Genomic DNA, 57,671 nt, shown 5'->3' with positions numbered 1-57,671 from the left:
GAGCTGCCCGGCACGGGCCAGACCTCCGGCGCCGGCTTCCTGGCCGCCCGGCTGGACGGCCCACCGCGCCCCGAGCGGCCGGTTGCCCCGCGGGCCCACCCGGCCCCCGGGAACACCCCCCGGCCCGGGCCGCGGTCCGCCCCGTCCGTCCGCTCCCCGCTGGGCCACGTGGTCGTCATGGGCGGCAGTGTGGCGGGGCTGCTCACCGCGCACGTCCTCGCGGACCACGCGGAACGGGTGACCGTACTCGAACGCGACCACTACGAGGGCGGCCCCGCACCCCGCGCGGGGGTGCCCCAGTCACGCCACACCCATGTCCTGCTCACCAGCGGCATGCGCGCCCTGGAGGAACTGCTGCCCGGTCTGCTGCCCGAGCTGACGGAGGCGGGCGCGCCACGGCTCGCGGTGCCGGGGGACCTCGGGGTGTGGCAGGCGGAGCGGTGGATATCCCGCCGCAACCCGTCCCGGCCGATCATGACCCCGTCCCGCCCCCTTCTGGAACACCGCGTCCGCGGCCGGATCCTGTCCGACCCGCGCATCGAGGTGCGGACGGGGACCGAGGTGACGGGACTGCTCGGCGCTCCCGGACACATCACCGGCGTCGCCGTCCGGGACCGCGGCGACCACCCCGCGCGGCGGGAACTGGCGGCCGACCTCGTGGTGGACGCCACCGGACGGGCCAGCCGCACCCCCCGGTGGCTGACCGAACTGGGCGGCCGGGCCCCCGCCGAGGAGGTGGTGGAGACCGGACGGGCGTACGCCACCTGCGTCTTCCACGCCGACGACCCGGACGCCGGCCTCAGAGGCTTCTACATCGTGCCCGACGCCGGGCAGCCGTTCGGCGCGATCGTCCTGCCCGCCGAGGACGGCCGCTGGATGGTCACCCTCTCCGGACCGCGGGAGCGCACACCGCCCACCGACCCCGAGGGCTTCGTCGACTACGCCGGCCTGCTGCCGCACCCCGCCGTCCACAAGTGGCTGAGCACCGCCCGGCCGCTCGCCCGGCCCGTGGGGTACCGGCACACCGCCAACCGGCGCCGCCGCTACGACCGTCTGGGCCGGGGCGGCACCGGACTGCTGGTCGTCGGGGACGCGCTGTGCGCGCTCAACCCCGTCTACGGACAGGGCCTGTCCGCGGCGGCCGGGAACGCGGTCGCCCTCAGGAGGGAACTGGCCGGGCCGCTCGTCCCGACGGCGTACGCCCTGCAACGGGCGGTGCTGGACTCCTCCCGCTGGGCGTGGGAGGTGGCGACGGGCGCGGACAGCCCCATGCCGGGGGCCACCGGCAACGCGGTGCGCACCGGCCCGCTCGCCCGGCTGGTCGACCGCTACCTGGGCCGGGTGCGCGACCGCGTGCCGAGCGATCCGGTGGTGTGCGCCGCCAACCGCGACGTCCTCTTCCTGCTGGCCCCGCCCCGCACCCTGCTCACCGACCCGCGGGTCCTGCGGCGGACCCTGCTGGGTACCGCCCGGCCCGCCTCCCGTGACCTGCCCACGCCGTGACCGCCTCCAGCCGATGAAGGTGCAGCATGCGACAGAGCGCGTTCCCGGACCGTTCCCGCGCGGACCGGTCCCGGACGGTCCCCCGACTCCCGGTCCCTTCCCCCCACCGGCTCCCGGACCGGCTCCCGGCCCGCCGCGCGAGTGGCCGGTGGGGCTCATGACGACGACCCCGGTCCGCAGCGACTCCCCGGTGCTCGACACCGGCCGTACGATGCTCGGCCCCGCCCTGCGCGACGCCGTCCGCGCCCACCTGGGGCCGGAGACGAGCCGGATCGCCCAGTACCACTTCGGGTGGACCGACGCCGAGGGCCGGCCCACCGGCAGCTGGGGCGGGAAGATGGTCCGGCCCACCCTGGCCCTGCTGTCGGCGCGGGCGGCGGGCGCGTCCGCCGCGGACGGGCTGCCCGCCGCGCTCGCCGTGGAACTGGTGCACAACTTCTCCCTGCTGCACGACGACATCATGGACGGTGACCGGACCCGCCGGGGCCGGGCGACCGCCTGGACGGTCTTCGGGGCGCCGAACGCCATCCTGGCCGGCGACGCGATGGTCACCGCGGCCACCTCCGTGCTGCTGACCGCGCCGGGCGCGGGGGCCCGCTCCGCCACCGCGTCCCTGATGGCCGCCACCCAGCGGATGATCGACGGCCAGGCCTGTGACGTCGCGTTCGAACGGCGCGACGACGTGACCCTGACCGAGTGCCTGCGCATGGCCGGCGACAAGACGGGCGCGCTGCTCGGCTGCGCCTGCGCGCTCGGCGCCGACCTGGTGGGCGGCGGACCGGACCTGGTCGAACGGCTCACCGCCTTCGGCGAACACATCGGCCTCGCCTTCCAGCTCGTGGACGACCTGCTGGGCATCTGGGGCGACCCGGACCGGGCCGGCAAACAGGTCGGGGCCGATCTGCGGGTCCGCAAGAAGTCGCTGCCCGTGGTGGCGGCCCTCAACGCGCCCGGCACGGACGAACTGCGCGCCCTGTACCTGAGCCCCGAACCCCTCACCGAGCGCGCCGTCGAACGCGTCGCCGACCTCGTGGAGCGCGCCGGGGGACGGGACTGGGCCCAGGGCGAGGCGGCCCGGCAGATCACCGCGGCGCAGACGTGCCTGGCCACCGCCGAGATCCCCGACGACGTGCGCGGCGAGTTCCTGGAGGTCGCCGGGTTCGTACTCGGCCGGCAGCTCTGACACCCCACCCCCCTTTTTTTCCCGAACTCCTCCTTGCCGAACAGAAAGGCCGACCCATGACCGAGTCCACGGCGATCCCCATCGGGGGACGGGCCGACGGCTGCCCGTTCGCGCCCGTCCAGGAGCTGTACGAGGCGCAGAAGGACGGGGAACTGCGCCGGGTCCAGGTGCCCAGCCCGCTGCTGGGCTCCTTCGACGCGGTCGTCGTCACCCGGTACGAGGACGTCAAGAGCGTGCTCGCCGACGACCAGCTGCGCATGGGCGGGTCCATGCCGTACCAGGCGGGCAACCTGCTGAGCTACGACGGTCCCGAACACACCCGCCTGCGGCGCATGCTGACCGGATCGTTCACGACCAGGCGGGCCCGCGAGCTGCGCCCGCAGATCCAGGGCGTCGTCGACTCCTCGCTGGACGCGCTCCAGGAGGCCGGGCCCGGCGCCGACCTGGTGCGGCTGTTCTGCACCCCCATCCCCACGCTCGTCATCTGCGAACTGCTGGGCGTGCCCTACGACGACCGGGAGGAGTTCCAGCGCCGCACCGCCGTCGCGCTGGACTTCGGCACCAGCCGCGAGGTGCAGATGCAGAAGGCCGCCGAGATGGAGGCCTACATGGCGGGGCTGGTGGCCCGTCACCGCGAGGAGCCGGGTGACAACGTACTGGGCCGGGTGGTGCGCGAGTTCGGTGACCAGCTCACCGACAGCGAGCTGGCCGGCATCGGCAACATGCTGCTCATCGCCGGGCACGAGACGATCGCCAGCACCCTGTCGGCCGCCGTCGCCCTGCTGCTCCAGCACCCCGACCAGCTCGCCGTGGTGCGCGACGACCCCGACGCCGTCGACGGGGCCGTCGAGGAACTGCTGCGGTACTGCGCGCCGGCCACCGTCCTGCCGCGCCAGGCGTCCGGGACCATCCGCGTACGCGACCAGGAGATCAAGGAGGGCGAGCGGGTCGTGGCGTCCGTGCTCGCCGCCAACCGGGACCTCGGCCCGGCCGACCAGGACCTGGACCGGCTGGACGTCCGCCGCCCCCCGCAGCGCCACCTCACCTTCGGTTTCGGCCCGCACCAGTGCCTGGGCCAGCAGCTGGCGCGGATGGAACTGCGGGTCGCGCTGCCGGCCCTGTTCACCCGGTTCCCCACCCTGCGGCTGGCCGTCCCGCACGACGAGCTGGACTACCGGACCAACGCCCTGGTCTTCGGGGTGAACAGCCTGCCGGTCGCCTGGTGACCCGCCAGGAGAGGGAGACGGCCATGGAGGTCGAGGTCGACGCGAGCCGGTGCTTGGCGGTCGGCAACTGCGCCGCGGTCGCACCCGAGGTCTTCGACCAGAGCGACGAGGACGGCACCGTCGTCGTGCTCGACGCGGCGCCGCCGCGGCACCGGCACGAGGCGGTCCGGGAGGCGGCCCTGCGATGCCCGGCCGCGGTCATCACCCTGCGCGAGAACCCACCGGTCCACCATGAGTGACCCGCTCGGACAGAAGCCCGCCCGACCCCTGAGGGAAAGCAATGCGTGACACAGAGGTGCCCGTTCTCGTCGTCGGCGGCGGCGGCTGCGGACTCGCCGCGTCGGTCTTCCTGTCCGGCGCGGGCGTGCGCCACCTGCTGGTGGAGCGGCGCGAGTCGACGTCGGTCCTGCCCCGGGCGCACTACCTGAACCAGCGCACCATGGAGATATTCCGGCAGTACGGCATCGCCGAGGACGTCTACGGGATCAGCTGTCCGCCGGGCAACATGAGCGAGGTCGTCTGGAGCACCTCGCTGGCCGGCGACGGCCCGGTGGACGCCCGGGAACTGCACCGGATGGAGTCCTTCGGCGGCGGCAGCCCCACCGGGCCGTACGCGGCCGACAGCACGGGCCCGTCGACCAACCTGCCGCAGCACCGGCTCGAACCGCTGCTGCGCCGGCACGCGGAACGGCGGGCCCCGGACAGCCTGTTCTTCCACCACGAGATGACCGGCTTCACCCAGGACGAGCACGGCGTCACGGCGCGGGTGACCGACCGGAGCACCGGCGAGGTGAGCACCGTACGCGCCCGCTACCTGCTGGGCGCCGACGGCGGCCGCAGCGTCGGCAGGGCGCTCGGCGTGGCGATGGACGGCGCCGGAGGCGGCTTCACCATCATCTCGGTCCACTTCAGCGCCGACCTGTCGCGCTGGTGGCCCGGTGACACGGTGCTGATGACCCACATCATCAGCCCCGAGGGCGAGGTCTCCGTGGTGGTGGCGACCGGGCCCCGCTGGGGCCTGGCCTCCGACGAGTGGGCGCTGCACTTCCGGGTGCCGCCGGGCGCCGAGGCGGACCTCGGTACGGAGGCGATCGCCGTACGGGTGCGCCGACTGCTCAAGCTGCCACGGGATGTGGACGTGCGGATCCACCACGTCAGCGAGTACCGGCCGGAGGCCGTCGTCGCCCGGTCCTTCCGGTCCGGGCGGGTCTTCCTCGCCGGGGACGCCGCGCACCGGCAGCCGCCCGCCGCCGGGGGCGGCCTGAACACGGCCGTCCAGGACGCGCACAACCTCGCCTGGAAGCTCGGGGCCGTGCTCGACGGCCGGGCCGGCGAGGCGCTCCTCGACTCCTACGAGGCGGAACGGCTGCCCGTCGCCCGGCGCAACGTGGGCTGGGCGATGAACTGCCTGCTCAACTACGGGGTGCTCTTCGCGAGCCTCGGCGTGGTCCACGGCCGGCCCGAGGCCACCCGGGCCAACTTCGCCGAACTCCTCTCCGACACCCCCCTGGGACAGACCCGGCGGACCGTGGTGCGCGAGGTGTTCGGCACCCAGCGCATCGAGTACCAGGCGCACGACATCGAACTCGGCCACTCCTACCCGGCCGGCGCGGTGGTCCCCGACGGCACCGAGCCGCCGCCCCGGGACCCCACGGGCGCGACGTACCACCCGGTGACCAGGCCGGGACACCGGCTGCCGCACGCGTGGCTGCGGCACGGCGACACCCGGGTGTCGACCCACGACCTGGTCGCCGGCCGGACCGGCTTCACGCTGATCACCGGACCGCTGAGCGAGTGCTGGTCGGTCGCGGCGAAGAAGGCCGAGGACGCCCTCGGGGTGCCGCTCACCGTGGTCTCCGTCGGCGGCCGGGCCGGCGCGGCGGACTACTGGGACGCCGACGGCACCTGGGGCGCGGTGCGCGGGACCGGTGACGACGGCGCCGTCCTGGTCCGGCCGGACCAGCACATAGCCTGGCGCAGCGCGCACGCGGGCCCGGCCGCCGACCGGGAACTCGGCGCCGCGCTCCGCCGGATCCTCGGGCACGCCGACGCGACCACCACCGGGAGCTGACCGTGCCCGCCACCGACGCCGAACGCGTCGTCCACGACTTCCTGACCCGGATGGGGCCGACCCCGGACGACGTCCGGAAGACCGTGGACGGCTTCCTGACCGACGACTGCGTGTGGGAGAACCCGGGGGCCCCGGTGTGCCGGGGCAAGGAGGAGATCCTCGCGCTGCTGCCGGCCGACTTCGCGCGACTGGAGGTCCGCTTCCGGCACCTGGCCACCGACGGGGACACCGTCCTGGCCGAGCGGATCGAGAACATGCTCCGCGCCGACGGCACCCCGATCGCGCTGAACCTGAGGGTGATGGCGGCGTTCGAGCTGCGCGGCGGCCGGATCAGCGCCTGGCGGGACTACTACGACCACACCCACCTCATCTCCGAGCGCCCGGACTGGTGACCATGACGAACGACCGGACAGAACCGCAGAACCTCCGGGCCGACCTGGTGAGCCGGGTCCACAAGTTCGGCCCGGTCCTCGCGGAGGGCGTCGCCGAGGGGGAGCGGGAGCGGCGGCTGCCCGAGGCCACGGTGCGCGCGATCGACGAGTCGCAGGTGAGCCGGCTGTGGACCGCGAGCGCCTACGGCGGCCTGGAGACCGACGTCCGCACCATGAGCGAGGTCGCCAAGGCCCTGTCCCACCACTGCCCGTCCACCTCCTGGGTGGTCAACAACATCAACGGCTCCAACCTGCTCGCCGCGAAGTTCCCGCGGGCGGCCCGCGACGAGGTGTTCGGGAACCATCCCGGCGCCAAACTGGCCTCGGTCTTCGCGGCCACGGGCACCGCGGTCCGCACCGACGGGGGCTTCCTGCTCACCGGGAACTGGCCGTACGCCACCGGCATCCTGCACGACGACTGGGCGATCCTGGTCGCCAAGGAGGTCGACGGGGACGGCCGGCCGGCGGGCGGGCTCTCCCTGCTGGTGCCCGCCGCGGACCTGACGGTCGAGGACACCTGGCACACCGTCGGCATGCGCGGCACCGGCAGCCACACCGTCGTGCTCCGGGAGGTCTTCGTCCCCGAGCACCGGGTGATCCCGGCCGAGGTGCAGCGGGGACGGGAGAACGCCACCGACACCACCCTGCCACCGCTGTTCCGCACCGCCGCGATCGCGGCCATGGGCGTCGTCTGCGCCTCCGTGGTGGTCGGCATCGGCCAGGCCGCGCTCGCCCTCGTCGTCGACCGGGCGCCCGGCCGATCCATCGCGCCCAGCACGTACACCAGCCAGCCCGACTCCCAGACCTTCGTGTCGGCGCTCGGCCAGACGGCCCTGACGATCGACGCGGCCGAACTGCACGTCGACCGGGCCGCCGACGTCATCGACGCGGCCGCCCGCGCGGCCGTGGACCTGCCCGAGAGCGAGCTGCGGCGGATCCGCGGGGACGTCGGCCAGGCGGTCAACCTCGTCACCGTCGCCCTCGACGAGCTGATGTGGGCCCACGGGGCCGCCGCCTTCGCCGAGTCCAACCCGCTGCAGCAGTACTGGCGCGACGCCAACACCGCGGCCCGCCACGCCCTGCTCAACCCCCGCATCGGGCGGGAACTGTACGGCGGTTCGTTCTTCGGCCTGGACCTCGTCGTGCCCAGCCTCTGACCCGTGCCCAGCCTCTGACCCGTGCCCAGTTTCTGAGCCGCGTCCGGTCCCCGGCCCGTGCCCAGCCTCTGCCCCGCCCACTCACCCGAGGAACACCATGGTCTGGTTGCCTCCCGTCCTCATCCCGATGTCGCAGGTCGCACCGGTCACCCAGGGGCCGGCCGACGTACCGGACGCGCTCTTCTGGGCCCTGGCCGGGCCGACCGCGGCCGGCTGGCTGCTGACCTACGTGCTGGCCATCCGGCAGGCCGTCACCGACCGGCGGGTGGGGATCCCCGCCTACCTGGTGGCGGTGAACTTCGCCTGGGAGTTCAGCCTGACCTTCGTGCTGGAGCAGACCCCGACCCAGCGCCAGATCAACGTCCTGTGGGTGATGTTCAACGCCGTCCTGCTCTGCCAGGCGCTGCGGTACGGACCGCGCGACTACCCCGCCCTCACCCCCAGGGCCTTCCGGTGGAGCTTCGCCGGTGTGCTCCTGTGGGCGGCGGTGGTGGTCGTCGTCGGGGCCAACGAGTTCCACGACCGGGACGGCATGTACACCGGAATGGTCATCCAGGTGCCGCTGAGCGCCTCGTTCCTGCTGCTGCTCAAGCGGCGCGGGTCCAGCGCGGGGCAGTCCACGCAGCTCGCCGTCGCCAAACTCGTGGGCTCCCTCTTCGCCGGCCTGACCGCCTTCGTGGTCTACCCGTCCCACCACCTGCTCCAGGTGCTGGTGCCCACCTACGTCGCCCTGGACATCGCCTACGTCGTGCTGCTGCGCCGGACGATGCGCCGGGAGGGACGGCCGCTGTGGGCGTGGCGTACACCCGCGGCCGTCCCCGCGGCCCCCGCCGTCCCCGGCGCCCGCGCGGTCCCCGCCGCCTCCGCCGTGCCCGGCCCGGCAAAAGCCGGTGCCGGGCGGGATCAGCGGCGCCGCGGTCCGGTCAGATGACGCCGTTGCGCAGCGCGTAGGCCACCGCGTGCGGCCGGTTGCGCAGGTTCAGCCGCCGGGTGACCCCGCAGACGACGCGCTTGACGGCCCGTTCCGACAGGCACATCCGGTCGGCGATCTCGGCGGTGTCCAGGCCCTCCGACATCAGCCGCAGCACATCGATCTCCCGGGGGGTCAGTCCGGAGGTGTGCAGGCCGTGCGGTGACAGCACCTCGCGCTGCATCCGCTCGATCTGCCGCAGCAGCTCGCCGAGCAACTGGGTGGGGTAGACGCCACCGCCGGCCGCCGCGGTCTGCACCGCTTCCCGGATGCGGTTGCTGGTGGCGGCGGCCCGCGGCAGCACCGCCACCACGTTGCACTCCACCGCGGTGAACAGGTCGGCCCGGTCGATCTCCGAGGGGATCAGCACCACCGGCACGCGGAGGGTGTTCTTGATCCTGCGCAGCAACGACGTCACCTCGACGGTCATCCGTTCGGCGACGACCACGGCGACATCCACGGGGTCGGGGCGTTCCTCCGACACCACCTCGATGTTCGGCGCGGCGTCGAGATGACCGCTCACCGCCGACTGCGTGAGCGGGTCCGGAGCCCGCACCAGCGCTCTTGTCGAACGTACCGTGGTGTTGGCGATCATGGTGAATCCTCCAGGAAAGACAGCGTGTGCGCCAAGACATCCGGTCGGGACGCCAGGCGCCGAGGTAGTGATTCCTGAACCGGTCGGCGTTGTCCGCGGTGTCGTCCGCTCAACACGTCCGGGAGGGGCGACGCGACCGGGCGGCCCGGTCGCGGGACGGGCCCGGACGGGTGGTCCCGCTGCGCATCCCTGAGTCGTGGGCGAGGTCCTGGCGCCGGATCCTCGCTGTTCGTCGCAGAGCCGGTGTCGTGTGCGTGTCCGGCTGCGGGTCGTACTGTGCCAACACGTCAAAGCTCCCCGAGAGTGGCCTGAAGTGGTCCGAGACAGTCGGAAAACGATGTCAAGAACGATACTGAGGCCGGCCTCGGGGAGCCGGTTGAGCGCGGTGTTCCTGTTTCTTCAGGGGGAATCCCTCATTCAGCCGGCGACGACCGACACCGAGCCCCCGTCGACCGGTTCCATCGTCTCGGCGAGGACCATGGCCTCCTCGATGAGGGTCTCCACGATCCGGTGCTCGGGCACGGTCTTGACGACCTTCCCCTTGACGAAGATCTGCCCCTTGCCGTTGCCGGACGCCACACCGAGATCGGCCTCGCGCGCCTCCCCGGGACCGTTGACCACACACCCCATCACGGCGACCCGCAACGGCACCTCCATGCCCTCCAGCCCCGCGGTGACCTCCTCGGCGAGCTTGTAGACGTCCACCTGGGCCCGGCCGCAGGAGGGGCACGAGACGATCTCCAGCTTGCGGGGCCGCAGGTTCAGCGACTGCAGGATCTGCCCGCCGACCTTGGCCTCCTCCACCGGCGGAGCCGACAGGGAGACCCGGATGGTGTCGCCGATGCCCTGGCGCAGCAGCGCGCCGAACGCCACGGCGGACTTGATGGTGCCCTGGAACGCCGGACCCGCCTCGGTGACCCCCAGGTGCAGCGGGTAGTCGCAGCTCTCGGCGAGGATCTCGTAGGCGCGGATCATGATTACGGGGTCGTTGTGCTTGACCGAGATCTTCAGGTCGTGGAAGCCGTGCTCGGCGAAGAGCGAGGCCTCCCACAGCGCCGACTCGGCCAGCGCCTCCGGGGTGGCCTTGCCGTACTTGCGCATCAGGCGCGCGTCCAGCGACCCCGCGTTCACCCCGATCCGGATCGGGGTGCCGTGGTCCTTGGCCGCGCGGGCGATCTCGCCCACCTTGTCGTCGAACTTCTTGATGTTGCCCGGGTTCACCCGCACCGCCGCGCACCCGGCCTCGATGGCCGCGAAGACGTACTTCGGCTGGAAGTGGATGTCGGCGATGACCGGGATCTTGGACTTCGCGGCGATCGCGGGCAGCGCCTCGGCGTCGTCGGCGCTCGGGCAGGCGACGCGGACGATGTCGCAGCCGGCGGCGGTGAGTTCGGCGATCTGCTGGAGGGTGGCGTTGACGTCGGCGGTCACGGTCGTGGTCATCGACTGCACCGAGATCGGGTGGTCGCTGCCCACCCCGACCGACCCCACCCGCAACTGACGGGTGGGCCGGCGTTCGGCGAGGGCGGCGGGCGGCAAAGCGGGCATACCGAGCGCGACCTGGGTCACCGGGGTGTCCTTTCGGGAAGGGGTGCTGACGGGTGCGTCGCCGCCGCGGCGCGGTGCCGGGCGAGCGCGGCGGCGGCGATGGACCGCGCGGTGAGGCCGTGTCCGGCCAGGACGGCCGGCCGTTCACCGTGGTCCAGGAACTCCCGGGGCAGTCCCAGCGCGTGCACCGCGGTGGCGACCCGGGCCTCGGCGCAGGCCTGGGCCAGCGCGGTGCCCGCACCGCCGGAGCGCACCCCGTCCTCGACACAGAGCGCGACGCGGTGCCGGGACACCAGGTGGGTCAGGGCGGGGTTGGCCGGCAGCACCCAGCGCGGGTCGACGACGGTCACCCCGACGCCCTCCTCGGCCAGCAGCTCCGCCGCCCCCAGCGCAGGGGCGGCGAGGACGCCGGTGCAGACCAGCAGGACGTCGAGCGGCCGGGACCGGGTGCGGTGCAGGATGTCCACGCCCTCCATGCGGGTCAGCGCGGGGATCTCCGGACCGGCACCGCCCTTGGGGAACCGCAGCGCGGTGGGACCGTCGTCGACGGCCAGCGCCTCGCCCAGCAGTTCGGCCAGCCGGACGGTGTCGCGCGGCGCCGCCACCCGCATCCCCGGCACCGCACCCAGCAGGGCGAGGTCCCACATGCCGTGGTGGCTGGGCCCGTCGGGGCCGGTGACCCCCGCGCGGTCCAGCACGAACGTCACCGGCAGGCGGTGCAGGGCCACGTCCATCATGACCTGGTCGAGGGCGCGGTTGAGGAAGGTGGCGTAGAGACAGACCACCGGGTGCAGGCCGCCCATCGCCAGCCCCGCCGCGCTGGTGACCGCGTGCTGCTCGGCGATGCCCACGTCGAAGACCCGGTCCGGGAACCGCCGGGCGAACCCGTGCAGGCCGACCGGGCGCAGCATCGCGGCCGTCAGCGCGACGACGTCGGGCCGCTCGGCGGCGATCCGCTCCAGCTCCGCGCCGAACGCGCCGGTCCAGCCCGGCGACGAACCGCCCCGCGGCCGGCCCGTGGCGGGGTCGAGGACACCGATGCCGTGCATGCGGTCGGCCTCGTCGTTCTCGGCCGGGGGGTAACCGCGGCCCTTGTCGGTGACGCAGTGCACGACGACGGGCCGCTCCAGGTCCTTCGCCCGCCGGCAGGCCAGTTCGACGGCGGCGATGTCGTGCCCGTCCACCGGGCCGAGATAGGCGAAGCCGAGCGTCTCGAACAGGGTCGGGCCCGGGTGCCCGCCGCCCCGCAGCTTCGCCAGGTGCTCGGCCAGCCCGCCGACCGTGGGATCGTAGGAGCGGCCGTTGTCGTTGAGGACCACCACCACCGGCCGCTTGCCGCTGCCGAGGTTGTTCATGGCCTCCCAGGCCATGCCGCCGGTCAGCGCGCCGTCCCCGATGACCGCGACCACCCGGCGGTGCTCCTCGCCGCGCAGCCGCTGCGCCTTGGCCAGGCCGTCGGCGTAGGACAGGGCCGTGGAGGCGTGCGAGTTCTCCACCAGGTCGTGCGGGGACTCCGCGCGCAGCGGGTAACCGGACAGTCCGCCCGTGGCGCGGAGCGTGTCGAAGGCGGCCTGCCGGCCGGTGAGGATCTTGTGGACGTAGGACTGGTGGCCGGTGTCGAAGACGATGCGGTCCGCCGGCGAGTCGAAGACCCGGTGCAGCGCGATGGTCAGTTCCACCACGCCGAGGTTGGGGCCGAGGTGTCCTCCGGTGGCGCAGACCTTGTCGACCAGGAACTCCCTGATCTCGCGCGCCAGTTCGGGCAACTGCTCGGGAGGCAGTTCCTTCAGCTCCCGCGGACCGGTGATCCGGCCGAGCACATTCGATGACACGTCTCTCCTCGCTCAGCTGGAACGTCCGTCCGCCGTCCGCCGCATGCCGCGGCGTACCGGCGAGGGCAGGTCGAAGCTCACCGTCTCGCGGGCGATCTCGCGCTCCTCCACGTGGACCGGACCGAAGGTGCCCAGCCGGTCCACGACCTCGGTGACCAGGGCGGGCGGCGCCGAGGCGCCGGCCGTGAGCCCGACGGTGCGCACGCCCGCCAGCCAGTGCGGCCGGATGTCGTCGGCCCGGTCGATCAGCTCGGCGCGGGTGCCCTCGCGGCGCGCGAGTTCCACCAGCCGCACCGAGTTGGAGGAGTTCTCCGAACCGACGACCAGGACGAGGTCGGACTCCGCGACGATCGCCTTGAGCGCGGCCTGCCGGTTGGTGGTGGCGTAGCAGATGTCGTCGGTGGGGGGTTCCCGCAGCCGCGGGAACCTGTCCCGCAGCGCGTCGACGACCTCCGCGGTCTCGTCGACCGCGAGCGTGGTCTGGGTCAGGTAGGAGAGCTGCCGCCCGATGTCCGACGGCAGGTCCCGGACCTCGTCGGGCGTCGAGACCAGCACCATCGACTCCGGTGCCTCACCGAGGGTGCCCTCGACCTCCTCGTGCCCGGCGTGGCCGACGAGCACGACGGTGTCACCGCGGGCCGCGAACCGGCGTGCCTCGGCGTGCACCTTGGCGACCAGGGGGCAGGTGCCGTCGACGACGTCGAGGCCGCGCCGGTCCGCCTCCCGGCGCACGGCGGGGGAGACCCCGTGCGCGGAGAAGACCACCGTCGCCCCGTCGGGCACCTCGTCCAGCTCCTCGACGAAGACCGCGCCGCGCCGGGCGAGACCGTCGACGACGGTGACGTTGTGCACGATCTGCTTGCGGACGTAGACCGGGGCGCCCCGCTGCTCCAGAGCCCGCTCCACGATCTCGATGGCCCTCTCGACGCCCGCGCAGAAGGAGCGGGGGCCGGCCAGCAGGACTCGGCGGGCGACGCCGTCCCCCGGGTACTCGTACGAGCTCACATCAGCCATGATCGGGACAGTAGGGACGGCACGGCACCGGTTCCACGGCCGTTTCCGGTTTCCGGAACGGTGGTTGTTCCCGCGCCGGGCCGCCGGCCGACAAAAGGGCCCGATCCCGAGCACCCTGGGGACAGCGGCCCCGGCCGGCCTTGAGCCCGCCCTGCGCGCGCGGGTAGGCATGGACAACGGTTCGTGTGTGCCTCGGCGAGGGGAGCATCCGGGTGGACGGTGGACGACATCCGTATCAGGCGTCGTGCCCGGTGGGGACCGTCGGCACGGGGCTGCGGACGGCCGCGCCCGCGCCCGTGGGAGGCCCGCTGCGCAAGGCGCTCACCGTACTGGAGGCACTGGCCGAGGCGTCGCGGCCACTGACCCTGTCGGAACTGTCACGGCTGGTGAACCTGCCGAAGTCGACGCTGCACCGTCTGATGCAGGCGCTCACCGACATCGGGCTCGCCGTCCGCCGGGAGTCCAAGTCCTACGAACTCGGCACCTATCTGTCCCGGCTGGCGGCGACGGGCGGCCCCGCCGGGGTGCAGCGCCTCAGCTACCCGGTCACCCCCTTCCTGCTCGAACTCTTCCAGCTCACCAACCGGATCGTCAGCCTCGGCACCCTGTCGGGGACGAAGGTCCAGCACGTCGGGACGCTCTACAAACAAGAACACGTCCGGCTCGCGATGGCGCTGCGGCAGCCGGTCCCGGCGTACGGTTCGGCGGCGGGCAAGCTCCTGCTCGCGCTGGACCGGCGCGACCCGGCGGAGCTTTTCGGCACGGCGCCGGCCGGCACCGGCGCGACCCGGGCCCGGACGGAGGCGATGCGCCGCGAGTTCGAGCGCATCCGGCGCACCGGGCTGTCCTACGCCCGCAGCGAGACCATCCCCGACCTGGTCGAACTGGCCGCCCCGGTCCGGCTCGGCAAGGCCGGACCGGTCGCCGCGGTGGTGCTGGGCGACACCGTGAACACCAGGGACCTGCGCAGCGTCGCGCGCGCCCTGCTCGACACCGCCGGCGCCATCGAGCAGCGACTGGCCGGCGCGGGCTGAGCCGTCCCGGCCCGCCCGGCGCGGGACGCGGCGCTCACAGGTGGCGGCGGCGGCCCGCGACCGCCCGGTCGTAGGCCGCCCGGGCCTCGGTGGCGGCCGGGCGCGCGGACACCTCGGCCACCGGCACGTCCCACCACGCCTCGGCCCTGGGCGCGGCCGGCGCCGGGGCGGTCTCGACGTACACGCAGGTCGGCCGGGACGCGGCGCGGGCCGCGGCCAGGGCCGCGCGCAGCTCGCCCACGGTCTCGGGGCGCAGCACGTCCATCCCGAGGCTGGCCGCGTTGGCGGCGAGGTCCACGGGCAGCGGGGCGCCGGTGAACGACCCGTCGGCGGCCCGGTGGCGGTACGCCGTGCCGAACCGCTCCGCGCCCACCGACTCGGACAGGCCGCCGATGGAGGCGTAGCCGTGGTTCTGGAGCAGCACCAGCTTGACGGGGAGGCCCTCCTGCACGGCCGTGACGATCTCCGTCGGGTTCATCAGGTACGTGCCGTCGCCGACCAGCGCCCACACCGGGGTGCCGGGCGCGGCCTGCTGGACACCGAGGGCGGCCGGGATCTCGTAGCCCATGCAGGAGTAGCCGTACTCCAGGTGGTACTGGCGCGGGGACCGGGCCCGCCACAGCCGGTGCAGGTCGCCGGGGAGCGAGCCGGCCGCGTTGACCACCACGTCCGTGTCGCCGACCACCTCGTCCAGCGCGCCGATCACCTGCGTCTGGGTCGGCACCGCGCTGTCGTCCCCGGCGCGCAGGGCGGTCTCGACGACCCGCTCCCAGCGCTCCTTGCCGGCGCGGTACTCGGCCGTGTACGCGTCGTCCACGCGGTGGCCGGCGAGGGCTTCGGTGAGCGCCGCCAGGCCGGTGCGCGCGTCGCAGACCAGGGTGCGGGCGGCGAGCTTGTGGGCGTCGAAGGCGGTGATGTTGAGGTTGAGGAAACGGACGCCCGGGTGCTGGAAGAGGGTGCCGGAGGCGGTGGTGAAGTCGCCGTAGCGGGTGCCGACGCCGATCACCAGGTCGGCGGTGCGGGCCAGGGCGTCGGCGACCGCGGTGCCGGTGTGCCCGATGCCGCCGACGTCGGCCGGGTGGTCGTGGCGCAGCGAGCCCTTGCCGGCCTGGGTGGAGGCGACGGGGATGCCGGTGGCGTCGGCCAGTTCGCGCAGAGCCTCCTCCGCCTCGCTGTGGTGGACGCCGCCGCCCGCGACGATCAGCGGGCGGGCGGCGCGGCGGACCGCCGCCGCGGCGTCGGCCAGTTCCGCGGGGTCGGGCGCGGGGCGCCGTACCCGCCAGACCCGGTCGGCGAAGAACTCCTCGGGCCAGTCGGCCGCCTGCGCCTGCACGTCCTGCGGCAGCGCCAGGGTCACGGCGCCGGTCTCGGCGGGGTCCGCCAGGACCCGCATGGCGTTCAGCGCGGAGGGGACCAGTGCCTCGGGGCGGGTGATCCGGTCGAAGAAGCGGGAGACGGGGCGCAGGGTGTCGTTGACCGACACGTCGGCCGCCGAGGGGTGTTCGAGCTGCTGGAGCAGCGGGTCGGCGGGGTGGGCGGCGAAGTAGTCGCCGGGGAGCAGCAGTACCGGCAGGCGGTTGACGGTGGCCAGGGCGGCGCCGGTGACCAGGTTGGTGGCGCCGGGGCCGATCGACGTGGTGACGGCCTGCGCGGAGAGGCGGTTGAGCTGCCGGGCGTGGCCCACCGCCGCGTGCACCATGGCCTGTTCGTTGCGGCCCTGGTGGTACGGCAGCACGGGGGACGCGGGGGGTGTCCCCCCACCGGGCACGGTGGCGTACTCGACGAGGGCCTGGCCGATCCCGGCGACGTTGCCGTGGCCGAAGATCCCCCACATCCCGGCGATCAGCCGGTGCCGCACGCCGTCCCGTTCGGTGTACTGGGCGGCCAGGAACCGCACCAGGGCCTGGGCGGTGGTCAGCCGGAGCGTGCTCACGCGTCCCCCCTCTCCGGGGCGGTGCACAGGGGGAGCCGGGGGTCGACGGGCTGCTCCGGCCAGGTGGCGCGGATCCAGGCGTGGCCGGGGTGGTCGCTGACCAGCCAGGCGCGTTCGCCGGCGGGGCCCGCCATGACGTTGAGGTAGTACATGTGGTGGCCGGGCACGGCCGTCGACGGTCCGTGCCAGCCGTCGGGGACGAGGACGACGTCGCCGTCGCGCACCTCGGCCAGCACGTCGGTGCCGCGGCCCCGGCCGGAGGGGGAGACCCGGTGGTAGCCGAGGCCGGGGACGCCGTCGCGGGCGGCGAACTCGAAGTAGTAGATCTCCTCCAGTTCGGCTTCCTCGCCGGGGCGGTGCTCGTCGTGCTTGTGGGGCGGGAAGGAGGACCAGTTGCCGCCGGGGGTGAGCACCTCGACGGCGATCAGCTTGTCGCACGCGAAGACGCCGGCCGCCCCGAAGTTGTTGACCTGGCGCGAGCAGGCGCCCGTGCCGCGCAGTTCCACCGGGACGGACGCGGCCGGTCCGTAGCGGGCGGGCAGGCGGCGGGCGCAGCGGGCCCCGGCCAGCGCGAACCGGCCGCCGGCGGCGGACGAGACGCTCGCGCGGGCGTCGCGCGGGACGTAGGCGAAGTCGCTGACGGCGCTGAACACGTCGGGCCGGCCGCGCAGTCCGAAGGCGGCGCCGTCGGCGGTGACCGTGCAGGCGCCGGCCAGCGGCAGCACGATCCACTCGCTGTCCCCGGCGTCGAAGGTGTGCGAGCCGCCCGGCGGGAGGGCGAGGATCCGCAGGCCGCTGTACCCCCATCCGGCCGTCTCCGGGGTCACGTCGACCGCGTAGGGACCGTTTCCGGCCGTGCCCGCGGGCAGGTGGTACGTCATCGCATGCCTCCCTCTCCCAACAGCCCGACCGCCGTGTCCACCGCCCGCTCCACACTGCCCTCGGCGGGGTAGAGCAGCGAGCGGCCCGCCACCAGGCCCTGGACGGTGGGCAGCCGCAGCGCCTCGCGCCAGCGCGCGTACGCGGCCTCCTGATCGTTCCCGACATCGCCGCCGAGCAGTACCACCGGCAGGGTGGAGGCCCCCAGGACCTCGGCCATGTCGTCCGGTTCGTGGGTGACGGGCAGTTTCAGCCAGGTGTAGGCGGAGGTGCCGCCCAGTCCCGAGGCGATGGCGATGGACCGGGTGACGGCCTCGGCGGACAGGTCGGTGCGAAGCCGCCCCTGGGTCCGGCGGCACAGGAACGGCTCCACGAACAGCGGCAGCCGGTGCCCCGCCATCGCGTCCACGGCACGGGCGGCGGACTCCAGGGTGGCCAGCGAGCCCGGGTCGTCAAGGTCGACGCGCAGCAGCAGCTTGCCCGCGTCGAACCGGAGCCGGGCGAGGTCGTCGGCGCGGTGCCCGGTGAACCGGTCGTCCATCTCGAAGGCGGCGCCCGCCAGACCCCCGCGGTTCATCGAGCCGACCGCGACCTTGCCCTCCAGCGCGCCGAGCAGCAGCAGGTCCTCCAGGATGTCCGCGGTGGCCAGCACGCCGTCGACGCCCGGCCGGGACAGCGCGGCGCACAGCCGTCCCAGCAGGTCCGCCCGGTTGGCCATGGCCAGCGGGCGGTCCCCGACGCCGAGGGCGCCGCGCGCCGGGTGGTCGGCGGCCACGATCATCAGCCGCCCGCTCTCCCCGATCAGCGGGCGGCGCACCCGGCGGGCCGCCGCCTCGGCGACTGCCTCGGGGCGCCGTGCTCTGACCGCGGTGAGGCCGGCGAGGTCGGCGGGGGAGAGGGGCACGACGGGACTCCGTTCGCAAGGTCAGGGGTAGGTCCGGCCGCCGGGGGTAGGGATCGGTCGCCCTTTCCGGTGCGGGACGCCCTTTCCGGTGTAGGGCGCCGGACACCGTCCTGTCAATACTTTGTACGGACATTCGGACCTGGTATTGAAGCGATGTCTTGACAAAGCATTGACATCGAGGGCGTGACGCACTTGTATCCGGTCCCAGCGCAAGCCTTCTCCCCACGGCACTCAAGCACTACGGCACTACGGCACTCGGTTCCCGTCGCTACAGTGAGGTGCAGGAAAGATGGACCGCTCCGCTCCCGCCCGCCCCGCCCGCCACCGCTCCCGGCGGCCCGTTTCCGCCCTGGCGTTCGCCGCGGCGGCGGCCCTGGCCCTCGCCGGCTGCTCCAGCGGCTCCGGGGGCAAGAAGGCCGACGAGGAGGGGGCGTCCGAAGCTCCGGCGGGCAAGGCCGGCACCCCCCGGATGACGGTCGCCCTGATCACCCATCAGGCGGCCGGTGACACCTTCTGGGACATCGTCCGCAAGGGCGCCGAGGCCGCCGCGGCCAAGGACAACATCAAGCTCGTCCACTCCCACGACCCCAACGCCGGGAACCAGGCCGGCCTGGTGCAGAACGCCATCGACCAGAAGGTCGACGGCATCGCGGTCACCCTCGCCAAGCCGGACGCCCTCAAGGACGTGGTGAGCAGGGCCCGGCAGGCCGGCATCCCCGTCGTCGGGCTCAACTCCGGGCTGGGCGACTGGAAGCGGATGGGGCTGACGGAGTTCTTCGGGCAGGACGAGAGCGTGGCCGGCGAGGCGTTCGGCGAGAGGCTCGACGAGGTGGGGGCCGAGAAGGCCGTCTGCGTCCTGCACGAACAGGGCAACGTCGGCCTCACCCAGCGCTGCGACGGGGTGCGGAAGACCTTCGAGGGCTCGGTGGAGAACCTGTACGTCAACGGCACCGACATGCCGTCCGTGCAGTCGACGATCACCGCCAAGCTCAAACAGGACAGCTCCATCGACCACGTCGTCACCCTCGGCGCGCCCTTCGCGATGACCGCGGTGCGGTCGGTGGCGGAGAGCGGGAGCGAGGCGAAGGTGGCCACCTTCGACCTCGACAAGGAGCTGACCGGCGCGATCCACAAGGGCGACGTCGAGTTCGCCGTGGACCAGCAGCCCTACCTCCAGGGGTACTTGGCGGTCGACGGGCTGTGGCTCTACGAGAACAACGGCAACTACAGCGGCGGCGGTGAGCAGCCGGTGCTGACCGGGCCGGCCTTCGTCGACGAGTCCAACGTCGACCGGGTCGCCGAGTTCGCCGCGAAGGGCACCCGGTGATGAGCGGGGCCCCACCGGCGGTGACCACCCCGCCGGCCGCCGGGGCACGGCGGAGCGGACGCCCCCTGCCGCTGCGGCTGCTGGCCCGGCCCGAGGTCGGGGTGCTCCTCGGCGCCGTCGCCGTCCTCGTCTTCTTCCTGGTCGCGGCCCCCTCGGTCCGGCAGGCCGGCTCGATGGCGACCGTCCTCTACCAGTCCTCCACCATCGGCATCATGGCGCTGCCCGTGGCCCTGCTGATGATCGGCGGCGAGTTCGACCTGTCGGCCGGGGTCGCGGTGGTCACCTCGGCGCTCACCGCGAGCATGCTCAGCTACCAGCTGACCGTGAACGTCTGGACCGGCGTGCTGGCCGCCCTGGTGGTCTCCCTCGCCGTCGGCGCGTTCAACGGCTGGATGCTGGTGAGGACCCGGCTGCCCAGCTTCCTCGTCACCCTCGGCACCTTCCTGATCCTCCAGGGCGTCAACCTCGCCGTCACCAAACTCGTCACCGGCAACGTCGCCACCGACGACATCAGCGACATGGACGGCTTCGGCCAGGCCGAGGCCCTCTTCGCGTCCTCCTTCGGCGTCGGCGGCGTCCAGGTGAAGATCACGGTGGTGTGGTGGCTGCTCTTCGCCGCCCTGGCCACCTGGGTGCTGCTGCGCACCAAGTACGGCAACTGGGTCTTCGCCGTCGGCGGCGACCAGGACAGCGCCCGCGCGGTCGGCGTGCCCGTGACCTTCACCAAGGTCTCCCTGTTCACGCTGGTCGGCTTCGGCGCCTGGTTCACCGGCATGCACCAGCTGTTCTCCTTCAACACCGTGCAGTCCGGCGAGGGCGTCGGCCAGGAACTGATCTACATCGCCGCCGCCGTCATCGGCGGCTGCCTGCTGACCGGCGGCGCCGGCTCCGCGATCGGCCCGGTCTTCGGCGCCTTCATGTTCGGCCTGGTCAACCAGGGCATCGTGTACGCCGGATGGAACCCCGACTGGTTCAAGGCGTTCCTCGGTGTGATGCTGCTCGGCGCCGTCCTCGTCAATCTGTGGGTCCGCCGCGCGGCGACCCGGAGGTGAGCCACATGACCGACCCCGCCCCCGTCCCGCTCGTGGAACTGCGCGGCGCCGGCAAGTCCTACGGCACCGTCCGCGCCCTGCACGGCGTCGACCTCGCCGTCCATCCCGGTCGGGTGACCTGTGTGCTCGGCGACAACGGCGCCGGCAAGTCCACCCTCATCAAGATCGTCTCGGGGCTGCACCAGCACACCGAGGGCCAGTTCCTGGTCGACGGCGCACCCGTCCGCTTCACCACCCCGCGCCAGGCCCTGGACCGGGGCATCGCCGCCGTCTACCAGGACCTGGCCACCGTCCCGCTGATGCCGGTGTGGCGCAACTTCTTCCTCGGCTCCGAACTGACCCGCGGCCCCTGGCCCCTCCGCCGCCTGGACATCGCCCGCATGAAGCGGACCGCCGACGCGGAACTGCGCGCCATGGGCATCGCCCTGGACGACCTGGAGCAGCCCGTCGGCACCCTCTCCGGCGGTCAGCGCCAGTGCGTCGCCATCGCCCGCGCCGTCCACTTCGGCGCCCGCGTCCTCATCCTGGACGAGCCCACCGCCGCGCTCGGCGTGAAGCAGTCCGGCGTGGTGCTGAAGTACGTGGCCGCCGCCCGCGACCGCGGCCTCGGCGTCATCCTCATCACCCACAACCCCCACCACGCCTACCTGGTCGGCGACCACTTCACCGTGCTGCGCCTGGGCACCCTCGAACTGTCCGCCGCCCGCGGCGACGTCACCCTGGAGAAGCTGACCGACCACATGGCCGGGGGCGCGGAACTCGCCGCCCTCAAGCACGAGCTGGCGCGGGTCGGCGGAGCCGGCACCGCCGCTCCCCCCGACGAGCGGGACCTCACCTCGCCCAGGGAAGGGAACACCTGACATGGCCCCCGTGCTCGACCGCATCCGGGTCGGCTCCGCCCCCGACTCCTGGGGCGTCTGGTTCCCCGACGACCCCCGCCAGGTGCCCTGGGAACGCTTCCTGGACGAGGTCGCCGAGGCCGGCTACTCCTGGATCGAACTGGGCCCCTACGGCTACCTCCCCACCGACCCGGCCCGGCTCACCGACGAGGTGGACCGGCGCGGCCTGAGGGTCTCGGCCGGCACCGTCTTCTGCGGCCTGCACCGCGGCCCCTGCGAGTGGGACGCGACCTGGGAGCAGGTGAGCCGCGTCGCCGGCCTGACCCGGGCGATGGGCGCCCGGCACCTCGTGGTCATCCCGTCCTTCTGGCGCGACGACAGGACCGCCGAGATCCTGGAACCCCCCAAGCTGACCCGTGAGCAGTGGGGCCACCTCACCGGCGGCATGGAGCGCCTCGGCCGCGAGGTGAGGGAGGCCTACGGCCTCGACGTCGTCGTCCACCCGCACGCCGACACCCACCTCGACACCGAGGAGCACGTCGAGCGCTTCCTCGACGCCACCGACCCCGGCCTGGTCGGCCTCTGCCTGGACACCGGCCACTACGCCTACTGCGGCGGCGACAGCGTCAAGCTCATCGAGACCTACGGCGAACGCGTCGGGTACCTGCACCTCAAGCAGGTCGACCCCGAGGTCCTCGCCGGGGTCCGGGCGGACGGGCTGCCGTTCGGGACGGCCGTGCGGCGCGGGGTGATGTGCGAACCGCCGGCCGGGGTGCCCGCGCTGGAACCGGTCCTGGCGGCGGCCCAGCGGCTCGGCGTGGACCTCTTCGCCATCGTCGAGCAGGACATGTACCCCTGCGAACCGGACCGGCCGCTGCCCATCGCGGTCCGCACCCGCCGCTTCCTGCGCTCCTGCGGCGCCTGACGGGACCGGACGCCGTGTCGGGGCCGGACGGCGCCCGTCGGGGCCGGACGGAGCCGGACGGGGCCCGCCCGGCGCTGCTCGGGGGGCCGTTGTCAGCGGCGCGCGTTAGCGTCGACAGCGATGGCCCTTCGCCCCGTTCCGGGAGGCAGTCATGACCACGCGGCTCAACCCGTACCTCAGCTTCGACGGCGACGCCCGCCAGGCGCTGGAGTTCTACGAGGAGGTGTTCGGAGGCACGCTCACGCTGAACACCTACGCGTCGTTCGGCGGGTCGCCCGGCCCGGACGCCGACAAGATCATGCACGGCGTGCTGGAGACACCGAGCGGCTTCACCCTGATGGGCGCCGACGCCCCGCCCGGCACCGAGCACACCCCGGGGAACACCTGCTCGATCAGCCTCGGTGGCGACGACGACGCCGAGCTGCGCGGCTACTGGACCAAGCTGTCCGCCGGCGGCACCGTCGACGTGGCGCTGGAGAAGCAGATGTGGGGCGACGTGTTCGGCATGTGCCGGGACCGGTTCGGCGTCTCCTGGATGGTGGACATCAGCGAGCCGGCCGCCTGACCGGACCGCTCACGCCCGCCGTACCTCCTCCACCGTCACGGGTCGGTGCTCGCGCAGCGACAGCGTGCACGCCTCCGCGATCCAGCCCGCCTCCAGCGCCTCCCCGATCCCGCACGGCGACGGCCGCGCCCCGGCGACCACCTCCGTGAAGGCGGCCAGCTCGGCGCGGTAGGCGGCGGCGAACCGGTCCAGGAAGAAGGCGTGCGGGGTGCCGGAGGGGAAGGCCGCCCCCGGCTCCGCCGAGCGCAGCGGCAGCCGGTCCTCCAGACCGACCGCGAGGGAGTCGGCGAAGCCGTGCAGTTCCATGCGGACGTCGTGACCGCGCCCGTTGTGCCGGCTGTTGGACACCATCGCGACGGTCCCGTCGTCCAGGGTGAGGACCGCCCCGGTGGTGTCGGCGTCACCGGCCTCCCGGATGTGGGCGGCGCCCCGGTTGCCGCCGACCGCGTACACCTCGGCCACCTCGCGGCCCGTCACCCAGCGGATCATGTCGAAGTCGTGCACCGAGCAGTCCCGGAAGATGCCGCCGGAGGCGGCGACGTACCCGGCCGGCGGCGGCGCCGGGTCCAGCGTGGTCGACCGCACGGTGTGCAGGGGGCCCAGCTCGCCGGAGCGCACCGCCGCCCGCGCCGCGGCGAACCCGGCGTCGAACCGCCGGTTGAAGCCGATCTGCACCGGCACCGCACGCCCCGCGACGGCCTTCAGCACCTCCATGCCCTCGGCCATGGCGCGGGCCACCGGCTTCTCGCAGAAGACCGGCACCCCGGCGTCCACCCCGGCCCGGATCAGCGCCGGATGGGCGTCGGTCGCCGCCGCGACGACGAGCCCGTCCACCCCGCCGGCCAGCAGCTCGGCGGGGGAGTCCGCGACCCGCGCGCCGAACCGCTCGGCGGCGGCCCGCGCGGCCCCGGCGGCCGGATCGGACACGACCAGGGACTCCACGGCGCCGAGCCCGGCGAGGGTCTCGGCGTGGAAGGAGCCGATGCGGCCGAGACCGAGGATGCCGATGCGCATGGGCGGTGCTCCTAAGGGATCCGGGACGGGGGCGGCGCGGGCGTCACGCCGACGGGTCCACGGCGGCCCAGGCGCCGCTCGCGGCCGAACGCTCCATCGCGTCCAGCACGGCCGCGCCGCGCACCGCGTCGGTCAGCGTCGCGCCGTACGGGGTGCCCTCCGCGACCGAGCGCAGGAAGCGGTACGCCTCGATCACCTTCAGGTCGTCATAGCCCATCGCGTTGGCCGCGCCCGGCTGGAACGCGGCGAACTCACCGTCGCCCGGACCGACGTACACCGTGCTGACCGGCTGGTCCTGGTAGGCCGTGCCGCGGCTGACGCCCAGCTCGTTCATCCGCCGGAAGTCCCAGAACACCGCGCCCCTGGTGCCGTGCACCTCGAAGCCGTACGCGTTCTGCTCGCCGACCGAGACCCGGCACGCCTCCAGCACGCCGCGGGCACCGGAGGCGAAGCGCAGCAGGCAGCCGACGTAGTCCTCGTTCTCCACCGGACCGGGATCCCCGCCCGTCGCCCGGGTGTGACCGGCGGTGGCGGCGGCCGGGCGGGCCCGTTCGGGCACGAAGACGGCGGTGTCGGCGGTCACGGAGGCGATGTCGCCGCACAGGAACCGGGCCAGGTCCGCACCGTGCGAGGCCAGGTCGCCCAGGACGCCGCTGCCGCCGCGCTCCCGTTCGTAGCGCCAGGTCAGGGCCGACTCGGGATGGGCGGCGTAGTCGCTGAACAGCCGGACGCGGACATGGGTGACGGCGCCGATGTCCCCGGCGGCGATCAGGTCGCGGGCCGCCTCGACGGCGGGCGCGCTCCGGTAGTTGAAGCCGACCGCGCCCTGGACACCGGCCTTCGCGGCGGCGGCGGCCACCGCGCGGGCGTCCCCGGCGTCCAGCCCGACCGGCTTCTCGATCCACAGGTGCTTGCCCGCCTCGGCCATCGCGACGCCGATCTCGCGGTGCAGGAAGTTCGGGGCGGTGACGCTGACCGCCCGTACCCGGGGGTCGGCGGCCACCTCACGCCAGTCACGGACGGCCGAGGCGAACCCGAACCGGGCGGCGGCCTCCTCGCCCCGGCCCGGCACCTCCTCGGCGACCACGACCAGCTCCGGACGGACGGCGAGGCGCGGATAGTGGTGGCGGACGCGGACGTAGGCCTGGGTGTGCACCCGCCCCATCCAGCCGAAGCCGATGACGGCGACACCGAGCGTCTCCTCCGGGTGAGCCATGCGAGCCCCTCTTTGGACCGGTCCAGCACCTGTTTCCTGTCACCCTGAGGACTTCCGGCCCGCGGTGTCAAGGCTTTGACAGGCGGTACCGCCCGTGGAACGGTCCGGCCATGAAGCAGCCGACCATCCGTGACGTGGCCGAGCGGGCCGGGGTCTCCAAGTCGCTGGTCTCCCTGGTGCTGCGCGGTGCCGACGGGGTGCGGCCCGAGCGGCGCCGGGCGGTGCTGCGGGCCGCGCGGGAACTCGGCTACCGGCCCAACGCGGCGGCGCGCAGCCTGAGCGAGCGGCGCACCCGCACCGTGGGTGTCCTCCTCGACGACCTGCGCCACCCGTGGTTCGCCGACCTGCTCGACGGACTGCACCGCGTGCTGCGCGACAACGACCTGCACGTCCTGCTCTCCGACGCCCGCCTCAACCGCCGCTCCGGACCGGGCGACGTCGCGGGCCCCCTGCGCGACCTGGGGGTCGACGGTCTGGTCGTGGTCGGCACGCTGCCCGGCCCGGCCGTCCTGGAGGACGCCGCCGCGCGCCTTCCCGTGGTGGTCGCGGGCGCCCGGGAGGCGGTGCCGCCCGGCGTGGACGTGGTGGCCGGCGACGACGAGCGCGGGGCACGGCTGGTCACCGAGCACCTCATCGGCCTCGGCCACCGCGCGGTGGCGCACCTCGCGGGCCACGGGGCCGCCGGCGAACTGAGGCGGCGCGGCTTCGAGTCGGCGGTGCGGGACCACGGCCTGGCCGGCCGGGCGGCCGTCGAGCCCTGCGGCATGACGGAGGAGGGCGGCTACCGCGCCACCGTCCGGCTGCTCGGCGGAAGCGGACCCGAGCGGCCCACCGCCGTCTTCGCCGTGAACGACACCGCCTGCGTCGGCGCCCTGTCGGCGGCGGGGAACGGGGACCGCGGGTGCCGCACGGCCTGTCCGTGACCGGCTACGGCGACACGGGAGTCTCCCGGCTGCGGCACCTGTGGCTCACCACGGTCGACCACGCCGGCCACGAGGTCGGCCGCCGCGCCGCCCACCGCCTGCTCGACCGGCTGCGCGCCCCCGGCGGACCGGGCGGCCTGCGCCTTACGGCCCCCTCGCTGGAGATCCGGGGGACCACGGCCGCGCCCCCCGGACCCCGCCGGTGAGCGCCTCGAAAACCCCGCACAGCACCCCGTAATTTGGCAAACAAAATTGTTGACAATCTTGTTTGGATAGATTTACGTTCGACGAGCACTCAGTCAGGGAGGGCACATGCCGAAACAAGCCGGTCCGAGCACCGGGGAGCAGGCGAAACAGCTTGCGCTCGGACGACTGCGGGAGGCGATCCTGCGCGGCGACATGGCACCGGCCCAGCGGCTGGTGGAGAACGAACTCGCCGAGCAGTTCGGTGTGACACGGGCCAGCATCCGGGCCGCACTGATCGACCTGGAGTCGCAGGGGCTGGTCGAGCGCATCCGCAACCGGGGGTCGCGGGTGCGGGTGGTGACCGTGGAGGAAGCGGTCGCCATCACCGAGTGCCGGCTGGTCCTCGAAGGGCTCTGCGCGGCGAAGGCGGCGGCAGCCGTCACCGACGAGCAGATCGTCGAGCTGACCGACCTCGGTACGGCGATGCGCAAGGCCGTGGCCGACGGCGAACCGCTGACCTACTCGGAACTCAACCACCGGCTGCACACCAGGATCCGGGAGTTCTCCGGCCAGCTGACCGCGCTGGAACTGCTGGAGCGGCTCAACGCCCAACTGGTGCGCCACCGCTTCCAGCTGGCGCTGCGTCCGGGACGGCCCCAGCAATCCCTGAACGAGCACCTGGCCATGATCGAGGCGATCGGGGCCAGAGACCCACAGGCGGCCGAGGCGGCCGTCCGCGCCCACCTCACCAGTGTGATCGAGGCGTTGCGCGACTGACCCGCCGCAAGGCGGGAGCGCGCCCGGCGGCGGCCCGGCCCGACAAGGAAGAGATCCCGTGTACGCGTACCCGCACACCCCGAAGGAGCAGGCATGAGCGGCGTCATCGTCACCGACCCGCCGAAGGCGGAGGCCAAGGACGTCGAGGCCCTGTCCGGGTACGGCGTGGCCACCGTGTCCGAGGCGATGGGCCGCACCGGCCTGCTCGGCTCGCACCTGCGCCCGATCCAGCAGGACACCCGGATCGCCGGCACCGCGGTGACCGTGCTGTCCTGGCCCGGCGACAACCTCATGATCCACGCCGCCGTGGAGCAGTGCGGCGAGGGTGACATCCTGGTCGTCACCACCACCTCGCCCTCCACCGACGGCCTGTTCGGCGAGCTGTTCGCCACCGCGCTCCAGCAGCGCGGGGTGCGCGGGCTGGTCATCAACACGGGTATCCGGGACACCTCCGAGCTGCGCGAGATGGGCTTCCCCGCCTGGTCCGCCGCCGTGTCCGCGCAGGGCACCGTCAAGGCGACCGGCGGCAGCGTCAACGTACCGGTCGTCATCGGCGGCCAGGTCGTCAACCCCGGTGACGTGATCGTCGCCGACGACGACGGCGTGGTCGTCGTCCCGCGCGAGAAGGCCCGGCAGACCGCCGAGGCGTCCCGGGCCCGGGAGGAGAAGGAGGCCGCGACCCGCGCCGCCTTCCTGGAGGGCCAGCTGGGCCTGGACCGCTACGGACTGCGCGAGAAGCTGGTCCAGCTCGGCGTGACCTACCAGTCCTACGAGGAGTACACGCGCGGCGGGGACGCGTCGTGAGCGCACCCGACGAGGTCCGCTGCATGCTGATGCGCGGCGGCACCTCCAAGGGCGCCTACTTCCTGGCCGGGGACCTCCCCGCCGACGCCGCCGCCCGCGACGACCTGCTGCTGCGGGTCATGGGCAGCCCCGATCCGCGCCAGATCGACGGGCTGGGCGGCGCCCACCCGCTGACCAGCAAGGTCGCCGTCGTCTCGGCCTCGGACGACCCCGAGGCCGATGTCGACTACCTGTTCCTCCAGGTCAACGTGGACACCCCCGAGGTCACCGACCGGCAGAACTGCGGCAACATCCTCGCCGGAGTGGGCCCGTTCGCCGTGGAGCGCGGACTGGTTCCCGCCCAGGACGGTGAGACGTCCGTACGCATCCGGATGCGCAACACCGGGGAACTGGCGATCGCCACCTTCCCCACCCCGGGCGGGCGCGTCGACTACACCGGCGACGCCGAGATCTCGGGCGTGCCGGGCACCGCCGCCGCGGTCGTCATCGAGTTCCCGCAGGGCAGCTCCCCCCTGCTGCCCACCGGCAACGTCCGCGACACCGTCGCCGGCACCGAGGTGACCTGCGTCGACAACGGCATGCCGGTCGTGCTGATCCCGGCGGGCGCCCTGCGGGTCACCGGCTACGAGGAGCCGCGGGACCTGGAGGAGGACACGGACCTGGCCGACCGCCTCCGGGAGATCCGGCTGGCGGCCGGCCGGCTGATGGGGCTCGGGGACGTCGAGTCCACCACCGTGCCCAAGCTCAGTCTGCTCGCGCCGCCCCGGCACGGCGGCGCGGTCACCACCCGCACCTTCATCCCCGTGCGCTGCCACACCTCCATCGGCGTCCTGGGCGCCGCGAGCGTGGCCGCCGGACTCCGCCTGCCCGGCGGGGTGGGGGAGGGCATCGCGGAACCGCCCGGCAGCGGCGACCGCGTCCGCGTCGAACACCCCACCGGCTTCCTGGACGTCGAGACCGCCGTCGATCCCGGAACCGACGGCACACCCCCGGTGGTCCGCCGTACCGCCGTCGTGCGCACCGCACGGAAGATCTTCGACGGCACCGTCTTCCCCCGGTCGGCCGGGACGGCCCCGACCCCCGCACCATCCTCTGGAGGCAACGATGACTCCGCCGCTCGGTGACATCGCCCATATCGGTCACACCCAGCTGTTCACGCCCGACCTCGACGCCAGTGTCGGCTTCTTCACCGACTTCCTGGGCCTGACGGTCAACGGCCAGGACGGTGACACCGTCTACCTGCGCACCTACGACGACTACGAGCACCACAGCCTGGTGCTCACCGCCCGCGAGACGCCCGGCCTCGGCCGGCTCGCGCTGCGCACCTCCAGCGAGGACGCCCTCCAGCGCCGGGTGAAGGCCCTGGAGGAGGCCGGCCGCGGCGGGAAGTGGGTCGAGGACGAGCCCGGCCTCGGCCGGCTCTACCTCACCACCGACCCCGACGGCCACGAGCACGCCCTGTACTGGGAGAGCGAGCACTACCGGGCCCCCGACGAGCTGAAGCCCGCGCTGAAGAACCAGCCGCAGGCCAAGCCCAACCGCGGAGTCGGCGTCCGCCGCCTGGACCACATCAACTTCCTCGCCTCCGACGTGCTCGCCAACGCCGAGTTCCAGGAACACCTCCTGGGCGCCCGGCCCACCGAGCAGATCCAGCTGGACTCCGGCAAGATCGCGGCCCGTTGGCTGACCTTCACCAACAAGTCCTACGACGTCGTCTACACCGAGGACTGGACCGGCTCCGAGGGGCGGCTGCACCACATCGCCTTCGCGACCGAGAACCGCGAGGACATCCTGCGCGCCGCCGACCTCGCCATCGACACCGGCGTGTTCATCGAGACCGGCCCGCACAAGCACGCCATCCAGCAGACGTTCTTCCTGTACGTCTACGAGCCCGGCGGCAACCGCATCGAGCTGTGCAACCCGCTCACCCGCCTGGTGCTGGCGCCGGACTGGCCGCTGATCACCTGGACCGAGGAGGAGCGGAAGAAGGGGCAGGCCTGGGGGCTGAAGACCATCGAGTCCTTCCACACCCACGGCACCCCGCCGGTCGCCTGACGATCCGCGCCACGGTCCACCCCCGTGGCGCAGGGGGAGGGGCCGGGGGCTACCAGATCGTTGCTGAGATTGTTAACAAAACCGTTGACACTCAATGGCCGGAACTTTAGCGTCTAGCGCACACCACGGGTCGAGCCGCACGAGCCGCGCGGACCCGCTTCACTGATCCCCTCCAGGGAACTCGTCCTGGTCGAGAGGAAAACAACGATGTCCTCCTCCCCCGCCCTGTCCTCAAAGGGCAGCAGACTGGCCCTGCTGGTCGTCGTCCTGTGCTGGGTCGCCGTGCTCTTCGACGGCCTGGACATGTTCATCTACGGCTCGGTGCTGCCCCACATGCTGGAGGAGAAGGCCCTCGGGATCACCTCCGGCCAGGCGGGTGACCTGGGCAGCTACGCCACCTTCGGCATGCTGGTCGGCGCGCTGACCGCGGGCACGATCGCGGACCGGATCGGCCGCAAGAAGCTGATGCTCTCCTGCGTCGCGCTCTTCTCCCTGGCTTCCGGCCTGTGCGCCGTCGCGAACAGCGTCGCCGTCTTCGGCCTCGGCCGGACCCTGGCCGGCATCGGCCTCGGCGGTCTGCTGCCCACCGCGATCAGCATGGTCTCCGACTACGCCCCCAAGGGCCGCGCGGCCCTCACCATCGGCCTGCTGATGACCGCCCACCACGCCGGCGGCATCCTCTCCGCCTACGTCGCCCTGTGGATCGTCGAGCCGCTCGGCTGGCGCGCCGCCTTCTGGGTCTGCGTGGTCCCGCTGCTCTTCGTCCCGGTGCTGCTGAAGTGGCTGCCCGAGTCGCTGAGCTTCCTGGTCGCCCAGGGCCGCCGCGAGGAGGCCGCCGCGCTGGCCGCCCGCTACGACGTCGAGCTCCCCGCGCCCAAGGCGGGCAGGACCGCCGGCTCCCGCTGGGGCAACCTCGCCGCCCTCTTCCAGGGCAACCAGTGGATCCAGACCCTGCTGTACTGGCTGGCCTCCTTCGGCGGGCTGCTGCTCGTCTACGGTGTCGCCACCTGGCTGCCCACCCTGATGCGCAGCGAGGGCTACGAGCTGGGCTCCGCGCTGACCTTCGTGGTCCTGTTCAACCTCGGCGGCATCGTCGGCATGCTGATCGCCGGCCGCGCCTCCGACCGCTTCGGCGCCCCGCGCATCTCCGCCGTCTGGTTCGCGCTGACCGCCGCCGGTGTCTTCCTGCTCAGCGTCCACATGCCGCTGGCGCTGACCTTCGTGGTCGTCTTCCTCACCGGCGTCTTCCTCAACAGCGCCCAGACCATGATCTACGCGACGGTGTCCATCGCCTCCACCCCCGACAGCCGCGCCACGGCCGTCGGCTGGACCTCGGGCATGGGCCGCTTCGGCGCGGTCTTCGGCCCGTGGCTGGGCGGTCAGCTGCTCGCCGCGAACAAGGGTGACTGGGGCTTCACCGCGTTCGCGCTGGCCGGTGTGGCGTCCATGGTCTTCATCGGCATCGCCGCCGCCCGCGCCGGCAAGCGCACGGCCGGGGACGGCGCCGGGCAGAAGCTGGTGGGCGCGGCCCACTGAGCGACATCGCCACGCGACGCCGGCCCCCGCGAGGACGCGGGGGCCGGCGTTTTCTCACGGCGAGTTGACGCCGAGCGGGGCGTCCAGTTCGTCGCGGCAGTCCCCGGGCACCGCGTACGGCCTCAGTGTCTGGACGGGGACGAATCCGGGGGAGGGCGGCAGCGTCTGCTGCCGGGCCGCCTCCGCACGCTCCCGATCGATCTCTTCGGCGGTCTCCTCGCAGTCGTGGGAGTAACTCCCCGTGGGTGCCGGAGTCGGCTCCTCGGCGGGGAACTCCGGGCCGTCCGCGTACGGGTCCCAGGAGAGGACGTAGATGGCCGTCGGACCGGCCGGACACGGCCCGGCCCACACGGCGGCGACGCGCCGGCCGGCGTTCGCCACGGTCAGTGCCTTCCCCCTTCGCGAGACCTCCGGAGCCGCCGGAACGACGACACCGCCCCGGCCCACGTCATGCTGCGGACCGAGGCGGTGACGTACAAGGGGCGACTCAGCGGGGGCGGCGGGACAGCCAGGCGGCGGCCAGCGCGCCGGAGATGTTGTGCCAGACGGAGAAGACCGCGGCCGGCAGCGCGGCCAGCGGGCTGAAGTGGGCGGTGGCCAGCGAGGCGGCGAGCCCGGAGTTCTGCATGCCGACCTCGAAGGCCATGGCGCGGCTGCCCCCCTCGCCCAGCCGGCCCAGCCGGCCGGCGCCGTACCCCAGCGCCAGACCCAGGCCGTTGTGCAGCACCACGGCGACGAACACCAGCAGGGCGGCCGACTTGATGGCGGCGGCGCTGCCCGCCACCACCACGGCCACGATCACGGCGATGGTCAGCGCGGAGAGCCACGGCAGCACCGGCAGGGCCCGGCTCACCCACCGGCTCGCGACCAGCCGTACCACGATGCCCGCCAGGACCGGCAGCAGCACCGTCTTGAGGATGTCGGTGACCATCGAACCGGCGTCGACCGGCAGGTACTCGCCGGCCAGCAGCAGTGTCAGCGGCGGGGTGATCAGCGGGGCCAGCACGGTGGAGACGGTGGCGACGGAGACGGACAGCGCCACGTCGCCGCGCGCCAGGTAGGTGACCACGTTGGAGGCCGTGCCGCTGGGGGCGCAGCCGACCAGGATCACCCCGGCGGCGAGCTGCGGGGAGAGGTGGAGCAGGTGGGCGATGGCCCAGCCGAGCCCCGGCATGATGACGTAGTGCGCGACCAGTCCGAGCGCCACCGCCCAGGGCCGCTCGGCGACCCCGCGGAAGTCCTCCGGGGTCATGGTGACGCCCATGCAGAACATCACGACGCCCAGCAGATAGGGCACCCCCTCGCTCCAGCCGGAGAAGCCGCCCGGCAGCAGCAGCCCGAGGGCGCCGGCCAGGAGGACCAGTACGGGGAAGACGGTGACGGCACGCCGTGCGGAGCGGTCACCGGTGGCCGGGGCGGCCGTGGTGTCGTGCTGTTCGGTTCGTTCGGTACTCACCGTGCGAGACAACGCCTGGTCAGGCGCATGACGCAAGCGTGTCTCGCGGTGCGATCGGTCACATCGGTCACGTCAGGTGGGTGAGTCACCCCGGTCGCGTCGACCCGCTGGAGGCGTTCGCCGACCTGGAGGACGCGGCCGTGTCCCCGCCCCGGGGCTTCGCGGACGTCACGGCGCGGCCGCTGCTGACCGCCGAGGACCAGCGCCGCAAACCGGTGCTCGTGGAGACGATCGCGCGCTACTGCTGGGGCAACGAGTTCTGACGCCGCGGGGGAGAGGACCGGCTCAGCCCTGGGTGTTCAGACACCGCTCGGCGGTCAGCGGCCGGCCGGTCGGCCACGCCACCCCCTGGTAGGCGAGGTGCCCGCCGGGCCCCTCGCCGCCCTCGGCCACCAGCCGGACGATCGCCACCGCCTTGTCGTACGGGGTGCCGTCGCCGCGCAGGCAGATCCACCCGCTCGCCCCCGGCACCTTGTGCACGCCGTGCAGCCGGCGCCACGCCTCCCCGATGGCCGCGAGATCCGGCACCTCGCCCTTCTCGGTGACCCGGTTCTCGATGCCGGTGATGGCGGTCAGCGCCGAGTCGTACATGGTGATGGTGCGCCCGTCGGAGAGGTCGGTGGCGCCGATGTCCCCCGGATCGTGCGCGGTGTCCGGCTCCAGCAGCCCGGTCAGTTTCGCGAGGTCCTCGGGCGAGCCGCCGGTCGAGGGCGGCGCGGGGCTGTTGCCCGCCGCCCACACGTCCGGGTGGGTGATGGTGGCGTACTCCACGGTCAGGCCCTCGCCCCGGGTGAGCGCGTCCCAGTCGAGGCTCGGTTCCAGAGCGATGGTCGACGCCCCGGAGACGGTGACGAGGGTGAGATGCCGGTCGGTGCAGCCGCGCCCGCCCAGCGCGTTGATCAGCTGGGCGAGGGCGGCCGGCCGTCCGGCGAAGTACAGGGTGGTGGCCCGGGAGTCGCAGATGTTGTTCACCATCTGCTCGAAGTCTTTGTTGGTCACCCGCTGGGCGTCGTACCGCTCCGGTCCGCTCGCCGCGTCCCTGGTGACCTCGCGGAACGCCTCCCGCAGGGACTTCGCGTACAGGTCGGTGCCGCTGATGTCCTCGATGAGGAAGGACTTCGTGTCGTCCTCGTCCAGGTAGTGCCGCAGTGCGCGCGCCTGGTCGTGGTTGGACGGCACCACCTTCACCAGGCCGGGGTACGGCGTCTTCCCGCCGTCGGCGAGATCGGTGGCGGTGATGGGGCCGCCCACCACCGGGATCTTCTTCTCCCGGGTGAGGTAGCCGATGGTGTCGGCGTTCTCCTGGACACTGAGGTTGAACCCGAACACCGCCCGCAGCCGGTCCTCGTCGGAGGCGGCCATCTCGGCGAGCCAGTCGGCCACCCGCCGGCCGTGCTCCAGGTCCCGGCCCGGGTTGGCGAGGACGAGCCGGACGGGCACGTCCTCCGGGGCCACCACGTCGGCCCGGTACTGCGCGAGATAGGCGCCCTGGACCTCGCGCAGCAACTGGGCGCGGTCCGCCGCGCTCTCCTCGCCGGGCGTCATGGGGATCATCAGGGCGATGGTGGCGTACGGCGTGTCGCCCCGCTCGACACGGTCGTTGAGTTCCTCGATCCGCGCGGACACGGCGGTGAGGGCGTCGTCGAACACATAGCCGCCGTCGCTGACCCCCACGCACTGGCCGTCCTCCCGGACCAGCCGTTCGTTGCCGCTCTGGCAGTAGTTTGGCAGCGCGGCCGTCCAGCAGACGACGGCCACCGCGCCGCCCGCGACGACGGCGCAGACGGCGGCGACGGCGTTGCGGACGCGGTGGTCGACACCGGCGTGCCACACCCACCACAGGACCAGTGCCATGGCGACGACGAGCGCGCCCGCCCCGCCGAACAGCAGCCATCCGGGCCAGAACTCGGGTGCCGGCACGTCAGTGGTCCCTTCGCTCGGCCGGAACGGGCAGTTCGGGAACGCGCCGCCCCTGGGCGAGCAGCGCCGGCCAGAGCCGGGCGGCCTCCAGGGTGGCGACGTCCTGGTCGTCGTAGGCGATGTCGAAGCCGCTGAGCAACTGGCGCAGCCGGTTGTCCGGGCTGCCCGGGTCGTCCGTGTAGAGGGAGGAGAGCGTGGACAGGTCCTGGAGGCGGGTCACCAGCGCCGCGACGGCCCGGTGCCGGCCGTCGGGACGCGGCCCGGGACAGGCCGGGCAGTAGCCGGGCCCCTGCGGGTGCTGCTCCGCGTAACCGTCCGGGGGCCGGGGGGCCGCGCAGACGAACTGCACGGCGGCCAGCCAGGAGCGCCGGTCGGCGGTGCCGAACAGCTGGTGCAGTCCGGCCACGGCCTCCTCGCGGCGGCCCAGGGCCAGGGTGTGGTGGAGCCGGGCGATCAGCGCGTCCCGGTCGTCGTCGGCGGCCCGGCCGTAGTGGGCCGCGGCGGCCGAGTGCAGCCGTGTCCAGTACGCGAAGGCGCCGGGCCCCCGGCGGGCGGGGGTGCACTCGGCCCGCAGCCGGTGCAGCAGCAGTTCGCGCAACGTCCGGTCGCCGACCGGGGGCACGAAGCCCGCATCCCCCGCCCAGGGGGACCGGTCCCAGTGCCCGGCCCGCAGAAAGGCCCGTACCCGGTCTCCGGCCGGCTCCTCGCCGTCCCCGGGACCCGGCAGCCGCCGTACGTCGTCGAGGCGCAGCGCCACGGCCCAGGGCAGCAGGGGCTCGATCAGCGACCGCTCGGGCACCAGGTAGTGCAGCAGTACGTCCGCGACGCTCGCCTCCTCGGCCGGGCCCGCCGGGGGGAGGCCGAGCAGCGCGCGGCCCAGGTCCTCGGTCGCGCACCGGCGCAGCACACTGTCCCGGCCGCGGCGCAGGTCCTGCCGGGCGGCGTCGAGCAGCGGCCGGGCCAGGCCCGCGCGGCCGGCGCTGATCTGCCCGGTCACATCGGGCAGCCCCCGGGGACAGCCCGCGCCGAGGGCGGCCGCGATGTCCGCGGTCCGCAGCGCCGGCGCCCTGAGCCACAGCTGCCAGGCGTCGGGCGACCGCTCCCGCGGACTTTCCCAGGCGAGCGTGCCGATCCTCGTCACGTCGGCCGGGTGCCGGTCCCGGCCCGGCGTCCCGCCGGGGCCCGCGCCGAGCCGGGTGCTGACGAGCACGGGACGGCTGACGTCCGCGCCCCGGCCGGGGTCCGGCCCCGCGGCCTCGGCGTACGCGGTCAGCAGCAGGTCGAACAGGCGCTCACCGGTGGGGGTGTGCGTGTCGTCCAGCACGACCAGGGGCAGCGGGCGGGTGAAGAAGTGCCAGGCCCGGTGGTAGGCGTCGATGTCGGCGAAGAACGCCGCGGCCAGCCGCCGTTCCAGGTCGTCGCGGGCGGGGGCCGGAAGCTCGAGGTCCAGGTGCTGCGCGTACCGCAGCAGTTTCTCGATCCCGGTGCCCGGGACACCGAGCGGCCGCCCGTCCCACCACCGCAGCGCCGCCGCGTCCAGCCCCTGCCCGCCGCGGCCCCGGCGGGCCTGGCGCAGCAGCTCCCGCACCAGGTCCTCCAACGGCGCCAGTACGGGGATCCACCGCAGCAGCGGGACCGTCGCGTCGACCAGGGCACCGAAGCGTTCCCGTACGGCGGGCTCGCCGGCCGAGTCCTCCAGCGCCCGCTCCAGGTCCTGCCGCTGCCGCTGGAACGCCGCCAGTTCGGCCGGGCTCGGACCGTCCGGGTCGGCCCGCGGCGCCGACTCCTCCAGGGTGACGACGGCCAGTACGGCGTAGGTGAACCGGGGGAACGCGATGCGCCCGAACCTCGGCACGCCGGCGTTCAGCTCGTGGACCAGCCAGGCGAGGGCCGCCAGCGGGCGGGAGGCGAGCAGGCCCGCGCCGGCCGCCGGTGACGTCACGGCCGGGGCCGCCCGGTCGGTCGCGGGCCACTTGGCGACGTGCAGCCGGTTGACGTACCGGTCGTGCAGGGCCTGGCACACCGCGGTCCGGCCCGTCCCGCGCCCCCCGTAGATCCTGATCACCGGGGCGCCGCCGGGCCAGCCGGGCCGGGTGCCCTTGCCCCGCGCGTCCAGGCCGACCGCCCGGGGCACGAAGGTCTCCAGCAGTGGCCCGTACCCGTGGAGTTCACCGTTCGCCATCCACGCCCCCGTGGGTGTGCGGTCGCCAGGGATGGCCGGGAACTTAGCACGGACACCCGCAACACCACAGGGCGGCAGGGAAGTCGGTACCTACCTGAGATCTCCGTCCGTCACAGCACCTCGGCGAAGGTCATCGACCGATCCGTCAGCAGCGTCCTGGTCGGCGCACCGATCCTCTCCTGCTTCCACCCGGCCGACCCGGCCGGCCGCCGGCACCGCCAGAACGCCCTGCCGATCATCGTCGGCCCGGCGGCCTTCGGCGGCGGCGCGGAGGAGTTCACCGGTGCCGTCGGCACCACGCTGGACACTCTCGAGGGCCTGCCGGTCGCGGAAGGCGCCTCCGGCGTGTACCACCCCGGTGAGCGCAGCGCCGCCGTGGCGGCCGAGCGCGGCGCGAACGGCGTGCCGGTGGCCCCCGAGGCGTGGCGTGAACTGACACGGACCGCCGAGAGGTTCGGCATCACGCCGCCCGGCACCGCCTGAGCCGGGGGACCGTACGTCGCCGACCGCACCCAAGGGGACGGCCGGCGGCTTCCCCCACCCCGGGCATACGGTAGGCTTGACCTGCGAGTTCACGGGACGTGGCGCAGCTTGGTAGCGCACTTGACTGGGGGTCAAGGGGTCGCAGGTTCAAATCCTGTCGTCCCGACTGGAGACGGTCGCAGGTCAGGGCCGGTTTCGGAGAGACCCGGAACCGGCCCTTGGGCTGTTCATCCCAGCTTCGCCCGCAGTTCCCTCCGGCCCGCCACACACAGTTTCCGGTACGTGCTGGTCAGGTGCTGCTCCACGGTACTGACCGTGATCGAGAGCGCGCCCGCTATCTTCTGATTGGTCTCGCCCTGGGCGGCCAGCACAGCCACCCGCTGTTCGGACATGCTGAGCTTGTCCAGATACCTGGCGTACCGGTCGGTCACCTTGTACGCGGCGACGCGATCCGGGACCGCGCTGGACACGTCGCCCCAGTGCAGGCGCTGGAGCATGGAGAAGAAGCCGGGCCGTCCGGATGTCTCCCGGAGGATGCCGAACAGTTCCTCCCGCAACTCCTGCCGGCGGCGGCTCCTGGTGTCCACCAGGCTGAACAGCCGGGCGTGGCCGGCGGGCGGCGCGGTGAACTTGTCCAACTGGGAGTCGATCATTTTGAGGGCGTTGTCGTAGTCGTCGACGCCCAGGTAGGCCGCGGCGATGGCGAACCGCCACGGGTACAGGTCAGCGTCCAGGCCCCATGACGCGATCAGCCGGCCGCAGCTCATGAAGTCGGCCAGCGCCGAGCGGTGTTCGCCGTCGGCGAGGTGATAGTGACCCCGGGCGTACAGGTAGCCGAGACAGTGCGCGGTCTCGTAGATCGTCGCCGTGACCGGTCGCTGCACCCAGTCCCTGGCGGTGGGGAGTTCTCCCAAGTCGGTGTACCCGGCGATGAGGCAGGAAAGCGGTCCACCGGTCCAGGCACCCCACCGCTGCGGCGCGATCATCTCGAACACGGCCTCGGCGCGGGTGATCCCGACCAGGACGTCTCCTCTGCGCAGGGAGGCTTCCGCACGCGTCGCCAGCAGCCGGGCCGACCAGGTGTCCGCGGCGAGCCGAGCCGCGTCCGGCAGTGTTCCGTCGCACCAGGAGATCGCGGCCTCCGGGCGGTTGCTGTACACCAGGGCCGTGATGGCCGCGATGACGGCATGAGCCGTCTCCTCGTCGAACTTGCCAAAGGAGAGGGCGGAGGTGGCGCTGTCGACCGGATCGGGCAGTGCCGGGTCGCCGAGCAGCCGGCTCGCCAGCGCCCAGGCGGCCCGGTGCTGCGTCGCCCCGGCGTCCGGCCCGTCGAACCGACGGTTGTCCGCCTCCGTGACCACCGTACGCAGAAGGCTGGGAAATTCGCAGGCGATGAGCAGTCGGTGGGCCTCCGCCTCCGCACGGGGCCGGCCGGTCTGCGGTGCCATCTCCTTGATCCTCCGGCTTTGGAAGGCCAGCAGCTCCTTTGCCTGCCACAGCAATTCGGGAATTACGTCCCCTTGGTTGACAGCGGTCATCAGAGGTTCGGGTCCTTCCTCGTTTTATGGCGAATCACCCGCCACGGCGCTGTGGCAGGACAGAATGAAGGCATCGAGAACGCGAGACGATTTTCCGAGAGAAGTGATATGCGGGTCAGTCTCGCCGACCGAGGTGGCAGGGGAAGGGGGCGACGTCCCTTCGGTCTCCGGAAGGGGTCCCCTCGGCCCGTCGCTGCTCGCTTGCCGGACCGGGTTTCCTTGGGTGGCTGCGGAGGTGGGTCGAAGACCGGCTCATCACCGACTGCACGAAAACTGCCGAGAAGGCGCTCGTTTCGGTGACGGCGAGTGGTCGGACCGTCCGGGGCCGCGATGGCTGCTGATGACGCCGCCCCCGGTCCCGGCGTCGAACGTTCGTGAGGTCTGGGTTCTACGGCGCCCCCCGGTCGCTGTTGCCTCCACTTCGGCTCATCATGGCTGACCGCATCCTCCGGCCGTCCTCGGTCCGTCCCGGCGCGGTCCTCCCCGGAAAATGTCCCTCTTGGTCGTTTTTGCTGGCCTTTTCGGTACGGTCAGGGAAGCTGAATGGCCATCAGCTGATCTTTCACGTCTGAATAAGGCGTTGATCCGGCGGCGGGGGAGTGCGGCGGTATCTGCGCAGAGCCCCGGACACGGACCGGAGCCGTGGTGGTCGGGCGGCTTCCGGAAAGGGCGCGGAGCGGCCCGGTGGGAGCGCGTCCACCGGGCGGGCGGTGCCCGGCCGCGGCACTGCTCGGCGCCGGCCCGTACCCGGCGGCGGCGACCGGTGGGCGCCGACCCGTGGCCCGTGGCGCTCTTGCCCTTGCCGGGCCCGGCCGCGGGCACAGCCGGTCGGCCGGGTTCCGGAAGCGCCCGAACCCGAAGCCGCCGTGAACTCATCGCCCCCTGGTTGATCCCCGCAAGAGAAACCCGCAATAGGCAGCCCCTAGATGTATGATAAGCAGCTCATGCGTAAAGGCCGCGACGTAGCCGGGGACGGCTGCTAACGTCACACGGGGGGCTGAGTGAAGTTCCGGATTCTCGGACCATTGGAAGTGCGCGCGAATCACCGGAAAGTGCAGTTGACCGGCGCTCGTCAGCAGACGGTGCTCGCCATGCTCCTTCTCAACGCGAACCAAAGCGTCATGCTCGGGGACCTCGTGGACGCCGTTTGGGACGATCCGCCCCGTACGGCCGAGAAACAGATCCGCAACACGGTCTCCACGCTGCGCGCAATTCTCCGGTCGGCGGGTGTGACCACCCTTTCCACCGCCGTCAGGGGCGGCGGCTACCGCCTCGACTGCCCCGACGAGCAGTTGGACCTGGCGATGTTCGTCAACTCGCTGGCCAACGCACGCCACCACGCGGACGCCGGGCAACTGGCCGACGCGGTCGCCGAGTACCGGGCCGGTCTCGCCCTGTGGCGCGGACCGGCACTGGCCGGTCTGGACATCTCGGCGCTGCAACCGCAGACATCGAGGCTGGAGGAGCAGCGCCTCACCGCGCTGGAGGAGTGCATAGACCTCGAACTCGCCCAGGGCCACCACCAGGCGGTGGTGGCCGAACTGACCGACACCCTCAGCGCGCATCCGCTGCGGGAACGGCTCGCCGGCCAGCTCATGCTCACGCTGTACCTGTCCGGCCGCCAGGCCCACGCGCTCACGGTGTACGAGTCGACCCGGCTGCAGTTCGCGGACTCGCTCGGCATCGAACCCGCCCCGGAATTGCGCCAGCTGCGGCAGCGCATCCTCACCAACGACGTGTCCCTGGGCTGCCCCAGGGCCTTCGCGGACGTCCAGCCCACCAGGTCCAACCTGCCCAAGGACATCAGCCATTTCACCGGCCGGGAACAGGAACTGCGCACACTCGTCGACAAGATGACCGCGCACCGCGACCGGTCCGCGCCGAACACCGTGACGCTCGCCGCCATCGACGGCATGGCCGGTGTGGGCAAGACCTCGCTCGCGGTGCACCTGGCGCACCGCATGGCGGACAGCTACCCCGACGCACAGCTGTACCTGGATCTGCACGGGCACACACAGGGGCAGCCGCCGCTGCATCCGGGTGCCGCGCTGGAGAAACTGCTGCGCTTCGACACCGACAGGAACCACATCCCCGAAGACCTGGAGGAGCGGGCCGCCCTGTGGCGGGCCCGGCTCACCGGCATGCGCGCGATCGTCGTCCTGGACAACGCGGCGAGCACCGCGCAGATCCGGCCGCTGCTGCCGGGTACGGGCGACTGCCTCATCCTGGTCACCAGCCGCAATCGGCTCATCGACCTGGACGCCGCTGCTGTGCTCTCCCTGGACACACTGTCCCCGGCCGACGCGGAGCGGCTGCTCGACCGGGTCGTGGGCGGCGGGCGGGTGGCCAACGAGCCGAAAGCCGTGGGCGAGCTGCTGAGGATGTGCGGGCACCTGCCGCTGGCCGTGCATATCGCGGCGGCCAGGCTGCGCCACCGGCCGGCCTGGACCATCGTCCATCTGACGTCCCGGCTGCGCGGCTGCCGGCGGCGGCTGGCCGAGCTGCAGACCGCGGAGAGCAGTGTCGCCGCCGTCTTCGACCTGTCGTACCAGCAGGTCCTCCCTCCCCACCAGCACCTGTTCCGATTACTGGGTGCGCTGCCGGGCACCGACTTCGACTCGTACGCCGCGGCTGCGATCGCCGGGATCGACCGGCAGAGCGCGGACAGCATCCTGGAGGCACTGCTCGACGTCCACCTGGTGCAGCAGTCGAGCGAGGACCGCTACCGGTTGCACGACCTGCTCCAGGCCTACGCCGTGCGCCTGGTGGAGACCGAGGTGCCGCAGGCCGAGCGGGACGCGGCCCTGACCCGGCTGTTCGACCATTACCTGCGGACCGCGGCGGCCGCCATGGACATCATCGCGCCGCACTGGCAGCCCGACCGCTGCGCGCCCCGCCCCAGCCGCTCGTGCCCCTCACTGGCCACCCACGACCAGGCCATCGACTGGCTGGAGGCGGAGTGGCCGAACCTGCTGGCCGCCGCGGAGAAGGCCGGGCGGGACTGGCCGGGACACAGCGCCGAACTGTTCTCGGTGCTCCGCCACTACCTGTACATCCGCGGCCAGCACGACGAGGCACTCTCGCTGCACAGCCGGGTCCTCGCCCTGGCCAGTGACAGTGACGACCAGAAGACGGAGAACCACGCACGCTACGGCCTGGGCCTGGCCAACCAGCGGCTCGGCCACTACGATACCGCGCTCACCCACTTCCGCCAGGCCCTCGACCTGGCCCGCGACACCGGTGACCACCTGACCCAAGGCCGCTCGCTCAGCAACATGGGCCTGGTGTTCCACCGGCTCGGCCGCTACGAAGCCGCACTCACCTACTTCGGCCAGGCCCTCGACCTGGCCCGCGACACCGGCACACCGAGCGCGGAGTGCTACGCCCTTTGCAGCCTGGGCCTGGTGCACGAACGCCTCGGCCACTACGACACCGCACTCACCCACCTGCGGCACGCCCTGGCCATCGCCCAGCGCATCGACGACCGCGACGTCGAGGGCTACGCGCTGAGCAACCTCGGCCGGACGCAACGCTATTCGGGCCACTACCAGCAGGCGTGCGACGACCTCCACCGGGCGCTGGCGCTCGCCCGGGAGACCAGTACGCGTGATCTGGAGGGTCATGCCCTGTGCGGGCTGGGTCTGGTGCATGAACGTATGCGGGATTACGACGTCGCGCTCACGTATTTCCGTCAGGCGCTGGACCTTGCCCGGGAGACCAGTACGCGTGATCTGGAGGGTCATGCCCTGTGCGGGCTGGGTCTGGTGCATGAACGTATGCGGGATTACGACGTCGCGCTCACGTATTTCCGTCAGGCGCTGGACCTTGCCCGGGAGACCAGTACGCGTGATCTGGAAGGCCAAGCCCTGTGCGGGCTGGGTCTGGTACATGAACGTAAGCGGGATTACGACGCCGCGCTCACCTTTTTCCACCAGGCGCTGGACCTTGCCCGCGAGACCGGCACCCGCGATCTCGAAGGGCACGCCCTGTGCGGCCTCGGCGGCGTGGCCCGGCTGCGGGGCAATCCGGCCGAGGCGGTCGACCTGCACGCGCACGCACTGGCCATCAGCGCGGAGACCGGCGACGTGTACCGCCGGCGAGAGGCGCACCTGGGCCTCGCCGCCGACCACTGGGCGCTCGGCGAGCCGGACACCGCGCGAAAGCACGAGCGGCTGGCCGAGCAGCACCAGTGGCACACCGGGGATTCCGCGGTGCCCGGACTGAGCCGGACCGCCGCTACTGTGGGCGGACCGACAGGCTGTGACGGAAGACGTCAAGGGGGTCCCGCGCTGCCTTGATCTGCTGGAGCCGGGCGTAGTTGTCCTTGTAGTAGATCGTCGACCAGGGGGCGGACGAGGTGTTCCAGGCGGGGTCCGCGAGGTCCACGTCGGGCCAGTTGACGTAGGTCCCGTCGGTGACGGTGTTGGGCACCGGCACGCCGCCGGTGTCCGCGTAGACGTCCCGGTACATCTCACGGACCCACTGCAACTGCCTCGCCTCCTCACCCGCGTCGGCCCAGTAGTTGACGAACGAGGCGAGCAGCACCGAGTCCCGGTGCGACACCGCCGTCGTGGTCGAGGAGAACGAGTTGACCTTCCCGCCGAACGAGAAGAGGGCCATGATGCCGGCGGCGTAGGAGTAGTCGTCGCTGGTCAGATACTTGTAGGCGGTGCGCAGTTGATCCGGTGTGTAGCCCTTCTTGTGGTAGGCACCCTTGGTCTTCGACCGCAGCAGCAGGCTGGGGATGCCGAACGTGTCCCCCACCTCGGACGCGGCTGTGGTCGTCGTGTAGAGCCACGGCAGGTTGCCCGTGGTGTTCGCGGCCGGAACCGGACCGACATTGAGGGTCATCGCGGCGGCGAAGTCCTTCAGCAACTGCTGGGTACCGGACACGGTGGGGTCGACCTGGGCACTGATGGCCAGGCCGCCCTTGCCCTTGCGGGTGGCCACCAACGCGGCCCACAGCCGGTTGGCGGCGGCGCCCGGGGCGCTGTTCTGCTCGTGCCAGGTGGCGAAGTTGGTGGCGATCGTGGTGAAGTCCGCGGCGTCCAGCTGGTCCCAGGTCCAGCTCAGGGAGGAGACCATGATGGCGCCGGGGCTGCTGGGCAGCAGCTTGGTGGGGTCCGTGCCGGTCGCGCCCGGCGAACGCAGCCAGAACCGGGTGACGATGCCGATGTTCCCGCCGCCGCCGCCGGCGTGGGCCCACCACAGGTCCCGGTTCGAGTCCTTCGTGTCGGAGGTGGCGATCACGGCCCGGGCCTTGCCGTCGGCGCCGACCACGACGACCTCGACGGCGTACAGGTTGTCCGCGACCAGACCGTACTGACGGGACAGGACACCGTAGCCGCCACCGGTTATGTGACCGCCGACCCCGACGGTCGGGCAGGAGCCGCCCGGGATCGTCACGCCCCAGCCGAGGTCGAGGGTGCGGTAGACCTGCGAGAGGATCGCCCCGCCCTCGACCGCGAAGGCGTTCATGTCCGTGTCGAAGTACACCGAACGCATCTCGGACAGGTCGATGACCACGTTGACGTCCGGGTCGTCGACGAAGTTCTCCAGGCAGTGCCCTCCACCGCGTACGGTGACTCTCTTCTTGGCCGCCACCGCCTCGTTGACGGCCTGCACGACCTGGCTCGTGGTGCCGACGAGCCGCACGCTCTCGGGCCGCCCGGTGAACCGGCGGTTGTATCCCCGCAGCAGCAGATCCTGATACCGCCGATCGCCCGGCACCACATTGACCGGCCCGAACACCGCACCGGTGGCCGTCGACGTCTCGTCCGCCGCCACGGCCGCCGGGGCCGGGCCGGCCAGCGCGATCCCGCCACCGGCGACGACGTCGGCCGTTGCGATACCGAGTCCGGCGAGCGTAAAACGTCTGCGCGACAACGCAGCCATGAAATCCCCCTTGTGCCGACCACTGGTTTCGACGACACCCCGTGGTGTCGGAGGCTTATTCGCCCTCTGTTCGGCCGGACAAGGGTATCCGGGAGTGGCTCATGTTCGACCCCCCTAAAAACCCCCTATGCCACCACCGCGGACAGGCTGAACCGGAACAGCTGACTACGATAAATCTCCACCCTGTACAGAGAGTTGGAGGACATGGCCACTTACGTCATCGCGGCGCTCTGCAACGTGCGCGCCGACGCGGAGCGTGAATTCAACGAGTGGTACGAGACCGAGCACATTCCGGAGCTGCTCGGTCTGCCGGGTTTCCTTTCGGTCAAACGCATGGTGCTCAATGACGTGCAGATCAGTACCGACGACAGTCACTCACAGGACCACTTCCGGCACCTGGCCCTGATCGATTTCGAGACCGACGACCTCGCCGCCACGCTGGCCGCCGTGCGGAACCTGAACGGTGCTCAGGCGGCGAAATTCCTGATACCGGGCCAGGTGATGACCTCGCTGTACCGGGACCCGGTCGTGCGTAGCGCGCCCTGACCGGACGCTCCGGCGGACCGCGGGCGACAGAGCGCGGTGTTCACCGGGCCACGGCATCGGTGCGGACCCGCGGGCGGTCCGGCATCCTGCCCCCGGCGACCGCGGCCATCGCCAGTCGGCCGTCGTCCGGCGACGCCTCCCCGGTGAGCACCGCGTCGGCCAGCGCGAGGATTCCGGCACGCACCTGCGCCAGACTCATGCCCGCCGTGTCGACGAGCATGTCGACCATGTCCGCGCGGGGAATGTTCAGCAGGACATGCGCCATGAACCGGGCATCGATGTCCGGCCGGGCCGCCCGGATCGCGTCGGTGAGCCGGTCCTGCCAAGTGGTGTACCGCTCCATGCCGGCGGCGCCGACACAACCGTCCATCGCGCGCAGCAGGGGCCGCCCGGGCACCACGACCATGTCGAACAACTCGCTCACGAAGCACAGGACGCGCTCGCGCGCGGGTACCTCCGGGTCGGCGAGCCGCTCCAGCGCGCCCGGCTCCCACTCCTCGGTGAGCTGCTGGAACAGGGCGGCGATCAACCCCTTGCGGTCGCCGAAACGCCGGAAGAGCGTGGCCTTGCCGACACCGGCCGCCTCGGCGATGTGGTCCATCGAGACGTAGTCGACACCACTCTCGGAGATCAGCCGACGCGCCGTCAGCAGGATGGTACGGCGGTTCCGCGCGGCGTCCGCCCGCTCCCTGCCTCCCATGATGATCACCCCTTGACATATCAGGAACCCACGCCTGTACCCTAAGGCAACCGTAAACGGACCGACAGTACGCTTACGGTCGCCAGGCCCCGCCACCTCAAGGAGACAGTAGATGCGGTCTGTTCGATTTCACGACTACGGGCCCCCGGAGGTCCTGCAGGTCGACGAGGTACCCGATCCGGCGCCGGGCCAGGGCGAATTACTGATCCGTGTCACTGGAGCCGGAATCAGTTACTCCGAGGTCCAGATCCGTTCCGGTCTGATGCGGCAGTTCGACTGGTTCCCGGACCCGCCCATGCCGAACGCGCCGGGCTTCGAGGTCGCCGGGCAGGTCATCGGGGTCGGCGCCGAGGTGGGCGACGAGTGGATCGGCCGCACCGTCGTGGGCCCGACCGCGACGGGCGGTGGCTACTCCGAACTGGCCGTCATGCCGGCCGCGGCGGCCAACCCGGTGCCGGACGGGCTGGACAGCCAGACCGCGCTGGCGCTGCTGAGTCAGGGCGTCGTCGCCGTCGGCGTGGCGGAGGTGGCCAACATCCGTCCGAAGGACGTGGTCCTGGTGACGGCCGCGGCGGGCGGTGTCGGCAGCCTGCTGGTGCAGTTGGCCAAGCGGGCCGGCGCCGAGGTGATCGCGCTGGCGAGCGGTGAGCGCAAGCTCGCCCTGGCCAAGGAACTCGGTGCGGACCACGTCCTCGACTACACCGTGGAGGGCTGGGACGCGCAGGTCCGCGAGATCGCGAGCGCCGGCGTGCAGGTCGCCTTCGAGTCCAGCGGTGGCGAGGTCTCCCGCAAGGTCTTCGACCTGCTGGCCTTCGGCTTCGGCCGGATGGTCGTCTACGGCACGGCCAGTGGCGCGGTGCCGGAGTTCGACCCGGAGAGCCTCTACACCCGCGGGGTGACCGTCTCCGGATTCGGACCCCGTCTCTTCATCGAGCCCGAATACGGTGTCCGGCTGCGCAAGGAAGCCTTCGACCTCGCCCTGGCGGGCGAGCTGAAGCCCGTCATCGGCCAGGTGCTGCCGCTGGCCGAGGCCGCTGCCGCCCACCGGGCGTTCGAGGAGCGCTCGACGGTGGGCAAGGTCATTCTGGTCCCGTAGTCCGGGCGACCTACAGAAGGGTCCGGGGTTCGACTGTGCGTGACTCCACGGTGATCATTGTCGGCGCGAGCAGCGGCTTCGGGTTCGGCCTCGCGCAAGAACTCGCCGCATCCGGCTGCACGGTGATCGCCGGTGCGCGTTCCGCATGCGAGATCGGCGAAGGGGTGCACTATCACCAGGTCGATGTGACCTCGGACGAAAGTGTCACCGACTTCTTCGCCTTCGCACAGTCCCTCTCACCCGCTCCGGACGGCTTCGTGTACAGCGCGGGTGAGGCCTCGGCCATCGGATACGGCTGGGACGTGCCGGTCGACGAGGTCCAGCGGGTCCTGGACGTCGCCTTCACGGGCTTCGTCCGATGTGTCCGGCACGTGGTCCCCGGCATGCGCGCCGCAGGCCGGGGCAGCGTGCTGGCCATCGGATCGCACAGCGCCCGGGAGCCCGTTGACATGCTCGGCGCCTACTCCTCGGCCAAGGCGGCGGTGGAGCAGTTCGTCCGCTGCCTGGCCAGGGAACTGACCGGAACGGGCGTCCGGGCGAACTCCCTGGGAATCGTCGCGGAGACCGCGCTCGCCCGGGGGTTCTTCGCCCGCAAGCAGGCCCTGCTGGGCAAGGAGGCGCCCTATCCCAGACTTCCCGAGGTCAGGGACAACCTGCCCATGGCGCAGTTCCTGCTCTCTCCCGCCTCGGGCAGTGTGTCCGGTCAGGTCCTGGATGCCGTGCCCCCCACCTGGTGAGGGGTCAGTGCCTGGAGGCAGCCTTGGCGGTACAGGAAAATCGTGCGGTGCCGACCGGCGCGACAGGTACCGGACCGGGGCGCGACAGGAAACTCGCGATCGGTCTCCTCGGTTCGCTGGCGGTGGGTACGCCGGCGCCGTGCGAGGTACCGAAAGCGTCCAAGGTACGCACCGTACTGGCCATGCTGGTGGTCAACGCGGACCGGCTCGTCACCGTCTCCGCGCTCACCTGCGAGCTGTGGGGCGGCAACCAGCCGGGCTGCGGACCCGCCACGGTGCAGACCTACGTGTTCAACCTGCGGCAGTACCTCGCCTCGGTCACCGGCCTGTCCAGGGAGCTGGTGGCGCGGGACATCCTGGTGACCGTCAGCGGCGGATATCAGCTGCGCTCGGAGCCGCTCCGGCTCGACTTCCTCGACTACCAGCGGCTGGTGGGCCTGTCCCGTGACGCGCTGGCCGGCGGTGACGACCGGCTGACGGTCCGGCTCCTGGACGAGGCGCTGGCCCTCTGGCGCGGTGACGCCCTGGCGGACGTCGCCGTGGGAACGGTTCTGGAGGCCAGGCGCCGGCAGTACGAGGAGTCCCGGCTGATCGCCGTCGAGTACCGGGCGGAGGCGCAGCTCCGGCTCGGACTGCACCGGGAGGCGATGGCCGAACTGGCCGGCCTCACGGTGAGCAACCCCCTGCACGAAGGGCTGCACTCCCTTTACATGCAGGCGCTCTACCTCAGCGGCCGGCGCGCACAGGCACTCCAGGTCTTCCGCGGGCTGAGGTCCAAGCTGGTCGCCGCAGTGGGCATCGAGCCCGGCCCGCCGCTCCAGCGCCTCCAGCACGCGATCCTGGCCGCCGACCCCGGACTGGAGACGGCCTTGCGGCTCGCCGCAGCCGACGACGAGGTCCGCCTCGGCCGTCGCTGACGCGCGCCACCGGTCCACCTCACCGAGAAGCCCGCCCGAAAGGCGAAGACTGGCGATGGACAAGGCATCCTCTCTGTATCTGGACCTCATGAAGAAAGTGCTGACCAACGTCATCTACGAAGATCCGCCGATGACGTCGGTCTGGCACAGTGAGTCCGGATACGACCTGGACCGGCGGGCGGTCGGCAGGGACTGGCCCACCGTGGCGCACACGATGATCGGGCTGAAGCGGCTGGACAACCTGCAGGACTGCGCGGAGCGGGTCCTGGCCGGCGGGGTGCCCGGCGACTTCGTGGAGACCGGGGTGTGGCGCGGCGGCGCGTGCATCTTCATGCGCTCCGTGCTCGCCGCCCGCGAGGCGCGGGACCGGACGGTGTGGGTCGTCGACTCCTTCCAGGGCATGCCGGAGACCACGGAGGACACCCATCCCGAGGACAAGAACCTGGCCCTGCACGAGTCCAACGCGATGCTGGCCGTCTCGCTGGAGCAGGTCAAGGAGAACTTCGCCCGCTACGGGCTGCTCGACGAGCAGGTCAGATTCCTGCCCGGCTGGTTCCGGGACACCCTGCCGGACATACCGGTCGACAAGATCGCGCTGCTCCGGCTGGACGGCGACCTGTACGAGTCGACCACGGACGCGCTGACCCACCTCTACCCGAAGCTCTCGGCCGGCGGGTACGTCATCGTGGACGACTACTTCCACCCGGGCTGCCGGGCGGCGGTCCACGAGTACCGCGCCGCGTTCGGCATCGAGGACGAGATCGTCGACATCGACGGCATGGCCGCCTTCTGGCGGCGTGCCGCATAACGGGCGCCCCGCCCGCGGCACGGTCACCGTACCGGGGCGCTGTGTTCCCGGGTCAGCCGTTCCAGGGCCGGGACCACTTCGGCCGGGCTCGGCGCGCCGGCCATCTCGGCCCGGAGTTCTTCGGCGCCGTGCCCGAACGACGGACGGTCCAGGACGTCGCGCAGGGCCGCACGCAGGCCCCGCGCGGTCAACGCGTCCGGGCGGATGCGCAGCCCGCCGCCCAACGCCTCCACCCGCTGGGCCCGGAAGACGTTGTCCCACACCCACGGCACCACGACCTGCGGCACACCGTGCGCCGCCGCGGTCGCCCAGGTGCCGGCGCCACCGTGGTGCACGATCGCCGAGCAGGTGGGCAGGAGCACGTTCAGCGGGACGAAGTCCACGGCCCGGACGTTCGCGGGCAGCCGCCGTCCGGCGGCCAGTTGCGCGGAGTTCAGCGTGGCCACCACCTCGACGTCGAGGTCGGCGAAGGAGTCGAGTATCTCGGCCGTGTCCATCGGCGGCCCGTCGCCGCCGCTCCGCGCGGAGATACCGAGCGTCAGACAGACGCGTGGGCGCTCGGGCGGCCGGCGCAGCCAGTGCGGCACCACGGCCGGACCGTTGTAGGGGACGTACCGCACGGGCACCGTACGCACTCCGGTCGGCAACCGCACGCTGGGCGGCATCTGGTCGATGCTCCACTGGCCGACGACGCACTCGTCGTCGAAGGGCAGGCCGAACCGGGCCGAGGTCCGGGTCAGCCACGCGGCGAGTTGGTCCTCGTGCTGTCCGGCGGGAAGCTGAGTGCTCCTGCGGAGGAATGCCTGCCGCAGGTGGACGAGCATGTCGGGGCCCCACAGCAGCCGCGCGTGCGCGGCTCCCGCCGCCCGTGCGGCGATCGCTCCGGCGAAGCTGAACGGCTCCCAGATGACCAGGTCCGGCCGCCACGCGGTGGCGAAGGCGACCAGGTCGTCGATCATGGAGTCGTTGTTGACCCTGCTGTGGAACACGGAGGTGAGCACGGCGTCGGTGCTGCGCAGGAATTCCCAGTCCAGCGTGTCCGCGTCGGCGCCGAAGCGTTCGGTGTGCTCGGGGTGGGCGAACACCGTGAGGCTCTTCCGCAGTACGTCGTCTTCCTGGTAGTCCGATCCGCACGGCACCGCGGTCAGCCCGGCGCCGGTGACACTGCCGGTCAGCGCCGGCTGGCTGGCGACGCGCACCTCGTGCCCCGCGGCGCGCAGTGCCCAGGCCAGCGGGACCGTCCCGAAGAAATGGGCGTCCAAGGCGAAGGTCGCGATCACGATGCGCACTGCTTCCGTCCTTCCGTCCTGCTGTCCGGCGGCCGGGCGAACAGCCGTTTTCAGGGTCGGATATTCCCGTTCGGGAGAACACGGTCGACGTACGTGTGCCGCCTCACTATAGAAGTGGCGGACGGCGGATGCCACGGACCGGAGCGAGGCTGAAGCGGGACCTGAGCGATACCCAAGTCATACCGAAAGGGCGGGCGTTAATGTCGGTGACGAGTGCACAGTGGCAGACCCCTTGTTTTGTGCTGTCGAAGGAGAGCGACTGATGTCCATCCGTGCGCGCCAGGACGCGGCCGAAGCCCTCATCAGCGTGGCCGACGGAGCGGACGTGCTCCGGCCCGACCGGCTCGTCGCCTTCGGCCCGGACCGTGCGGCGCAGACGGTGCTGGCCGAAGTCGCCCGCCGGGCGGAGCTGTTCCCGGGCCCCGGCCGGCCGACGACCGTGCAGCTCGACCTCGGGCTCGGCGAACACCGGCTGGGCTACCGGTTCGTCACCGGACCCGGCTCCGTCGAGGTCCTGCGGGGGTGGTCGGACGACGCCCTGGTGGTGCTCCGGCAGGACCTCGCCGAACTGGTCGGAGCGGTCTTCGGGCCGGCCGGACGGTACACGGCGACCCGGGAGATCCGTACCAAGGACCCCGACAGTCCGCCGAGCATGGCCGCGGACGATCCGGCGGCCGTGCGGCACGCGTGTGCGGTCGCGGCCTCGCACCAGGTGACGGCGGCATTGGGGCAACGGCCGTGGGATCTCACCGGACTCGCGGTGCGGTTCGGTTCCGACAAATGGGGAAGCCACTGGTACACGGAGCACTACGACCGGTATTTCGCCCCGCTGCGCGACAGCCGGGTGAAACTGCTGGAAATCGGTATCGGCGGCTACCGGGAACCGGGCCAGGGCGGCGCCTCCCTGCGGATGTGGACGCACTATTTCCGGCGCGGAATCGTGCACGGCCTCGACGTCTACGACAAGAGCGGGATCGACGAACCACGGCTTCGGACGCACCGCGGCGACCAGGGCGATGCCGCCTTCCTGGACCGGCTGGCCAAGGAGGCCGGACCGTTCGACATCGTCATCGACGACGGCAGCCACCTCAACGAGCACGTCATCACGTCTTTCGGCGCGCTCTTCTCCCATGTACGGCCCGGTGGGCTGTACGTCATCGAGGACATCCAGACGGCGTACTGGCCGGGATGGGGCGGCGCCGACGGCACCGCCCCGACCGCGGCCGGAACCTCCATGGGACTGGTCAAGACCCTGATCGACGGGCTGCACCACCAGGAGCGGACGGGTGGCAGCGGATCACCGTCGGCCACCGACCTCACCGTGACCGCCGTCCATGTGCACCACAACCTCGTGGTCATCGAGAAGGGCGTCAACACCGAACAGGGCGCTCCCGGTTGGATTCCGCGCGACACCGACCCCCGGACCTGGCTGCAGCCCGACGAGTGAGGGTCTACGGCCGACGCGCCGCGACCAGACAGCCCGTTCCCCGACAGACCTGGTGCCGGACGGCCCGGACAAGCTCCGCGGCCACCGGCACCTTCGCCGTCTCCGCCCCCGGCCCGCATCCCACCGCCAAAGGAATGACGAACCCGCGCGTTCGAAATCACGCACCCGGCGATTTTCCTGAATTCTCCCGGCCTGTTTCCGCATAAAGAGACACCCCTCCCGTAGGGGTTTCTTAGGGGGACGTCGCAGAGGCTTCATGACCTAGCATCGCTACCTGGGTGACCTGTGCGCTGTCTTTGTCCCGGATGAATTGACGGTGGGAGATCCATGAGCGACTCCGTTGGTGATGTCGAAACAGTAGACGGTGCCATTGCCGTTATCGGTATGGCCTGTCGTTTCCCTGGTGCGAATGGCGTTGAGGATTTCTGGCGGCTGTTGAGCACCGGCACCGATGCGGTCACCCCCGCCCCCGCCGGACGTCCGGGAACGACGGCCACCCCGGCACGGGGCACGGCACGGGCCGGCTTCCTCGACAGCGTCGACCAGTTCGACGCCGCGTTCTTCGGGATGACCGCGCAGGAGGCCGATGCGGCCGATCCGCAGCAGCGCCTCATCCTCGAACTCGGCTGGGAGGCACTGGAGAGCGGTGGCATCCCGCCGTCGGACACCGGCCGCCTCGGCGTGTTCGTCGGCGCGATCTGGGACGACTACGCCGAGCTGAGCAAGCGCGGCGGCCCCGGCGGCTACAGCAGGCACACCGCCACCGGCACCCATCGCAGCGTCATCGCCAACCGGCTCTCCCACTTCCTCGGCGCGGACGGCCCCAGCCTGGTCGTGGACACCGGCCAGTCCTCCTCCCTGGTCGCCGCGCACCTGGCCTGCGACAGCCTGCGGCGCGGCGAGTCCGAACTGGCCATCGCCGCCGGGGTCAACCTGCTGCTCGGCCCGGACAACTCGGCGCTGCTCGCGGAATGGGGAGCGCTGTCACCCGACGGCGTCTGCTACACCTTCGACGCCCGGGCCAACGGATTCGTCCGCGGCGAAGGCGCTGCCGCCGTCCTGCTGAAGCCACTGGCCGCGGCGATCGCCGACGGCGACACCATTCTCGCCACCATCCTCGGCAGCGCCGTCAACCACGGCGGCGAGGAGACCCTCGCCACCCCGAGCACGGACGCCCAGCGCACCGTACTCACCGCGGCCCACCAGGCGGCCGGCGTCGCCGCGCACGACATCCAGTACGTCGAACTGCACGGCACCGGCACACCCGTGGGCGATCCGGTGGAGGCCGCCGCGCTCGGCGCCGCACTGGGCGGCTCACGTCCTGCCGACGCCCCGCTGGTGGTCGGCTCCGTGAAGACGAACATCGGCCACCTCGAAGGGGCCGCCGGGATAGCCGGCCTGGTCAAGACCGTGCTCGCGGTACACCACCGGGCCATCCCGGCAACCCTGCACCACGAGGTACCCAACCCCGGCATCCCCCTCGAACGACTGCGCCTGGAAGTGGCGCGGGAACTGCGCCCGTGGCCCGACCCCGGCCGGCCCCTCACCGCGGGAGTCAGCTCCTTCGGCATGGGCGGCACCAACTGCCATCTGGTCCTGACGGAGGGACCCGGGCGGACCGAACACCCCCGAACCGCTCCCGCGATGCCGGCCGTCCCCTGGGTGGTGAGCGGCCACACCCCGGCGGCTCTCCGCGCCCAGGCGGACCGGCTCACGGCCCTGGCCGGCGCCGATCCCGTGGACGTCGGCCACTCCCTGGTCACGACCCGGGCCACGCACGCCCACCGGGCGGTCGTCGTCGGCACCGGGGCGGACGAACTGATCGCGGGCCTGAGCGACGTGGCCCGCACCGCGACGGCCGCGCTCGACGACCCGCGGCTGTGCATGGTCTTCACAGGCCAGGGCGCGCAGCGCGTCGGCATGGGACGTGAACTCCGCGCAGCCTACCCGGAGTTCGACCGGACCTTCGCGGAGGTGTGCGGCCACCTGGACCCGCTGCTCGGCGGCTCCCTGACGGAGACCATCGACTCCGGCGACGGGCTGGAGCAGACCGGCTGGACCCAGCCGGCCCTGTTCGCCGTCGAGGTCGCGCTGGCCAGACTGCTGGAATCCTGGGGCGTCCGACCGGACGCGGTGGTCGGCCACTCCGTCGGCGAGATCGCCGCCGCGCACCTGGCCGGGGTGCTCGAACTGCCCGACGCCTGCGCCCTGGTGGCGGCCCGCGCCCGGCTCATGCAGGCCCTGCCCACCGGGGGCGCGGCCATGGTCGCCGTCGAGGCCGCCGAGGACGAAGTCCGCACCCTGCTCGACGGCCGGACCGATGCCGTCGACATCGCCGCCGTCAACGGCCCGACCTCGGTCGTCCTGTCCGGCGTCGGCACCGCCGTGGACCGGATCGCCGGACAACTGCGCACCCGGGGCCGGCGGATCAAACGCCTCACCGTCAGCCACGCGTTCCACTCACCGCTGATGGACCCGATGCTGCCGGACTTCCGGCGCTTCGTGCAGGGCCTGTCGTTCCACGCGCCACGCCTGCCCATGATCTCCACGGTCACCGGGGCACCGGTCACCGCGGACGAGGTGGCCTCGCCGGAGTACTGGGTGCGCAACGTACGGCAGCCGGTGCGTTTCATGGACGCCGTCCGGCAGGCCGAGGCGACCGCGTTCCTGGAAGTCGGCCCGGACGCCGCCCTGACCGGCGCGATCGGCGACACCCTGCCGGACGTCCTCGCGCTCTGCGCGCTCCGCGCCGGCGAGGGCGAGGCGAAGCGGGTACTGACCTCCGTCGGCCGTCTCTTCGCCCACGGCGTCGACGTGACCTGGCCGCGACTTTTCGCGGGCACGGCCGCGCGCAGGGTCACGCTGCCCCCGTACGCGTTCCAGCGGGACCGGCACTGGCTCGGCATACCGCGCGCCGACGACCCGCTACAGGAGCCGTCCCGAGCCGCGGCGCTCCGGCAGACGTTCGCCGACCTGGCCGACCCCGGGGCGGCCGTCACCGACCTGGTCAGCCGGAACATCGCGGGCATCCTCGACACCGAAGCGGCGGATGTCGACCTGGACGCCACCTTCCGCGACCTCGGCCTCACCTCCGTGACCTCGGTCGAACTGCGCGACGCCCTGCTCACCGAGACCGGACTGCCGCTGCGCACCGGCATGGTGTTCGACCACCCGACGCCACGGCTGCTCGCCGAGCACGTGTACCGCTCACTCTTCGCCGTGCACACGGACGACACAGCGACCGTCCACACCCCGGCGGCGGTGACTGCCCAGGACGATCCGATCGCGATCGTCGGTATCGGCTGCCGGTTCCCCGGCGGGGTGTCCTCACCGGCCGAACTGTGGGACCTCCTGGCGGACGAGCGGGACGTCATCTCCTCCTTCCCGGCCGATCGCGGCTGGGACCCGGGCCCGGTGCGCCAGGGCGGGTTCCTGGGCGACGCCGCGTACTTCGACGCGGGCTTCTTCGGCATCTCGCCGCGCGAGGCGCTGGCGATGGACCCGCAGCAGCGCCAGCTGCTGGAGACGGCCTGGGAGGCGTTCGAGCACGCCGGCATCGACCCCCGCACCCTGCGTGGCAGCGCGACCGGGGTCTACATCGGCGCCACCGCCGAAGAGTACGGTCCCCGACGGCACGCGGCCCCCGACACCCTCAGCGGATTCCTGCTGACCGGCAGCTCGGCGAGTGTGATGTCCGGCCGTATCGCCTACTCGTTCGGCTTTACGGGTCCGGCGTTGACGGTGGACACGGCGTGTTCCTCGTCGTTGGTGGCGTTGCATGTGGCGGCGCAGGCGTTGCGCGGTGGTGAGTGCTCGCTGGGTGTGGTGGGTGGGGTGACGGTGATGTCGTCGCCGGGCACGTTCGTGGAGTTCTCGCGGCAGGGTGGGCTGGCTGTGGACGGCCGGTGCAAGTCGTTCTCGGCGGCGGCGGACGGTACGGGCTGGTCCGAGGGTGTGGGCGTGCTGCTGGTGGAGCGGTTGTCGGACGCCCGGCGCAACGGTCACCGGGTGTGGGGTGTGGTGCGTGGTTCGGCGGTGAATCAGGACGGTGCGTCGAACGGGTTGACGGCGCCGAACGGTCCGTCGCAGGAGCGGGTGATCCGGGGTGCGTTGGCGAGTGCGGGTCTGTCGGCCGCGGATGTGGACGCGGTGGAGGCACACGGCACGGGGACGAAGCTCGGTGACCCGATCGAGGCGCAGGCACTGCTGTCCACGTACGGCCAGGACCGGTTGGCGGGACGGCCGTTGTGGCTGGGGTCCATCAAGTCGAACATCGGGCACACCCAGGCGGCTGCCGGTATCGCCGGTGTGATCAAGATGGTCATGGCGATGCAGCGGGGGCGTCTGCCCAGGACTCTGCACGTTGATGCTCCGTCGCCGCATGTGGAGTGGTCTGCGGGTGCGGTGGAGCTGCTGACGGAGTCGCGGGAGTGGGTGGCGGATGGCCGGCCGCGTCGGGCCGGGGTGTCGTCGTTCGGGATCAGCGGGACGAACGCGCACGTGATCGTGGAAGAGGGAGACCCCGAGCCGGCTGCGGTCACGGCTGCGGAGGGTGTGTCGTTGCCGGTGGTTCCGTGGGTGGTGTCGGCGCGGAGTGCGGAGGCGCTGGAGGTGCAGGTGGAGCGGGTCGCCGCTCTTGCCTCGGGCGGCGACAGCCTGGTGGATGTGGGCTGGTCGTTGGTGTCTTCGCGGGCGGTGTTCGAGCATCGTGCGGTGCTGCTGGGCTCGGACCGGGTGGTGAAGGGTTCTGCTTCCGGTTCTGGTGTGGGGATTGTGTTCGGTGGTCAGGGTGGCCAGCGGGTCGGTATGGGGCGGGAGTTGTACGAGGCGTTCCCGGTGTTCCGGGAGGCGTTCGACGAGGTCGCGGCACAGCTGGATGTGCCGTTGGCCGAGGCGATCGTCTCGGGGGAGGGGCTGGGCCGTACGGGACTGGCTCAGCTGGCGTTGTTCGGGGTGGAGGTGGGCCTGTTCCGGCTGCTGGAGTCGTGGGGTGTGCGGCCGGACGTGCTGGTCGGTCACTCGGTGGGTGAGGTCGCTGCGGCCCATGTGGCAGGGGTGTTGAGTCTGGCGGATGCGTGTGTGCTGGTGTCGGCGCGGGCGCGGTTGATGGACGCGCTGCCGCCGGGCGGGGTGATGGTGGCCCTCGAGGCAGGCGAAG

The 57,671-nt window shown here is 72.4% G+C and carries 46 protein-coding genes, 1 tRNA gene and 1 pseudogene (1 of these 48 running past the window's edge); 31 read left to right on the top strand and 17 right to left on the bottom strand.

Going from position 1 to position 57,671, the window contains the following annotated elements; genetic code table 11:
• The 8 genes from ACY1JF_RS14465 to ACY1JF_RS14430 all read left to right on the top strand — a co-directional run.
• Window positions 1–1,503: the 3' portion of a tryptophan 2,3-dioxygenase family protein gene (locus ACY1JF_RS14465; protein ID WP_462705508.1), read on the top strand. It extends 495 nt beyond the left edge of the window; the window shows 1,503 of its 1,998 coding nt (coding positions 496–1,998); its start codon lies off the left edge, out of view; the stop codon is at window positions 1,501–1,503.
• Window positions 1,504–1,660: 157 nt separating this feature from the next.
• Entirely contained in the window at window positions 1,661–2,686 is a 1,026-nt protein-coding gene (locus ACY1JF_RS14460; protein WP_462705507.1) for a polyprenyl synthetase family protein, read from the top strand.
• Between the two features lie 56 nt (window positions 2,687–2,742).
• The gene (locus ACY1JF_RS14455) at window positions 2,743–3,912 is read left to right on the top strand and encodes a cytochrome P450 (protein ID WP_462705506.1); all 1,170 of its coding nucleotides are present in this window, start codon (window positions 2,743–2,745) and stop codon (window positions 3,910–3,912) included.
• A 23-nt stretch (window positions 3,913–3,935) separates the two neighbouring features.
• Entirely contained in the window at window positions 3,936–4,151 is a 216-nt protein-coding gene (locus ACY1JF_RS14450) for a ferredoxin (protein ID WP_462705601.1), read from the top strand.
• A 41-nt stretch (window positions 4,152–4,192) separates the two neighbouring features.
• Window positions 4,193–5,983, top strand: coding sequence for an FAD-dependent monooxygenase (locus ACY1JF_RS14445; protein ID WP_462705505.1), 1,791 nt, complete (start codon window positions 4,193–4,195; stop codon window positions 5,981–5,983).
• 2 nt (window positions 5,984–5,985) lie between these two features.
• The gene (locus ACY1JF_RS14440; protein WP_462705504.1) at window positions 5,986–6,375 is read left to right on the top strand and encodes a limonene-1,2-epoxide hydrolase family protein; all 390 of its coding nucleotides are present in this window, start codon (window positions 5,986–5,988) and stop codon (window positions 6,373–6,375) included.
• A gap of 2 nt (window positions 6,376–6,377) precedes the next feature.
• On the top strand, window positions 6,378–7,571 hold the full coding sequence (locus ACY1JF_RS14435; protein WP_462705503.1) for an acyl-CoA dehydrogenase family protein: 1,194 nt from the start codon (window positions 6,378–6,380) through the stop codon (window positions 7,569–7,571).
• Between the two features lie 97 nt (window positions 7,572–7,668).
• Window positions 7,669–8,502: a transmembrane-type terpene cyclase gene (locus ACY1JF_RS14430; RefSeq protein ID WP_462705502.1), complete on the top strand. Its 834-nt coding sequence runs from the start codon at window positions 7,669–7,671 to the stop codon at window positions 8,500–8,502.
• On the opposite strand, the gene ACY1JF_RS14425 is transcribed toward ACY1JF_RS14430, so the two are convergent.
• The 4 genes from ACY1JF_RS14425 to ACY1JF_RS14410 all read right to left on the bottom strand — a co-directional run bounded on the left by ACY1JF_RS14425 (window position 8,495) and on the right by ACY1JF_RS14410 (window position 13,530).
• Window positions 8,495–9,136 (bottom strand): helix-turn-helix transcriptional regulator, encoded by a 642-nt coding sequence (locus ACY1JF_RS14425; RefSeq protein WP_462705501.1) that lies wholly within the window; start codon window positions 9,134–9,136, stop codon window positions 8,495–8,497. The two genes, ACY1JF_RS14430 and ACY1JF_RS14425, sit on opposite strands and share 8 nt — an antisense overlap.
• Window positions 9,137–9,553: 417 nt before the next feature.
• Window positions 9,554–10,705: a flavodoxin-dependent (E)-4-hydroxy-3-methylbut-2-enyl-diphosphate synthase gene (gene ispG, locus ACY1JF_RS14420; protein WP_462705500.1), complete on the bottom strand. Its 1,152-nt coding sequence runs from the start codon at window positions 10,703–10,705 to the stop codon at window positions 9,554–9,556.
• Window positions 10,702–12,516, bottom strand: coding sequence for a 1-deoxy-D-xylulose-5-phosphate synthase (locus ACY1JF_RS14415; protein WP_462705499.1), 1,815 nt, complete (start codon window positions 12,514–12,516; stop codon window positions 10,702–10,704). Before ACY1JF_RS14415 ends, ispG begins: the two co-directional genes overlap by 4 nt.
• 12 nt (window positions 12,517–12,528) lie before the next feature.
• On the bottom strand, window positions 12,529–13,530 hold the full coding sequence (locus tag ACY1JF_RS14410) for a 4-hydroxy-3-methylbut-2-enyl diphosphate reductase (RefSeq protein ID WP_462705498.1): 1,002 nt from the start codon (window positions 13,528–13,530) through the stop codon (window positions 12,529–12,531).
• 251 nt (window positions 13,531–13,781) lie between these two features.
• On the opposite strand from ACY1JF_RS14410, the gene ACY1JF_RS14405 reads away from it, so the two are divergent.
• Window positions 13,782–14,564, top strand: coding sequence for an IclR family transcriptional regulator (locus tag ACY1JF_RS14405; protein ID WP_462705497.1), 783 nt, complete (start codon window positions 13,782–13,784; stop codon window positions 14,562–14,564).
• Between the two features lie 34 nt (window positions 14,565–14,598).
• Here ACY1JF_RS14405 and iolD read toward each other — a convergent pair whose 3' ends face one another.
• The 3 genes from iolD to ACY1JF_RS14390 are packed head-to-tail and all read right to left on the bottom strand — an operon-like array spanning window position 14,599 to window position 18,280.
• Window positions 14,599–16,497, bottom strand: coding sequence for a 3D-(3,5/4)-trihydroxycyclohexane-1,2-dione acylhydrolase (decyclizing) (gene iolD, locus ACY1JF_RS14400; protein WP_462705496.1), 1,899 nt, complete (start codon window positions 16,495–16,497; stop codon window positions 14,599–14,601).
• On the bottom strand, window positions 16,494–17,378 hold the full coding sequence (gene iolB / locus ACY1JF_RS14395; protein WP_462705495.1) for a 5-deoxy-glucuronate isomerase: 885 nt from the start codon (window positions 17,376–17,378) through the stop codon (window positions 16,494–16,496). The genes iolD and iolB overlap by 4 nt, the downstream gene beginning before the upstream one ends.
• Entirely contained in the window at window positions 17,375–18,280 is a 906-nt protein-coding gene (locus ACY1JF_RS14390; RefSeq protein WP_462705494.1) for a Cgl0159 family (beta/alpha)8-fold protein, read from the bottom strand. Before ACY1JF_RS14390 ends, iolB begins: the two co-directional genes overlap by 4 nt.
• Before the next feature lie 289 nt (window positions 18,281–18,569).
• On the opposite strand from ACY1JF_RS14390, the gene ACY1JF_RS14385 reads away from it, so the two are divergent.
• From ACY1JF_RS14385 to ACY1JF_RS14365, 5 genes are all read left to right on the top strand, one after another.
• Window positions 18,570–19,607, top strand: coding sequence for a substrate-binding domain-containing protein (locus ACY1JF_RS14385; protein WP_462705493.1), 1,038 nt, complete (start codon window positions 18,570–18,572; stop codon window positions 19,605–19,607).
• Entirely contained in the window at window positions 19,607–20,659 is a 1,053-nt protein-coding gene (locus ACY1JF_RS14380) for an ABC transporter permease (protein ID WP_462705492.1), read from the top strand. Before ACY1JF_RS14385 ends, ACY1JF_RS14380 begins: the two co-directional genes overlap by 1 nt.
• A gap of 5 nt (window positions 20,660–20,664) precedes the next feature.
• Complete coding sequence (locus ACY1JF_RS14375; RefSeq protein ID WP_462705491.1) at window positions 20,665–21,519, top strand: ATP-binding cassette domain-containing protein; 855 nt, start codon at window positions 20,665–20,667, stop codon at window positions 21,517–21,519.
• 1 nt (window position 21,520) lies between these two features.
• Window positions 21,521–22,423 (top strand): sugar phosphate isomerase/epimerase family protein, encoded by a 903-nt coding sequence (locus tag ACY1JF_RS14370; RefSeq protein WP_462705490.1) that lies wholly within the window; start codon window positions 21,521–21,523, stop codon window positions 22,421–22,423.
• Between the two features lie 151 nt (window positions 22,424–22,574).
• The gene (locus ACY1JF_RS14365) at window positions 22,575–22,988 is read left to right on the top strand and encodes a VOC family protein (RefSeq protein ID WP_462705489.1); all 414 of its coding nucleotides are present in this window, start codon (window positions 22,575–22,577) and stop codon (window positions 22,986–22,988) included.
• A gap of 9 nt (window positions 22,989–22,997) precedes the next feature.
• Here ACY1JF_RS14365 and ACY1JF_RS14360 read toward each other — a convergent pair whose 3' ends face one another.
• Together ACY1JF_RS14360 and ACY1JF_RS14355 are read right to left on the bottom strand one after the other, a co-directional pair.
• On the bottom strand, window positions 22,998–24,002 hold the full coding sequence (locus ACY1JF_RS14360) for a Gfo/Idh/MocA family protein (protein ID WP_462705488.1): 1,005 nt from the start codon (window positions 24,000–24,002) through the stop codon (window positions 22,998–23,000).
• A gap of 43 nt (window positions 24,003–24,045) precedes the next feature.
• Window positions 24,046–25,218 (bottom strand): Gfo/Idh/MocA family protein, encoded by a 1,173-nt coding sequence (locus ACY1JF_RS14355; RefSeq protein ID WP_462705487.1) that lies wholly within the window; start codon window positions 25,216–25,218, stop codon window positions 24,046–24,048.
• Between the two features lie 110 nt (window positions 25,219–25,328).
• On the opposite strand from ACY1JF_RS14355, the pseudogene ACY1JF_RS14350 reads away from it, so the two are divergent.
• The 6 genes and pseudogenes from ACY1JF_RS14350 to ACY1JF_RS14325 all read left to right on the top strand — a co-directional run bounded on the left by ACY1JF_RS14350 (window position 25,329) and on the right by ACY1JF_RS14325 (window position 31,499).
• A pseudogene (locus ACY1JF_RS14350) lies at window positions 25,329–26,347 on the top strand (LacI family DNA-binding transcriptional regulator).
• A 106-nt stretch (window positions 26,348–26,453) separates the two neighbouring features.
• Window positions 26,454–27,104 carry a GntR family transcriptional regulator gene (locus ACY1JF_RS14345; RefSeq protein ID WP_462705486.1) on the top strand — a complete coding sequence of 217 codons (651 nt, stop codon included), beginning with the start codon at window positions 26,454–26,456 and terminating at the stop codon, window positions 27,102–27,104.
• 93 nt (window positions 27,105–27,197) lie between these two features.
• Complete coding sequence (locus tag ACY1JF_RS14340; protein ID WP_462705485.1) at window positions 27,198–27,908, top strand: 4-carboxy-4-hydroxy-2-oxoadipate aldolase/oxaloacetate decarboxylase; 711 nt, start codon at window positions 27,198–27,200, stop codon at window positions 27,906–27,908.
• A 23-nt stretch (window positions 27,909–27,931) separates the two neighbouring features.
• Window positions 27,932–29,032: a 4-oxalomesaconate tautomerase gene (locus ACY1JF_RS14335; RefSeq protein ID WP_462705600.1), complete on the top strand. Its 1,101-nt coding sequence runs from the start codon at window positions 27,932–27,934 to the stop codon at window positions 29,030–29,032.
• On the top strand, window positions 29,013–29,963 hold the full coding sequence (locus tag ACY1JF_RS14330) for a catechol 2,3-dioxygenase (RefSeq protein WP_462705484.1): 951 nt from the start codon (window positions 29,013–29,015) through the stop codon (window positions 29,961–29,963). The genes ACY1JF_RS14335 and ACY1JF_RS14330 overlap by 20 nt, the downstream gene beginning before the upstream one ends.
• 207 nt (window positions 29,964–30,170) lie before the next feature.
• Window positions 30,171–31,499: an MFS transporter gene (locus ACY1JF_RS14325; RefSeq protein ID WP_462705483.1), complete on the top strand. Its 1,329-nt coding sequence runs from the start codon at window positions 30,171–30,173 to the stop codon at window positions 31,497–31,499.
• A 54-nt stretch (window positions 31,500–31,553) separates the two neighbouring features.
• Here ACY1JF_RS14325 and ACY1JF_RS14320 read toward each other — a convergent pair whose 3' ends face one another.
• Window positions 31,554–31,880, bottom strand: a complete 327-nt coding sequence (locus tag ACY1JF_RS14320; protein ID WP_462705482.1) for a hypothetical protein — start codon at window positions 31,878–31,880, stop codon at window positions 31,554–31,556.
• Between the two features lie 106 nt (window positions 31,881–31,986).
• Window positions 31,987–32,955 carry a bile acid:sodium symporter family protein gene (locus ACY1JF_RS14315; protein ID WP_462705481.1) on the bottom strand — a complete coding sequence of 323 codons (969 nt, stop codon included), beginning with the start codon at window positions 32,953–32,955 and terminating at the stop codon, window positions 31,987–31,989.
• Window positions 32,956–33,035: 80 nt separating this feature from the next.
• On the opposite strand from ACY1JF_RS14315, the gene ACY1JF_RS14310 reads away from it, so the two are divergent.
• On the top strand, window positions 33,036–33,218 hold the full coding sequence (locus ACY1JF_RS14310; RefSeq protein ID WP_462705480.1) for a hypothetical protein: 183 nt from the start codon (window positions 33,036–33,038) through the stop codon (window positions 33,216–33,218).
• A gap of 22 nt (window positions 33,219–33,240) precedes the next feature.
• On the opposite strand, the gene ACY1JF_RS14305 is transcribed toward ACY1JF_RS14310, so the two are convergent.
• Complete coding sequence (locus ACY1JF_RS14305) at window positions 33,241–34,875, bottom strand: ABC transporter substrate-binding protein (protein ID WP_462705479.1); 1,635 nt, start codon at window positions 34,873–34,875, stop codon at window positions 33,241–33,243.
• Window position 34,876: 1 nt separating this feature from the next.
• On the bottom strand, window positions 34,877–37,057 hold the full coding sequence (locus tag ACY1JF_RS14300; RefSeq protein ID WP_462705478.1) for a hypothetical protein: 2,181 nt from the start codon (window positions 37,055–37,057) through the stop codon (window positions 34,877–34,879).
• On the opposite strand from ACY1JF_RS14300, the gene ACY1JF_RS14295 reads away from it, so the two are divergent.
• Window positions 37,037–37,540, top strand: coding sequence for an Ldh family oxidoreductase (locus ACY1JF_RS14295; RefSeq protein WP_462705477.1), 504 nt, complete (start codon window positions 37,037–37,039; stop codon window positions 37,538–37,540). The genes ACY1JF_RS14300 and ACY1JF_RS14295 overlap by 21 nt on opposite strands.
• 92 nt (window positions 37,541–37,632) lie before the next feature.
• Window positions 37,633–37,706, top strand: a tRNA-Pro gene (locus ACY1JF_RS14290).
• 61 nt (window positions 37,707–37,767) lie between these two features.
• On the opposite strand, the gene ACY1JF_RS14285 is transcribed toward ACY1JF_RS14290, so the two are convergent.
• On the bottom strand, window positions 37,768–39,078 hold the full coding sequence (locus ACY1JF_RS14285; protein ID WP_462705476.1) for a helix-turn-helix transcriptional regulator: 1,311 nt from the start codon (window positions 39,076–39,078) through the stop codon (window positions 37,768–37,770).
• Window positions 39,079–40,079: 1,001 nt separating this feature from the next.
• On the opposite strand from ACY1JF_RS14285, the gene ACY1JF_RS14280 reads away from it, so the two are divergent.
• A complete protein-coding gene (locus tag ACY1JF_RS14280) occupies window positions 40,080–43,376 on the top strand; it encodes an AfsR/SARP family transcriptional regulator (RefSeq protein ID WP_462705475.1) in 3,297 nt (1,098 codons plus the stop codon).
• Here the strand turns inward: ACY1JF_RS14280 and ACY1JF_RS14275 are convergent.
• Window positions 43,315–44,973 (bottom strand): FAD-binding oxidoreductase, encoded by a 1,659-nt coding sequence (locus ACY1JF_RS14275; protein ID WP_462705474.1) that lies wholly within the window; start codon window positions 44,971–44,973, stop codon window positions 43,315–43,317. The genes ACY1JF_RS14280 and ACY1JF_RS14275 overlap by 62 nt on opposite strands.
• Before the next feature lie 204 nt (window positions 44,974–45,177).
• Here ACY1JF_RS14275 and ACY1JF_RS14270 point away from each other — a divergent pair, with 204 nt between their 5' ends.
• Window positions 45,178–45,519 carry a hypothetical protein gene (locus ACY1JF_RS14270; protein ID WP_462705473.1) on the top strand — a complete coding sequence of 114 codons (342 nt, stop codon included), beginning with the start codon at window positions 45,178–45,180 and terminating at the stop codon, window positions 45,517–45,519.
• Window positions 45,520–45,559: 40 nt separating this feature from the next.
• Here ACY1JF_RS14270 and ACY1JF_RS14265 read toward each other — a convergent pair whose 3' ends face one another.
• Window positions 45,560–46,219 (bottom strand): TetR/AcrR family transcriptional regulator, encoded by a 660-nt coding sequence (locus ACY1JF_RS14265; RefSeq protein WP_462705472.1) that lies wholly within the window; start codon window positions 46,217–46,219, stop codon window positions 45,560–45,562.
• A gap of 112 nt (window positions 46,220–46,331) precedes the next feature.
• Between ACY1JF_RS14265 and ACY1JF_RS14260 the strand changes: the two genes are divergently transcribed.
• The 4 genes from ACY1JF_RS14260 to ACY1JF_RS14245 all read left to right on the top strand — a co-directional run bounded on the left by ACY1JF_RS14260 (window position 46,332) and on the right by ACY1JF_RS14245 (window position 49,777).
• Window positions 46,332–47,315, top strand: a complete 984-nt coding sequence (locus ACY1JF_RS14260) for a quinone oxidoreductase family protein (protein ID WP_462705471.1) — start codon at window positions 46,332–46,334, stop codon at window positions 47,313–47,315.
• Between the two features lie 50 nt (window positions 47,316–47,365).
• Window positions 47,366–48,052 (top strand): SDR family oxidoreductase, encoded by a 687-nt coding sequence (locus tag ACY1JF_RS14255; protein ID WP_462705470.1) that lies wholly within the window; start codon window positions 47,366–47,368, stop codon window positions 48,050–48,052.
• Between the two features lie 182 nt (window positions 48,053–48,234).
• Window positions 48,235–48,969: an AfsR/SARP family transcriptional regulator gene (locus ACY1JF_RS14250; protein WP_462705469.1), complete on the top strand. Its 735-nt coding sequence runs from the start codon at window positions 48,235–48,237 to the stop codon at window positions 48,967–48,969.
• A gap of 55 nt (window positions 48,970–49,024) precedes the next feature.
• A complete protein-coding gene (locus ACY1JF_RS14245) occupies window positions 49,025–49,777 on the top strand; it encodes a TylF/MycF family methyltransferase (protein WP_462705468.1) in 753 nt (250 codons plus the stop codon).
• 23 nt (window positions 49,778–49,800) lie between these two features.
• Here the strand turns inward: ACY1JF_RS14245 and ACY1JF_RS14240 are convergent, their stop codons facing one another.
• Window positions 49,801–51,066, bottom strand: coding sequence for an activator-dependent family glycosyltransferase (locus ACY1JF_RS14240; protein ID WP_462705467.1), 1,266 nt, complete (start codon window positions 51,064–51,066; stop codon window positions 49,801–49,803).
• 262 nt (window positions 51,067–51,328) lie between these two features.
• Between ACY1JF_RS14240 and ACY1JF_RS14235 the strand changes: the two genes are divergently transcribed.
• Together ACY1JF_RS14235 and ACY1JF_RS14230 are read left to right on the top strand one after the other, a co-directional pair.
• Window positions 51,329–52,513, top strand: a complete 1,185-nt coding sequence (locus ACY1JF_RS14235) for a hypothetical protein (protein WP_462705466.1) — start codon at window positions 51,329–51,331, stop codon at window positions 52,511–52,513.
• Between the two features lie 327 nt (window positions 52,514–52,840).
• Window positions 52,841–57,671 (top strand): beta-ketoacyl synthase N-terminal-like domain-containing protein (locus ACY1JF_RS14230; RefSeq protein WP_462705465.1); only part of this gene is annotated, 4,831 nt, incomplete at its 3' end.

It is taken from the genome of Streptomyces sp. SYSU D01066-1 (assembly GCF_054956795.1).
This window is presented reverse-complemented; position numbering and strand designations above follow the sequence as displayed.

Excerpts from the sequence above, each read along its gene's own strand:
- ACY1JF_RS14460 (WP_462705507.1), top strand. The coding sequence starts at position 1,661 with ATGACGACGACCCCGGTCCGCAGCGACTCCCCGGTGCTCGACACCGGC.
- ACY1JF_RS14455 (WP_462705506.1), top strand. The coding sequence starts at position 2,743 with ATGACCGAGTCCACGGCGATCCCCATCGGGGGACGGGCCGACGGCTGC.
- ACY1JF_RS14450 (WP_462705601.1), top strand. The coding sequence starts at position 3,936 with ATGGAGGTCGAGGTCGACGCGAGCCGGTGCTTGGCGGTCGGCAACTGC.
- ACY1JF_RS14445 (WP_462705505.1), top strand. The coding sequence starts at position 4,193 with ATGCGTGACACAGAGGTGCCCGTTCTCGTCGTCGGCGGCGGCGGCTGC.
- ACY1JF_RS14435 (WP_462705503.1), top strand. The coding sequence starts at position 6,378 with ATGACGAACGACCGGACAGAACCGCAGAACCTCCGGGCCGACCTGGTG.
- ACY1JF_RS14430 (WP_462705502.1), top strand. The coding sequence starts at position 7,669 with ATGGTCTGGTTGCCTCCCGTCCTCATCCCGATGTCGCAGGTCGCACCG.
- ACY1JF_RS14425 (WP_462705501.1), bottom strand. The coding sequence starts at position 9,136 with ATGATCGCCAACACCACGGTACGTTCGACAAGAGCGCTGGTGCGGGCT.
- ACY1JF_RS14410 (WP_462705498.1), bottom strand. The coding sequence starts at position 13,530 with ATGGCTGATGTGAGCTCGTACGAGTACCCGGGGGACGGCGTCGCCCGC.
- iolB (WP_462705495.1), bottom strand. The coding sequence starts at position 17,378 with ATGACGTACCACCTGCCCGCGGGCACGGCCGGAAACGGTCCCTACGCG.
- ACY1JF_RS14385 (WP_462705493.1), top strand. The coding sequence starts at position 18,570 with ATGGACCGCTCCGCTCCCGCCCGCCCCGCCCGCCACCGCTCCCGGCGG.
- ACY1JF_RS14380 (WP_462705492.1), top strand. The coding sequence starts at position 19,607 with ATGAGCGGGGCCCCACCGGCGGTGACCACCCCGCCGGCCGCCGGGGCA.
- ACY1JF_RS14375 (WP_462705491.1), top strand. The coding sequence starts at position 20,665 with ATGACCGACCCCGCCCCCGTCCCGCTCGTGGAACTGCGCGGCGCCGGC.
- ACY1JF_RS14370 (WP_462705490.1), top strand. The coding sequence starts at position 21,521 with ATGGCCCCCGTGCTCGACCGCATCCGGGTCGGCTCCGCCCCCGACTCC.
- ACY1JF_RS14365 (WP_462705489.1), top strand. The coding sequence starts at position 22,575 with ATGACCACGCGGCTCAACCCGTACCTCAGCTTCGACGGCGACGCCCGC.
- ACY1JF_RS14360 (WP_462705488.1), bottom strand. The coding sequence starts at position 24,002 with ATGCGCATCGGCATCCTCGGTCTCGGCCGCATCGGCTCCTTCCACGCC.
- ACY1JF_RS14355 (WP_462705487.1), bottom strand. The coding sequence starts at position 25,218 with ATGGCTCACCCGGAGGAGACGCTCGGTGTCGCCGTCATCGGCTTCGGC.
- ACY1JF_RS14345 (WP_462705486.1), top strand. The coding sequence starts at position 26,454 with ATGCCGAAACAAGCCGGTCCGAGCACCGGGGAGCAGGCGAAACAGCTT.
- ACY1JF_RS14340 (WP_462705485.1), top strand. The coding sequence starts at position 27,198 with ATGAGCGGCGTCATCGTCACCGACCCGCCGAAGGCGGAGGCCAAGGAC.
- ACY1JF_RS14335 (WP_462705600.1), top strand. The coding sequence starts at position 27,932 with ATGCTGATGCGCGGCGGCACCTCCAAGGGCGCCTACTTCCTGGCCGGG.
- ACY1JF_RS14330 (WP_462705484.1), top strand. The coding sequence starts at position 29,013 with ATGACTCCGCCGCTCGGTGACATCGCCCATATCGGTCACACCCAGCTG.
- ACY1JF_RS14325 (WP_462705483.1), top strand. The coding sequence starts at position 30,171 with ATGTCCTCCTCCCCCGCCCTGTCCTCAAAGGGCAGCAGACTGGCCCTG.
- ACY1JF_RS14300 (WP_462705478.1), bottom strand. The coding sequence starts at position 37,057 with ATGGCGAACGGTGAACTCCACGGGTACGGGCCACTGCTGGAGACCTTC.
- ACY1JF_RS14285 (WP_462705476.1), bottom strand. The coding sequence starts at position 39,078 with ATGACCGCTGTCAACCAAGGGGACGTAATTCCCGAATTGCTGTGGCAG.
- ACY1JF_RS14275 (WP_462705474.1), bottom strand. The coding sequence starts at position 44,973 with ATGGCTGCGTTGTCGCGCAGACGTTTTACGCTCGCCGGACTCGGTATC.
- ACY1JF_RS14270 (WP_462705473.1), top strand. The coding sequence starts at position 45,178 with ATGGCCACTTACGTCATCGCGGCGCTCTGCAACGTGCGCGCCGACGCG.
- ACY1JF_RS14265 (WP_462705472.1), bottom strand. The coding sequence starts at position 46,219 with ATGGGAGGCAGGGAGCGGGCGGACGCCGCGCGGAACCGCCGTACCATC.
- ACY1JF_RS14260 (WP_462705471.1), top strand. The coding sequence starts at position 46,332 with ATGCGGTCTGTTCGATTTCACGACTACGGGCCCCCGGAGGTCCTGCAG.
- ACY1JF_RS14250 (WP_462705469.1), top strand. The coding sequence starts at position 48,235 with ATGCTGGTGGTCAACGCGGACCGGCTCGTCACCGTCTCCGCGCTCACC.
- ACY1JF_RS14245 (WP_462705468.1), top strand. The coding sequence starts at position 49,025 with ATGGACAAGGCATCCTCTCTGTATCTGGACCTCATGAAGAAAGTGCTG.
- ACY1JF_RS14235 (WP_462705466.1), top strand. The coding sequence starts at position 51,329 with ATGTCCATCCGTGCGCGCCAGGACGCGGCCGAAGCCCTCATCAGCGTG.